The following is a 57,671-nucleotide window of genomic DNA, read 5'->3' as shown; positions in this document are numbered from 1 at the left end:
TAGATGACAAAAAGCATTTGAACGCCTTTTGCCTTTGCGGTACGGATATAATCGGATTGCAGAACCTCTATCATGCTCGCTCTCGTAATCCTGGCGATAATCGCCGCCGGAATGGTCGCCAGAGCGGTTCCCGGCAAAATTAAATGACGGATCGTTTCAACAAACTGATCAAATCGCCCGTTCCATAGAGTATCAATCGTATGAATATAGGTAACGGCTTCGACCGGATTGCGGACATTTTCTCTTCCTGTTGTGGGCAGCCAGCCCAATTCAATGGAAAACAACCATTGCCCCATTAATCCGAGCCAGAAGATCGGCATAGAAACGCCGATTAAAGCCAGCAGCATGGCAAAGTAATCAAACGCCGAGTTTTTAAACCAGGCGCTGATGATTCCGGCATTTACACCGATGATCACCGCGATCACCATCGCAAAAAAAGCAAGCTCGAGAGTGGCGAATAAATATGGCTGAATTTCTTTTGTAATCGCCGCTCCCGTGCGGATTGAAGTCCCCAGGTCCCCTCTCAGCAAATCCCCGATATATTGGCCGTATTGAATATACCAGGGCTGATCAAGGCCGAGCTGACTTGTCAGCTGTTCGACCGCCTGCTTTGTCGCTCGCTGGCCGAGGATCACCTGGGCCGGGTTGCCGGGAATAAAGCGGATGATCGAAAAAACGACGAGGGTCATGCCGATAAGGACGGGAATCAGCATGACGGTCCGTTTTAAGCAGTAAGCTAGCAACGGCTGTCACCACCTTGTGAACTATTTAAACTCTACATTTGATAAGACTTCACTTCCTGTCGGATGAGGAACATAGCCGCGGATGTCTTTTGTCCCGGCCAAAATCGGTGTCGAGTGGACGAGCGGAACCCACGGCGATTCTTCATGAATCAGCTCCTGCGCTTTTTGATAAAGCTGATTTCTCTTCTTTTGATCAGGGTTCGACTGCGCCTCGATCAACATGTCATGGAGCTTGTCATTGCTGAAATAGCTGTAGTTGTTGCCGCCGATATTGTCTTTATCAAGCAATGTGTAGATGAAATTGTCCGGATCTCCGTTGTCGCCGGTCCATCCCATTAAAAACGCATCAGCTTCGCCTTTGCTCACTTTGTCGATATAAGTGGCCCAGTCATATGTGACGATTTCCGCTTTGACACCGATTTTCGCAAAGCTTGATTGAATCACTTCAGCGATTTTCATCCCGTCCGGCATATATGGACGCGGAACAGGCATCGCCCACAGCTTCATGTCAAAGCCATTCGGATATCCGGCTTTTTTCAGCAGCTCTTTGGCCTTTTCAAGATCGTACGGGTAGGCCTTTATCTGGTCGTTGTAGCCTTCCAGTGACGGCGGAAGCGGATTTTTTGCCGGTTCGGCAAGCCCGCCGTAGAAAGAATCGATGATCGCCTGTTTATCAACCGCATAGTTCAATGCCTGGCGGACAAGCTTGTTATCAAACGGCTTTCTTGTCGTCGTCATCCCAAGGTAGCCGACATTCATCGACGGCCTTTCAAACATTTGCAGATTGGCGTCGGCCTTAATGCTCTCGATATCCGATGGATTGACACCGTCCATCAAGTCGATTTCTCCTGTCTTCAGCGCATTGAGACGGGCCGAGTTTTCAGGAATGGCTCTAAAAATAATCTTGTTCAGCTTCGGTTTGTCTTGATCCCAATAACCGTCAAACTTTTCCAGGACAATCCGGTCGTTCGGCTTCCATTCCACGAATTGATAAGGTCCTGTGCCGACGGGGTGTTCTCGGAATTGATCACCGTATTTTTCGATGGCAGCCGGGCTTGCGATTCCAAACGATGTCATTGCAAGGTTCTTTAAAAACGGCGCTTGCGGGCGTTTTAAGATAAATTGGATTTGATGCTCTCCAAGAACTTTGATCTCTTTGATGACATGCCCCTCATCTTTTTTATAACCGCCGAACATCCCGTAGTAAGGGAATTGATCTTCATCTCCGTTCATCCATCGTTCGAAATTATATTTGACAGCTTCTGCATTAAAATCGGTGCCATCATGAAATGTAACACCTTTTCTCAAATCCAGCGTATAGGTCAAGCCGTCGTCTGACACATTCCATTTAACGGCCAGCCCCTCTTTAAGGCTTGTGTCCTGTTCATCGTAATTGAGCAGTGTTTCAAACATGTTGATCGTCACCTTAAAGGCCTCGCCTTCAGTCGTCGTAATCGGGTCAAGCGATGTTGAATCACCCCCTCTGCCAACGATGAGCGTATCCTTTTCGGTTTTTGCCCCGCCGCCTTCTTTCCCAGAGCATCCCATTAAAAAAACGGAAATGATCAGCAGCATTCCAAACCCTTTCAGCCAGCTTTTTCGCTTCATTCTATTGCCCCCCTGTTATGAAATGACATGCCGCATAATGCCCAGCAGATATTTCAGCGAGCAACGGCTCAGCTTCCTTGCATATCGCTTCGCGCTTCGGACACCTGCTGTAGAAAGGACATCCCTTCCCGCTTCCGCCGGAGACCATGACATCCTGCATTCTATCCTCAACCTCCCCTTTGCCGATTACCGGCACAGCCTCTAAAAGAGCCTCTGTATAAGGGTGTTTCGGCTCTCTAAATAAAGTATCAGCATCTGACATCTCGACGATTTTCCCAACATACATGACAGCAACGCGGTCGCTGAGATAGCGGACGACTCCAAGATCATGAGAAATAAAGAGAAAGGTTAATGCAAAAGCTTCCCGCAGGTCTTTCAGGAGATTCAAAATTTGCGCCTGCACGGACACATCGAGCGCGGAGACTGGTTCATCGGCGATGATCAATTTAGGCTTTGTGATCAGCGCTTTTGCAATTCCGATCCGCTGCCTCTGGCCTCCGCTGAATTGATGGGCATAGCGCTCTCCATAAGAAGCATCCATCCCGACAATTTCGAGCATTGAGCGGACGACTTCTTTCCTTTCTGCTTTTGATCCTAAGCGATGAACAATCAGCGGTTCCTCTAAAATATCTTTGATTTTCATGCGCGGATTTAAGGAAGCGTACGGATCTTGAAAAATCATTTGAAAGTGCCGCCTCATGCTGCGCAGCTCTTTGGCGTCGAGAGCTGTCACCTCCCGGCCGAGAAATGTCACCTGACCTGAAGTCGGTTCTGTCAGCCGCAAGATCGATTTTCCCAAGGTTGATTTTCCGCAGCCTGATTCGCCGACAATCCCTAAAATTTCGCCTTTTTCAACTGAAAATGAGACATCATCCACCGCTTTGACGACTTTTTTTCGCGCTGCCGGATAGTGCGTTTTCAGCTTGCTGACCCGCAACAGTTCATGCTCCATCTGCTCCACCTTCCTCCTCAAAGAGAAAACATTTTACAGAATGGTCATCTCCCAGCCGGCACATCTTCGGCTCTTCCTGTGTGCAGCGTTCGATTTTGTGCGGGCAGCGCGGGGCGAACATGCAGCCTTTTTTAATGGTCCCTGGTCTTGGCACCTGCCCCTCTATTGAAGACAGTCTTTCCGACTTGCTGGTGAATGCGGGGATAGAGGCAAACAACCCTTTTGTATACGGATGTTTCGGACTGTCGAAAATGGCTGTGACACTGCCTTCTTCAACAATGCGGCCGGCATACATGATCATCACCCGTCCGCAGATATTGTGGACGACACCAAGGTCATGGGTGATCAAGAGAATCGCCGTCCCAAATTCGGCGTTCATTTTTTTCAAAAGAGAAAGAATTTGCGCCTGGATGGTGACATCAAGAGCTGTTGTCGGCTCATCGGCAATCAGCAGTTTCGGTTCGCAAATCAAAGCCATTGCGATCATGACCCGCTGTCTCATGCCGCCTGACAGTTCATGGGGATATTGCTTTATCAGCTGGTCCGCCCGCGGAAGACCGACGGTTTCCAGCATTTGAACACATTTTTTGCGCGCGTCTTTTTTTTGAATGTTGGTGTGGCTGGAGAGTGCTTCTGTCAGCTGGCTGCCAATTGTGAAAAGAGGGTTGAGAGAGGTCATTGGCTCTTGAAAAATCATCGCGATTTCATTTCCCCGCATGCTTCTCCATTCTTTTTCAGACTGCTTGAGAAGATCTTTTTTCTGGAAGAGAATCCGGCCTGTCGTACGGGTACTGGCATTCAGCCCCATCAAGGCCATGGATGTGACGCTTTTGCCACAGCCGGATTCGCCGACGACTCCAGTGATTTCTCCGTGCCGAATTGAAAAAGAAACGCCTTGAACAACCGGGATTTCTGTTTTTTTCTTTTGAAACGAAATAGATAAATCCGAGACATCAAGTAATTTTTCTTTTGCCACTTATACACCTCCGGAGCTTGTATTTTTTAAATTGTATTTAGACAAGCTAGGAAATATGTACGAAATTTACGGGATAAAAAAAGCCCGGCTTTCGTTTGCTTCACAAACGAAAGTCAGGCTTTTCGGCGTTATTTAGCTTAATGTCTGGATCGTAAACAGATGCTTGTAATGGCCGTCACGGCTCATTAATTCCCCGTGCGTCCCGGTTTCTACAACACGGCCGTTTTCAATGACGACAATTTTATCAGCGTGTGTAATGGTTGACAGTCTGTGGGCGACGATAAAGGTCGTCCTGTCCTTTGCAAGCTTTTCCATCGCTTCCTGAATAAAGTGCTCGCTTTCAAGGTCAAGCGCTGATGTTGCTTCATCCAGGATTAAAAGCGGAGGGTTCTTCAGGAACACCCTTGCGATTGAAACCCGCTGCTTCTGCCCTCCTGAAAGCTTCACACCTCTTTCTCCGACCTTCGTATCATAGCCGTCAGGCAGCTCCATAATAAAATCGTGGGCATTCGCCGCTTTTGCCGCCTCGATGATTTCCTCCATTGAAGCCTCGGGCTTGCCTATGGAAATGTTTTCGCGGATCGATTCGCTGAACAAAAACGTATCCTGAAGCACCATGCCGATCTGGTTTCTCAGACTTCGCGCCTGATAATCGCGGACATCGATGCCGTCAATATACAAGTTTCCGGAAGTGACGTCGTAGAACCTCGGAATCAGGCTGACCAGCGTTGATTTTCCGCCTCCGCTCATTCCGACAAGGGCGATCGTTTCCCCTTGCTCCGCCTTAAGAGAAAGATTTTGCAGGATCAATTCATCCGACTTTTCATATTGGAATGAGACGTCTTTAAATTCGACAACCCCTTTTAAGCGGTCGGCTTTCACGGCATTCGGCTTATCTTTTAATTCATACGGCTCATCAATAAATTCAAACAGCCTGTCCATGGACGCAATGGACTGGGTCAAAGTCGTTGATGAGTTAATCAGGCGTCTGAGCGGATTGTAAAGGCGTTCGATATAGCCGAAAAACGCCACCATCGTCCCGACCGTCAGTGATCCGTGAATCACATAGTATCCGGAGACCGTAATGATGATCAGCGGCGCAAGATCGGTAATCGTATTGACAACGGCAAACGTTTTCGCATTCCAAGCCGTATGGCGGATCGCTTTGCCGAGAAAATTGCCGTTCTCATGGTCAAACTGCTTTTGTTCATGATCTTCGATAGCAAAGCTTCTGATCACCGGCATCCCCTGAACCCGTTCGTGAAGATGGCCCTGCACTTCAGCCAAAGCCTGTGAACGCTCTCTCGTCAAGGTTCTGAGCCTGCCGTAAAAATATTTAACAGACAGCCCGTAAAGCGGAAACAGCACGATCGAAATGAGCGTCAGCTTGACATCCATCGTCAGCATGATGGTGACGGCGATAAAAATCGTCATGACGTCAAGCCAGACATTCATAAGACCAATAATGACAAATTCCTTCGTTTGCTCGACGTCGTTGATGACCCTGGAAATAATTTCGCCTGCACGGGTGTTCGCATAGTATCTGAGACTCAGCTTTTGAATGTGGGAAAACAGCCTGTCCCTGATGTCATACAGCACCTTGCTCGCCGTCCACTGTGCGAAATACTGCCGATAATATTCGACCGGCGGCCGAAGCACCAAAAAAATGGCGAACATAACCGCCATTACAATAAATAAGGTGGATGTTTTTTCTTCTGCGGTTCCGTTCCCCTGAATGATGTCGTCCACAACATATTTCAAGAGAAGCGGAATCACAAGCGGAATAGAAAATTTGATAATGCCAATCAGAACCGTCAGAATGATTTTCCATTTATACGGCTTGACAAACTCCATATATCTTTTGATTACACCCACACGTCATCCCCCCTCTATATTTTGATGGTGTGAGCTCACTGAAAAAACCTGTTGAACCTCAACAGGTCTGTTGGATTATTTTGTATAATGCAAATAACGTTCATACCAAATGTCGATAAACTCCGGAGCAAACGGGCCTTTTCTTTGATGAATCCAATGCAGCAACGTATTTAAATGGTATCTTAAAATGCCGTCGATTTCTTTTGGATAATTCATCATTTTTTTATGATCGGCATACTCATCTTCATCAAGGATATGATACGTCATATCCGGGTAGACCTTCACATCAAGGTCGTAGTCGATATATTTGATCGCTTCATCGTCCAAAGCAAACGGCGAACTGATATTACAATAGTAATAAATTCCGTCTTCGCGAAGCATGCCGATGACGTTAAACCACTGCTTGGCATGGAAATAACAAATCGCGGGCTCTCTTGTCACCCATGTCCGGCCGTCAGATTCTGTGACCATTGTCCGGTCATTGGCGCCGATGATGCACAATTCCGTTGCTTTTAAAATCGTCGTTTCATTCCATATCCGATGGATTTGCCCATTGTGCTTGTAGCTATGAATTTGAATGGTTTCTCCTTCCTTGGGAAAGCCCATGTTTCTCCCCTACTTTCTTTGCAAAAGCCTTACAAGTCAGTGTGTTACATCGCCTGTCCGACAGTTCTTTTATTTATTATAACGTTTGAAAATAAAAAATGAAAATGAAAACAGCCACTCCGGAACAGGAATGGCTCATTTTGAGAAATCGACATAAACTTTCAGGCTTCAATTTTTTGATAAGCCTGAATCACCTGCTCCGTCTGCTTTTGAAACAAATCCTGAATGGCAGCAAGATCTTTTCGCTTTTGAGATATCTCTTCCCGGATCGATAAAAGCTGGGCTTTTTTTTCAAGGGCCGCAAGTTCTTTTTCGATTTCCTGGCATCTCTCAATCTCGGCTTGAAGGTACAAAAGCTTGTCCATAATTTCCATCTGCCCCTGAACCAAGTTTTCAAATTCCGGCATTCATGATCCTCCATTCTATGCTCTACTCCATTTATTGCCTAAGTAACATTTCTCTATACCTGGCGAATGTCCTTTGACTGATTCTGCCTAAGAATCGGAAGTTTTGTCGGAACGAAGGGCAAAGAAAAAAGCACCCCACTCGAATTGTGAAGTGCTTTTTCCTGTTTCAGTGATTAGCTGTTTTGCTGTTTATTTTGCTCAGCTTGCTGGTTGTTTTTTCTTACTTGCTGCGCATCAGTTTCGCTGGCAAACTCAGTGCCGAACTGACCGCCTTGTGCAGAAGCTTGGTTTTGTTGTCTTACTTTTTGTGCGTTTGTTTTGGATTGTTGGTTAGCCATTGTATATCACCTCCACGACCATTAGATTGTGCAGGTGGGTGATATCCTATACACGCCGGCTTAAAAAAATTTAAACGAGCAGGGAGCGGCCGCCGTCAATGATGATCGTCTGGCCGCGGATCATGTCCGCTTTTCCGGAAGTTAAAAATTCTACGGCATCAACCATATCGCTGATCTCAACCATACGGCCGGCAGGTGTGTTTTGCCGAGCATCCTCAAGCAGCTCTTCACGATTTGGAAAATGCTTCAGCGCGTCTGTATCGATCGCTCCGCCTGATACGGCATTGACAATGATGTTTTTCGACGCAAGCTCAACAGCCAGATATCTCGTCAATGATTCAAGCGCCGCCTTGGAAACGCCGACTGTCGTATAGTTTTCCAAATAGCGGATCGAGCCGAGCGAGCTGATGCTGACAATGTGGCCGCCGCCCGTTTTTTCCATCAGCTTTGCCGCTTCCTGTGCGCAGAAAAGCAGAGCTTTGGCATTGATATTCATCGTCCAGTCCCAATGGCTTTCTTCAAGCTCCATGACAGGGCGCAATACGCCTGATGCGGCGTTATTGACGAACACGTCCAGTCTGCCGAATGTTTCCTCAATTTGCTGGAACATGTCTTTTATTTTCGCCGGCTGTCCGACATTCGCTTTGACGACCAATGCTTTGACACCGAGCTTTTCAATTTCTTCAGCCGTTTCAAGGGCCGCTTTTTTGCTTCTCGCATAGTTGATGACGATATGATAACCGTTTTCTGCCAGCCTCAGTGCGGCTGCCTTTCCGACACCGCGGCTGCTTCCTGTAATAAGCGCACATTTTTTTTGTTCCATGTTATCCATCTCCTAGTATAGTTATTTGCTTTTGTTAAAAAATAATGGTCATGACATCAATCAAAAAGGAGGCTTGCGCCTTATGTACGTCGGACGGGACATGAGTGAGCTCGATCAGACCCCGAAGGATGAGTGGAAGGAATCGGAGCTTCTCTTTTTCCACAACGCCTTCCAGCAGATGATGCCTTTTTTAAATGAGGAAGGGCATGCCGAATATGTGGAAGTCGTCAAAGAAATAAAAGCAAGAGGCGGTTTGCACCGCCGTGAAGCCGACTATACCCACGGCACCGATATCCAGTACGACTAGAGGGCAGCGTGCACAGTCAAGCTGCCTATTTCATATACATATTCCATATTTTCTGATGTGAAACCGGGAAGGCGTATTGTTCAAGCTCTTCTTTCGTAACCTTTTTCAAGTATGAATGATTAGGCTTGTGCAATGTTTTCCCGAAAAAAACGGAAATATTCCAGACAAGGTGGGTAAAAACGTGTTCAACGACCCCTTCGAGCGGACCGATTTCCGCCTCGACTCCTGCTTGTTCCTTTAAAAAAGCGGCGAGCTGCTCACGCTCAGGTTTAAGGCTTTTTATCGTTTCTGTGTTCGGGAATTCCCAAAGATTCGCCAGCAGGCCGCGCTCAGGCCTTTTATGGATGTAAAAGCATCCTTCTTCATCCGTCAGGACAACGGCTGCAAGGCTTTTTAGCGCCGGCTTCTTCTTTTTGCTTTTGACAGGGAGTTCTTTTTCACACCCTTCTGCAAAAGCTGAACAATGCTCGCGGACAGGGCAATGAAGACACATTGGCGATTTCGGCGTGCAGATGACAGCGCCAAGCTCCATCAGCCCCTGATTGAATTCGGACGGTTTGCCTTTGGAAATAAATGCGGCAACGATTTTTTCAAATGTGCTTTTCGTTTTTGGTTTTGCGATATCGTCCCAGATGGATAAAATGCGCGACATCACCCGCATGACATTGCCGTCGACCGCCGGAATCGGCTGGTTGTAGGCGATGCTCAGCACCGCCCCCCTTGTATAGGGGCCTACACCTTTTAAACCGCCAAATTCCTCTTTTGTAGAAGGAACAACGCCCCCGTATTGTTCATGGACTTCTTTGACCGCGCTTTGCAGATTCCGGACCCTTGAATAGTATCCCAATCCTTCCCAGGCTTTCAGGACTTTTTCTTCGTCAGCTTCAGCAAGCGCCGCAACGTTCGGAAATTGTTCAATGAAGTTGTTGAAATACGGGATGACCGTATCCACCCTTGTCTGCTGAAGCATCACTTCAGAAACCCAGACTTTATAAGGATCGCTGTCTGAACGCCAGGGCAGATCGCGCTTTTCTCTTTCATACCAGGAAATTAAATCTTCTTGAAATTGTTTAATGTTCTTTTGCTCTAACTTTTTTTCCAGATCCATGATGAAACTTCTCCTTGCCGGTCCTCGTCACATTAGCATACTTCACTTTTGTTGCATCGGCTTTTTGTTGTAAACTATATGCATATACGATAACATGTTACATTAAAAGTGAAGAAAGCAAAAGCGTTAAATATTTCAGGCAAGATCCATATTTATGCTCTCTTGGTTTTCGTTTTTGGAATTTGTTGATTCTAGCACCATTAGGGGAGGTCACCAATGGATACTGGCACACACGTTGTCATGGGGGTTGCCCTCGGCGGCATTGCGACATTGGATCCCGCCGTCGGTATGGATCCTTCCATGACCGAGGCCGTGATGATTGCGACAATCGTCGGATCACAGGCTCCGGATATTGATACGATTTTAAAATTAAAAAATAACGCTGTTTATATAAGACATCACAGGGGATTTACGCATTCCATCCCCGCTGTCCTCGCTTGGTCATTGATGATACCGGGCGTCCTGCTTTTGCTTTATCCAGAAGCCAATCTGCTGCATCTGTGGCTGTGGACGCTGGCCGCGGTTGCGCTCCATGTGTTCGTCGATATTTTTAACGCCTATGGCACACAGGCTGTCAGACCTTTTTCAAAAAAATGGGTGGCGCTCGGATTGATTAATACATTCGATCCGTTTATTTTCGTCAGCCACCTAGTGGCGATAGCCTTTTGGCTCGCGGGCGCCCATCAAGGTTATACGTTTTTAGCCCTTTACATCATCCTGGCGGGGTACTACCTGCTGAGATACATGATGCAAAGGCGAATCAAACAATCACTCCATGAAAAAATCGATGATATTGAAGAAATTATCATTTCGCCGACGATGAAGTTCAGACAGTGGCGGGTCGCCGTCAAGGCAAAGTCCGCCTTCCATGTCGGAAGAAGCATTGACGGAAACGTCGTCATCATTGACACATTCAACAGGGTGCCGGTGCCTGAATCGGCTGTCATGAAAGCGGCGAAGCAGGATAAAAACATTTCCGCTTTCCTGTCTTTTTCACCTGTTTACAAATGGGAAATTGACACGTATAAAGACCACTACGAAGTCCGTTTTATCGATTTGCGCTACCGAAGCAAAGGACACTATCCATTTGTCGCCATCGCCCATATCGACAGGGACTCTTTGGAATTAATCACATCCTATACCGGATGGATCTTCAGCGAAGAAAAGCTTCAGAAAAAATTAAAGCTTGGCTCTGTTTAAGAGCCAAGCTTTTTCCGTCTTCTCCTGCTGTACCATATTCCAGCGGCGAGGGCGATGATGGTCACCGCCAATGATTCTTTAAAGTACGGCGGATAATAAACGAGCTGAATATCGTTGTCCCCTTTGTCGATGGAAAAGCCGATAAAGGAATAATTCGCTTTTTGAACGGGTTGTTTTTTCCCGTTCACCGTAAGCTCCCAGCCTTTTTCAAACGGGATCGGCAGCATCATATAGCGGTCGCCGTTTTGGTTGTTGTAGCTGATGGTCAGCTTATTTTGCTGCCAGGTCATTTCAGCGTCCGGCGCTTTTTTCGCCGCCTCTTTTTTTAATGTTTGGTAATCTTCCTCATACAATGTCAAATGCTCCAGTTGATAGGTTCCTTTCGGGAGCCTGATCGCAATCTTTTTCGCCTTCTTCACCCTGATCGTCAAGTCGTAGACGCCTGTTTTATAAATCGACTGATTGGATTTCCTTGATGTGACATAATCATTGACCTGCAAATTGAAAAACTGGTCCTTTGCTAAGCTTTTCAAATAAAATCCGACATAATAGTCGCCTTCATCCGCAAGACTGCTTTGAGGCGGGATCAGATCGATTCCGCCCTTTTTTTCTGTTACTTTGAGCACACCGTTTTCATAAGAGGCGCCTTTCGTTTTCAGCTTCGCCTCCTTGATGATATTCCTCTCTTGTGGCGGCTCTGTGTTTCCTTTTCCGTTATCCAGCACGATCCCTTCAAGCATCGCATGCTCTCTCGCCAATACGGAGGAATCGGCTAAATCCTTTTCGGAAAAAACGGTGTCGGCCGTACGGATAAACGGCAGTGTGTACTTGTTTTTGTATACGTCATAATGCTCGGACTCGTCCATTTTTTCAAATCCGTAAGGGACGTCAGGGGCATTTTCTTTTTCCGTCATATAATATTTGCCGTACAACAAGCTGTACAGGTTGGCGCGGTCCCCCATCGTCGCATAGCGGCTGACGCTTTCCCGCCCCATATCGATTTGAAGGTCTTTCCAATAAAACAGGAGAAGATCCTTGTTCAGGATGCTGGAATAGGCGCTGAAACCGTTAAAGCGCTGGAGCATCGGCGTATTGTTGCGAACGCCGTTCATCCAGTCGATCCTTGTGTACGGATCGCCGCCATCATCTTTTTTGATGTTTTCCAAAAGTTCGCGCTGCTCTTTGCCGTTATACTCGTTGCTAGTCAAATAGCTTTTCGTCACGGATTGAATGTCGCTTCCTTCTGACAGGACATATTTCTCATACGTATTGGCGATCACCACACTAGATGCCAAAATACAGCCGTGGAAAAGCAGATGCCACCTTTTGTATTTGAGGCCGGCCGCCGCAAAGACGGCGATCGTCAGCATCAAAAGAGCAAGAATGCTCCAATTTTTCAGCAAAGACAAATCTAGATCTTTCTTCCACACCGTTGCGATATAAATGCAGAGGACGATCACGCTTGAACAGAAGATCTCTTTCAGCCTGATGCGTTTCAGCTCGGTGATTCCTACCGCAACGGCGCCGCCGATCGTAAAAGCAAGCAAGTATTCAAAACGGTTCTGCGGTGCGGAAAATCCGTTGAACGCACTTGCCGCAAGCGGACTGTAATGGAGAATGATCAGCACCATGCTGATCGCGGCAAACACCCTGAACGTCTTGTTTCGATAAAAGGAAAGCACGAATAAAAACAGCAAAAAGACTGCGGGCAGAAGTATGATGCGGCTGGAAAATAGAATGTTGTCCGTGAGATCGTACAAAGGAACCGCCTGATCATACGGAGGCCGCAGATTGTTCAAAAAGCCATAAACAGCAGGCACAAAAGAAACGGCGCTGATCCCAAAGGAAATCAGGCAGGATACGGCAAACATCCTGAACTGCTTCCACCTTGCCTCTTCATGTTCATCAAGCTGAACCAACCAGCGAAAGATCACATAAATGGCGATGAAAATCAAATTGATATACGCAAAATAGAAATTGTTAAACAGCGTCACAGAACAGGCGGTGATAAACAGTCCCGGCCGCCTGTCCCTGATGATTTTCTCCGCCCCCGCCACAAGCAAAGGAAGCCACAGCATGGCATCGCTGAAAAATTCCCAAAACACCGTATGACGGAAATAGATGACAGATGTTCCGTATAAAACGGCCCCTGTAAAAGCGGCCAGTTTTTGCTTCACCAACATATGAAACGCGTATGAGGCGATAAAAATAACCAAGGTCAGTTTGATCACACTGATAAACACGGCGGCCTGCGCCCAGAACAAAGCATCCGCATTGTTCGTCATATGTAAAAGCTCCATGACAAAAACGGCGGCAAAAGAAGCGATGAATACAAAAGAAGTCGTAAAATAATAGCCAAGCTGACTGTAGATGCCGCCGCCAAGACCGAAGGAGTAGGCATAAAAAAAGTTGCCGTTTTTATATTGATCATAAAGAAATGATTTAAAAATAACCATTTGTGCGAGCCCGTCGCCGTTTCCGGTCATATAGCGGCCATGCGCCCATTCGATCAAGAAAAAGAAATGGGCGATTACAGAAATAACAAAACTTGAAATGAAAAATAGACATATTGTTTTCTTCATACTCTTCCCCTGTCTCTTTTCAAAATCTTCCCTGTCACTAAAAACGTCAGAGGAACCGTTAAAAACATGGAAGCCAGCGGAGCCGCCGAACTGTTCATCTTCAAAAAGTTTACAAAAATATACACAAACAAAGAAGACGCGGCCAAATTAAACAGCTGTGTCAACGGAAATTGCAAAAATTTAGAAAGTGTCGGCTTGATTTTAAAGGTAAAATAGCAATTCAAGAAAAAGGAAATGACAAGGCTGACGGCAAATGCGGCAATATGTGATGCCATATAATTCATCGCCAGCAAAAGATGCAGAAGCAAATAAACCGCGTAGTAATTCAAGGTATTCACAACGCCTACAGCGGCAAAGCGGATAAATTCAAGATTCATTTTTTTCATGAGTTTCTCCATTGCTGATGTTTGCCTCCTGTATCAAATAATGAGGCCGCTTTTTCGTCTCATAATAGATTCGTCCGATGTATTCACCGATGATTCCGAGACTGAGAAGCTGAACGCCGCCAAGAAAGAGAACCGCAGAAATAATGGTAAAATACCCCGGAACAATGACACCGTGTTTCAAAATTTGAATGAATGTCGCCACAATGTAGATCAGCGAAAGAAAAAGGATAAAAATTCCGGCGTAAAAACATATTCTCAAAGGTCTGTTGTTGAAGGAAACGACCCCGTCGATTCCATAGTTAAGCAAGTGGCGAAACGACCACTTGGACTTTCCGTTTTTCCTTTCGACATTCTCATAATAGATGATTTTCTGATCAAAGCCGATCCAGCAGAACAGCCCTTTAGAAAAGCGGTTTCCTTCGCTCAGCTTCAACAGCGCGTCAACCGCTTTTCTGCTTAACAGGCGAAAATCGCCGACACCGTCCCTTAAATCAACTTCAACCGCATTGTTGATAAAACGGTAATACAGTGACGACAAATAGGATCGTATCGGGTTGTCCCCTTTTCTGTTGCGTTGTGCGACCACTTGGTCATAGCCTTCCTCATATCCTTTGATGAAATCATGCAATAAGTATGTCGGATGCTGCAAATCGGCATCCATGACGACGACGGCATCGCCGCGGGCATGCTGAAACCCTGCAAGAATGGCAGCCTCCTTACCGAAATTTCTTGAGAATGAAATGTATTTGACACGTTCACTTTTTTGCGCCAGATCTTTAATTTCTTCAAGGGTTTCATCTGTGCTTCCGTCGTTTATGTAATAAATTTCATAATCATAATCAATGGTTTGAAATTCGTTCCTTAAATGTGAATAAATCAATTTAATGTTGCTTGCTTCATTATAAGAAGGAATAATAATTGAAACGAATCCTTTCTTCACTTAAAGGCACCTCTTTTGGACATAATAAAATTGCATCCGGCATACTAAAACGGCAGGATACTCAGACATTTTTCAGGAGCACCCCATCAAAAGGGATTCGTGGGCATGCTGCACTATTTTTTACAAGATTATTTTGTCATTATATCAGACATCTATGAACAAGTGGTAAAAAAATGATATTACAGAAAAAGAACAAGAGTTGTTTCCCATTTTATAAGATTTGCCTTAATGGGCTGTATTTTTCCACAGCAAATTGCGGGTCTTCACCGCATGCTAAGGCAGCGGCCAATAACCCCGCATAAGGGCCAAATGTCAAACCTGACGGCCCAAAGCCAGTCGCTGCCACCAGACCTGTGTCCTGAATGTTCCCGAGCAAGGGAAGCAAGTCCTTGGTCAGGGGCCGAAAACCGACCCTGACTTCGCTGACTTCCGCGCTGTGCAGCCCAGGCGCAACAGATAAGGCTTCCTGAAGCACCTCCTGCAATCCTCCTGCCGTCATCCTGTAATCAAATCCCGAACCGGTTTCTCTTGTGGCTCCGGCGACAACGCGGGATCCGGCGAATGACACGATGTAATGGTCTGTATCCGGCAAAATAACCGGCCACTTGTCAGTGTCTTGATCAGGTATCTTTAAATGAACAATCTGTCCGCGCTGCGGCTCCAGATGAAGGTGTATCCCCAAAGGTTCCAGCAATCGATTCGTCCAGGCGCCGGCAGCCAGCACGACCGTATCGGCGGAAATCAACCGTCCGCCAGCCCTGACCCCTTTTATGCGCACCTGTTCAAATGACAGCGCCGCTTTTTCGCTTAACATGACGGCTCCATGCTTCCTTGCCGCCTGCAGAAGGGCATTTCGCAGCAGATGCCCGTCAACGCGCGCGGCACCTGTTATAAGAATCGCTTCCATCCCGTCGGCAAGCGGAGGAAAAAGCTGTTTCGCTTCATCATTCGATAAGCGGGTGATTTCGCCGATTGCGGCCTTATCATCTGTTTGTTCTCTCAATTTTCTTTCAATTTGATCGAGTGCTTCGGCATCTCGAGTGACCCGCAGGGCGCCCGTTTTTTCATATCCCAAGTCACCCGCTCCGTCTTCTTTAAGTTGTGCAACAAGTGAGGGATAATATTCGGCCCCGGCTTTCGCCAAACGTTCCCAATCTTCACTTCTGGATGAAAACCACGGACAGATAATGCCCGCTCCCGCCTTCGTCGATTGGCCTTTATGCCCTTCATCCAGAACCGTCACGTCCGCTCCTTTTTTCACAAGATGATATGCTGCGCTTGCACCGGCAATCCCCGAACCAATGACGATCGCTTTCATCTCATCATTCCTTTCTAAAAGAAACGTTTTAATGGAGAAGTCCATGGTCTCCTGAGAACAAATTTTCAACTTCTGTTTCAAATAAGTGCAGATGGCTGCCGTAGTGATCAATCCAGTCCAAAACAACGCGCTCTGTCAATTCATTTCCTCCGGGCCGGCCGCTTTTGGCAAATGCCGCCTCGAAGTCATCCAACAGACATTCAATCCATGTTCTGGCTTGCGCATAGCTCAGCATATGATTCTTTTCCAGAAGCGCATTTGTCAGCCTTTCAACTTGTGCTTCCACCTTGAACTTTCCCCCCTTTCCTTAGGAAAAAACTTTCTTTTTGAAAACACCGTCCATTTCATATACTAACCTTACGTCTTCTGAAGAGAAGACGCAAACATTTTGGATTTATGGGAGGAGCCTATAAAGATGCGGAATAAATCGAGAGGCTTTCCGAATATGAACAACAACAAGTTTGAAGGCGAGCCCCGTGCCAAAGATGATTTTGCTTCAAAGCGCCCTGACGGAAGCACGAATACTCATCCGCAGGAACGAATGAGAGCTTCCGGCAAACGCTAAAATTTTCTCGGATGGAGTGATGTTCTTTGTGTGCCAACCGCAAACCGTATACAAACGATTTTGATCAGATGAAAAAGCAAAACTATCCGCAGCCATGGGCTAATACGAAACATGCGCGGTCACAGGTAAACGGTGAGACACAGCAGACACAGGACCTCATCATACTCGAGCGCAATACGAATATTCGCACAAGATAACAAAACGGGAAAAGGGTTAAGCCGTGTCTTAATCCTTTTCTTTTAACAAAGAAATCGGCAGAGCCTCTTCATGATCTGGTGTGCCCAGCCGGTGCCCCCAGGCGAAAACACCGTTTAAATAGCGGATGAAGAAGTCTTCGCCCGCATCTATAATGTCGTAAACGCGGCCCGGTTTAAAATCGGCCGGATCGAGAAGATAGGCTTTCGCCATCGCAATTTTACGCTCGTGAACGGCAAGCTCGTTTACAATGCCCATTTGCTCAGCCTTTCTCGCCTTTTCCGTTAAAATCCCGATCTCTCTCCGCAATTCCTGCTCCGTCATTTCGCTGTATCTTTTCTCCATGTTCTCATCCCTTTTCATCTAGAAATTGATCAATCATGTCTATGGAAAAGCCTTTTCTAAACAAATACTGCTTGACCTTCATTTTCGTTTCATATGAACCGTCATAACCGCAGCGTTTCATGGCTTTTTCCCCTTGTTTGTCAAGCGCTTCTCTTTCCGCGTCGTCATTGTTTTCATAATCCGTCTCCAGCAGAGCGGCCGAGATGACGTCGAAGGAGAACCCCTTTCGCATAAGCTGTTGTTCGATGGCCTGTTTCGTTTCTTTAGAGGAGAGTTTTTTTCCTTTTTTCAGCATCTTTTCAGCGTGCTTAACCGCGGTTGCAACCTGTTCGGAAAACGTAAACGAGCTTAATGCTTCCTGGATGTGTTCTTCATCAACCCCTTTTAATTTCAGCTCTCTGTATAGAACATCCGGCCCTTTGCCGCTCGTTTTCCGGTGGGTGCTCACGAAAGCTTGGGCAAATTCCCGGTCGTCCAAATATTTGTAGTCATTCAGCATATGAATGATTTCTGTGATCGCAGAATCCGCGACTCCCTTTTTCTTCAAGTGGTCTTTGACTTCTTTTGTCGAGCGCATTCTGTAGGACAAAAAATCAAGCGCTTTATGAAAGCCTTTTTTAATGTCGTCGCCATACTGGATTTCGATGATGTCCAGCTCATCAAGCTCTTTTCCTTTTCGCAGATCAAACTTGACGAGAACATCAAGGTCAACGCTGAAGGCGTATTTTTCATCAAGAAAAATATTGACCCGCTCTTCATTGTTTTTCTGGGCAGAAATTTTTGTTATATACGGCATAAAAGCTCCCTTCTTTCGTTTTCTTCTTTTAGAATAAGGTAAAGGATCTCCAAAAGGGAGTGATCATGGTGAACATTGTGATTGCCGGCGGGACAGGCTTGATCGGAAAGCATCTGACAAAGGCTTTGACCGCCGCGGGACATCACGTTTATATTCTATCAAGAAATCCGGAGGAAACCGAACAAAAAAACCTCTCTTATGCAGTTTGGCAAACTCGCGGCGCCAGACCCGAAACAGAACTGCCCGGCATCGATGTCTGGATCAATCTGGCCGGAAAATCGCTTTTTGGCCGCTGGACTGAAACCATAAAAGCGGAGATTGCCAACAGCCGCATCCGTTCTGTACAGGAATCGGCCCGGATCATTCAAAAGCTGAGTGTGAAGCCAAAAGTCTTTATCCAGGCAAGCGCCGTCGGCATCTATGGGACGAGCCTTTTTGACACATTTACAGAAAAAGCGCCCGCTTCAGATCAGGACTTTCTCAGCCGGACGACAGCCGCCTGGGAAAGCGAGGCAAAACAAATCGAAGCGCTTGGCATTCGCACCGTCTATGTACGTTTTGGCATGGTGCTCGCCAAAAGCGGCGGAGCACTCTCTAAAATGACGCTTCCCTATTCGCTTTTTGCAGGCGGGCGCATCGGTTCGGGCCGCCAGTGGATCTCCTGGATCCATATTGATGACGCCGTCGGGATCATTAAAACGGCGATCAACGATTCGGAGCTGTCGGGTCCGCTTAATGCCACGGCGCCGAATCCCGTCCGGATGGAGAGGTTCGGCAAAACAATCGGCAAAGTCAAAAAGCGGCCTCATTGGCTCGCGGTACCCGCATTCGCCATCAAAGCCGTTCTTGGTGAAATGAGTCTGCTTGTGTTAAAAGGACAGCGCGTCGTACCGGAAAAGTGCCTTTTAAATGAATACCGTTTCCTGTACCCCGATTTGGAAGACGCGTTGCGTGATCTTCTTCTATAGGGCTCAGGTTTTTCAGCAAAAGCCTTGTGGCTTTTTGTTTCCCCTCTGCGTAAAATGTAGAAATCACCAGCATTGCTGTGAATAGGGAAGGCAAATGGTGCGCCGCCAGTTTTCTGGTTTAGTGGGTTCGATTCCCACCCCGAATTTTTTAATGTAAGCAAGAAACAGCGGATGTGATCCGCAATTAAAAAATTTCGAGGGTGGGTACCGCCCTCACGTTAAGGAGGGGCTGCCATGCTGAAAAAACGGGACTTGTCCGACTGTGCTGCGCTTTTTGAATTGATGATCCACCAGGAGGTCTTCCCTTTTGTAAAACATAAAGCAAAAACCGTTGAAGAATATATGTTTCACGTCAAAAATGTGATCGAAGAAGAGGAAACGGGAAAGCTGATCTCCAGAACGATTGTCGATGAGTGGGATAATCCGATCGGCTGTATCAGCTTGTATGAAATCGAGGAAAATGAAGGGTTTCTGGCTACTTGGCTCGGCAGGCCCTTTCATGGAAAAGGCTATAATCAACAGGCGAAAAACTTATTCCTCTGCGAGCTTTTTTATGAAAAACACATTGAAACGGTATTGATGAAAATCAGAAAAACAAACACGCGCTCCCTCAAAGCGGCACAAAAGCTTCCATACGCGATTCAAGCGGATGTCGGAAGGCTGAACAGCGCACATCAAGACACATTTCATCTGTTTAAAATCCCCAAAGATTTGTACACGTTATACAGCATGCGAACCTTTGAAGACGAAAGCCGCAGCCTAAAAGAAGCTTAAACTGTATAAATGCCGCGGAAACGGACAGCCTGTGAATAGTCTATATGTGTTAGGAGGCAATAAACATGGCTGACAAGAAAAAACGGGAGCGCTTCAAAACCTCACTGAACAAAACGCAGGAAGTCAGATATTCGCGGGAATTCAAAAGAGCCGAACGCGCCGCCAGGGAAAAATCATAATGCATAGCGGCGGTCTGATCAGCGAACAATAATATCGACCGGCTGATTTTTGATTGAGGAGTGATCACTTTGGGCAGAAATGCAATCCACAAAAACCGGGATAAAAATAAACAAAAGCTTCCTCAAGTTCCTGATCAGTATAAAAAAGAAACAGACGGTGTTTATGAGGAATATTCAGCTGAGCTCGCTGATCAGGATGACCGCGAAGCGCGGGCCCGTATGGAGGCCGCTGACAAACGCGCAAAACAGAGGCAGTCAAAATAAAAATAAGGCCTGGGAACACCGGGCCTTATCTTTATGCTAATTCGGTCAGAAGCTGCTTTGCGGGTGTCCTTGTTTGCAATTTAGGAATTTCCGCCGGATAGCCGATCTGCAAAATCGCGGCAAACCGTTCATTGCTGTCAAGCCCCATTAATTGCTGAAGCGTTCGATTATATAGCACCTGTCCGCTTTTCCACACCATCCCGATCCCTTTTTCCCAGGCGAGAAGCTGGAGGTTTTGAATCAAACAGCTGACAGCTGCAAAATCATCATTTCTGACCCGTTCATTTTCATCTTCCTTCAAAATGACAAAGAGAAAAGCCGGAACACTCATAATATGGTCCCTGAATTTTTTGATTTGTTCTTCAGACCTATCGGGCTTAATCTCTTGGAATGCCTTATCTAAATTGGCGGCATGCTTCTGTTTTCCGCTTTCGGTCCCGACATAAATAAACCGCCACGGCTCTGTCAGCTTATGGTTTGGCGCATAAACCGCGTCTTCCAGCAGCTTGAGAACCAGTTCCTTCGACACCGGGTCTTCTTTAAATTTCCGAATCGTTCTTCTATTTCTGACGCAATCGCGAACACTATTTTTTTCCGTCTGCAGAGTGTCGTTCATTTTGCCGCCCCCTTAAGTGAAAATGATTATCATTGTTGATTATAAAGTTTTATATTCCTGTTTGCAACTCATTGAAAATGGCGGCGATCATACTTCAAACATTTTCTTTTCCGCAAAAACGGCTGTTCCGCTCATTTGCACCTTCATATGTCCGTTCTTTTCAAAAACCGCAATTTTAACCTTTCCGTCTTTGCCGATTTCCCGGCCTTGTTCGATTAAAAATTCCGTTTGCCCGTCCCGGCAGTATGCGCCTCCGTATGTCCTCATGTAAGCGCCCATCACTCCGGAAGCGGTTCCTGTAACAGGGTCTTCCGTGGTGCCGGAGTAAGGCGATGAAAAATGCCGGCCGTGAAGGTGACAGTCCTCGTGCATCGTTTCCAAGCAGAACGGATGGACTGACGCGCGCGGCATATCCGTTAAGATGGCGGGAAATTCAGCTTGATCCGGTTTCATCTTCCGGCAGGCCGCTAAATCTTTAACAGGCACTAGCAATGTCCAAATTCCCGTGCTTCCATATACGATGGGCAATGCTTCATGAAAGTCTGCTTCTGTGATTCCGAGAGCTTCCGCCAATTTGGCCCGGTTTCCCGTAAATGGCCGAAATACCGGCTCAGCCTGCTCTAATGTGACAAAAAAGCGCTTCTCTCCGTCATCATCTCCCGTTTTGATGAAAAGATTGCCCGCTTTTGTTTCTATTCTCAGCTCCATTCCGGGTTTGACCCCGCCTTTTTCATAGAGCGCATAAAGCGATGCTACAGTCGCATGACCGCACAGATTCATTTCATGTCCGGGCGTAAAATAGCGGATCCGGATGTCGGCCGTCTCGCTCGGCAGTAAAAAAGACGTTTCACTATATCCGGTTCTTTCGGCGATCTCCTGCATCTCACTTTCTGTCAGATGCTCCGCGTCAAGAACCACCCCGGCCGGATTTCCTTTATTCACCAGCTTTGAGAATGCATCATATCTAAGTACCTCGACAAGTTTCATTTTCATCCCCCATTTGTCCTGTCCTGGCCTTTCCAATCATTTGCAGTATACCTGCTTTGGCAGATTCCAACAACTTTTATGTACAAAAAAGAGCCGCTGCAAACGGCTCTCAGATTGTTGACAAAATCCCAAAACGGCTTTTAGTTTTGGGATTTTGTCATCCTTCTTTCAGCGTGACCCTCAACCCTTGCAGTCTAGGAAGGCCGAGCATCGGCACAGCACAGGATGTGATGACGGCGGCGTTCAGGCAGGACGCCTGCCCAATTAGCCGCCGGTCCTCGTTATCATTCGTGAGCACCGACGCGCAGAATGCGAGGGTTTATCGACACGCTGAGAGCCGCTGCAAGCGGCTCTTATTTCTTTCTCCTCCCAATCAGCCTTGTCACGAGAATCATCGTCACAGGAAGGGATCTGTTTTTTCGGTAAGCCAAATATTTTCCACGCCAAACCGGTTTATATTTTTCCTTAAAGGATCTCAGCCCGCTGAAGCTGTACATATAGCTGACATTGTTGAAAATGACGGCGGCGAGCCGCTCCGTCCAAAACGATTGAAAGGATGTGCCCACATTTGAAAGCGGGGCCATCCCCATATTAAATGTCGTATAGTCCTCTTCTTTTGCCCATTGAAACAAATAGATGAACAGTGCGTCCATGATGCCTTTCGGCGCTTTTTCAGAGTAGCGCATCAGATCGATGGAGATTTCGCCTTCGCGGTACATCGGCATGATATTCATAAATGCGACGATTTCACCCGCTTCATTTTTTAAGACGGCGATTGACGCTTTTTGCAAATATTCTTCTTTAAAAAACCCTAATGAAAACCCTTTTTCCTTTTTTCGTCCGAGCCATTCATCAGAGATCTTTCTCAGTTCATCAAGGAATTCTTGCGAAAACGGCGGCTGTTCGACATGGAATGTATAGCCTTCCCTTTCAAAGCGGTTGTATATCGCTCTTAAGCCCGCCCGTTTTTTCCCGCTGATTGTAAATGTGTTGAGATCGATGATCGCCTCTTCGCCAAGCTTGAAAAAACGGTAGCCAAAATCGTGGTAGAGCGCCATGTGCTCCCGTTCAATCTGATAGAACGTAACAAGATAACCTTTTTGATCGGCCAAATGGAGAAACTCTTTTAAAATAAGCGGAAAGGATTCCTTCCGGCCGGAAGGATCGCCGAGAACAACGAAGCGCTGGCCGATCTTCGCAAATTGAATCAGGGCGTTTCCGTCGCTGGAATAAAAAAAGCGCTTATCCCCCAAAAAACCTAAATGGCTCAAAGCATTTCCGCCTTTTTCCTGCAAAAATGCCTCCAGCTTCCGAGGATCGGGTTCTTCGCCGACCTCTTTTGTTTTCCGATTGTACATCGTGATAAATACGGTGAAAAACAACGGAACAAAGAATAAGGCAAACCATGTCGCAAAGTTGACATGGCGGTCGCTGTGAATGAAATATTCTTTCACAAGGCTAGGACCGAGACCCTCCCAAATATTTGAGGCGATAATATTGTAATTCAACAAGGTAAAGAGAAAGATGAACGCTCCCCATGCAATCTGTCCAAATGTGTAAACGGTCCGCTCCCTCGTAAATTGTCCCCTCAATAAAATAAACAGCATAAAAACGAGAGGAATCAGAAAAACCGCGCTGATGTTAAAACCTTTAAACAGACTGAAAATAAATCCAAACGCCAAAGCGGTCAGCGTCATATAATAGGAACGCTTTGTCCTCCTGTAAAGTTCCAGCGGAAGAATAAGCATGATCAAGGCAAAGCTGAGAGACAGACCGTTGAAAAACGTCAGCATGTGTTTGGATATATATGGTATCAGCGTGATCCTGTCGATCGGCAGTGCCACCGAAGCAAGAACAATCACACCGCAGCAAAATGTGATGACGGCAAGCGAACCATTCAGAAGCCTGAAAAGCAACGCTCTATGTAAAATCAGCAGAATGTTGGTCGTTTCAATTGCCGGGGCAATAATCGGTTTTTCCTCGAGTTTTTTCATTGTATTTCCCGTCAAATCGGCCGCGGCAAAAATAAGGCCGAGGACAAATGGAATAAATGAATATGCGATCCGATAAAGGACAACAGCGGTTAGCGTGATTTCCTGATCCACTCCCAATTGATTCATGCCAATTAAAAAGAGCAGGTCGAACGAACCGAATCCGCCGGGTACGAGACTGATCATTCCGCCGACAGAAGCGATCGCAAAAACGCCGAGCACCGTTCTGGCGTCCAAATCAATCCCCATTGTCACAAGGGCATAATACACGACCGTCCCGGCTGCGAGCCACTCGATAACCGATGCGCCTAAATACGAAAAAAAGACGGGCAGCTTCAAGCCTTTTTCAACGCCGCCGCTTCTTTTCTTTTTGATGATTAAAAAAACGGCTGCAGCCGGCGCAATCACAGCCATTCCGGCAACCGTCAGAAATATCCACGCCTTCTCAAAAAGCATCCCTCCTGAGGGAAGCAGCCTGACAAGGACGAATATACAAAGGACGGACAGCCCGAGGAGGAAGGATGATGCAAGCCAGGCGATTCCCTTGATCAGCTTCTTGACATCACTGACATGCTCTTTATAGAGAATCGTCCGCAAACCGGCTCCTGACAGCCCGCCGAAGCCAAGCACATTATTGAATGAGTTGGCAATCCATGAAACCTTGATTGTTTTCCATTTGGAAATCCGCATCCCGAGGGAGCGCACCAACACAAAATCGTATAAGGACATTGCCGCAATCGCGGCAAAGCCGAGCAAAACCAATATAAAAAGGTCGATTCTTTCCACATTGTTGATAATCAGAAATGTTTCTTTAAATGATAAACCAGCCAGTTCTTTTCTTGCCTGATAGATGACAAACAAAAGAACAGCTGCCGGAAATACAATTCTTAAAACGGACAGTGCATTTTTTTTCATGAAAACCTCTTCTCTCCATGGCAATCAACTCTTACCGAACATCGGGATTAGGACATAATACCCCTATTATCTTACTGCAAATCATCCGCAAAAAAAAGCGGCTCCACCTTAAAGCCGCTTTTCCTCAATTTTGACCACCTGTTTAAAATCAAACGAAAATACGCGAGAGAAGGCGTGCGTTTTTATCTCCATCCCATTCTGTCCCGAAGCGACGTGATATGGGCGATATGATGCTTCGAGTGCCATACATAGAGGGCCAGTGCATGATCAAGGCTGATCTTCTCATTGCTGTCAGGGTGAAGATACGCGTTTTCGAAATCGGCGTCTGTCAGCGACTCAAAGAGGGCAGCCCAGCGATGATGCAGCGCATCTAAAAGCGCAATGGACAAATTGGGGTGCAATGTCCGGGCATCTGAAAGCTCAGCCCATTGTTGTTCATCAAACGTGCGGATCAGCGGCGCCTTCTCCGTCAGTGCCAGCTTGCAGCGGAGATAACCGTTCAAATGGCTGTCAGCGATGTGATGGACGACTTGCCTGACTGTCCAGCCTCCATCGCGGTACGGTGTGTCAAGCTGTGTTTCACTGAGGCCTGCCACCGCTTCCTTCAGCAATGAGGGCGCCTGCCTCAGCCTGTTAATGAATTCGGCCCGCCCGCTTTTGTTTGGCTGGAGAGGTGCGGTAAACGTTCCGATTGGATATTTGCGCCGTTCCATGTTCATTCCCCCCTTAATCACAGTACACCTGATGTGAATCGTTTTTTGTCTGAAACAAAAATTCAATCTGTTCATATGTATTTCTCGCTTCTGATAACTCAGGCAAATGCTCCAGCGGGAAAAAGCCGATGTTGTTCGTTTCCATTCCGGGTTCTGCCTTTCCTCCAACAATATCACAGGCGATAAACATTTTATAGACGTGGAATGCGGAAGGCGGATGATTGTGGCACTTTTTGTCCATAACGGCCAAAAGCTTTTGCGCTTTCACCTTCAGACCGGTTTCTTCAAACGCTTCCTTGACGGCGATTTCTTTCGGGCTCAGGCCAATATCGGCCCATCCGCCCGGGAGCGCCCATTTCCCATCCGCTTTTTCCTGAACGAAGAGCAGACGGTCATCTTTAAAAATGACGGCTCTCACATCAACTTTCGGCGTTGGATAGCCCGACTCTCCGGCAAAAACGTCTTGAACTTTTAAAAAATCGGCATCTGAATATTCGGCGATGATTTCGCAGCTAATCTGACGAAGCCGCTCAAAACGCTCTTGATCAAATTCATCCTTTGTATATGCAAGACCCGCCTGGGCGATCGCCTGCAATTCCTTTGCCCAGTCCAGCCAGTTCAGATTCTTCCTCATGAACCGTCACCTCATCCTTTCAAGATAGACTGATATACACGGTCAAGCCATCTTTTGCGTTTGGCCTCTGAGTTGTATTTTACGCTTGGAAACAGCATGCGCCTGACCTGGCGAACACCGCAAAACTTCAATATGACATCTTTTACGGTCACCCAGTCCGCATTCCGCCGCCAAAACTTCAAATACCAGCCGGGAGCATCAGCCGTATAGTAAACCGAAGCGGTGCGGGCCTTGAGCAATCCCTTCGGCAGGCTTCCTTCGTATGTATAAGCCTCTCCGGCTGCAAACACGCGGTCGATGAAGCCTTTTAAGATCGCCGGCATTCCGCCCCGCCACAGCGGATAAATGAAGATGAGGTGATCGGCGTTTTTGATGATCTTCCGGTATTCGGCTGTCTCAGGATCGTTTTTCATTTCAGAGCGCCTTTTCTTTTCATTAAATATCAGCACGGGATCAAACCCCTCTTTGTACAAATCGATGACGGTGTAAGAACGCCCTCCATCCTCAAGCGCTTTGACGACTTGATCTAAGATCGCTCCACCTGAAACTGTTTGGACTGGGATGCGCAAAAATGACCGCTGTCTGCACCATGTTTTCCTCCTTTGTGATTCCTTGATGGAATTATATTGCTTTTTCGCCGGGATTTAAAGAATTTTCACTTGATTTTTCAAAAGCTGTCTTTCATTTAGAAAGACGAGTTATTGAAGTCCTTCCACTCAAAAGCTGATAAAATACAAAAAACCCTCTCCTTTCATACAGTCGTCGGGAGAGAGGTTGTCTATATTTCATTCTTTGCTCTGCCGATCTTGATTCAGCTCCTTGATGATCTCTGCGCCGCCTCGCTCTTCCCATTTATCGACTGCTTGCTGAAAGCCGTTTTCATCGATTTCTCCGAGGATAAATTGAAATGTCGCATCATCAATGATCTTTTTCAACTCTGTGCCTCGTTCCGTCTGTGTCGCAGAGTAGAGCGGTTCCGCCGGATTTAAAACAGCGATTTTCCGGTTGTCTTCTTCAAGCTTTTCATTTTTGGCGCGCAGCGGATCTTCGGCGCTTTTTAAGGCTTGGCGATTGACGCCGATGAGCTGCTGAAGCGGCTGAATGTCCGCTTCCCATAAATGATAGTTTTCTTGTTTTCTGTGATATTGACGTGTCCCTTTCTTTTCATAGTGGACGCCTTCTATTCCATACAGCATGAGGTTATTGATATCTTCTTCAGCAATCCGGTCGAAAAACGCCAGTATGTTTCTGACCTCCTCTTCTGTTTTGACGCTTGATTTTGAAATGGCGAACATGCCTCCATGGCCGCCGAGCGCCCATGTATGCTCTTTTCCGTCAGGACCCTGGATTCGATTGACGATATCAAGCTGAAAAGCAGGATTTAAGCTAAGCCCCTGATCGCGCAAATTCATCGCATCGCTCATGGCTCCGATATAGATCCCCGCTTTTCCCTGAATCACGTGTTCCTGCTGCTGCGTTTTGCTTGTGACTGCAAAATCACGATTCATCAGTCCTTCGTCATAAAGCCTTTTCATATATTTCATCGCCTCTTGGTAGGCACGGCTTTTAAAATCGGGAAACAAGCTTCCATCTTGCCCTGTTCCCCACTCATTGGGCGCTCCTAAATAGGATGCCAATGTTTTGAAAGCCCCAAACGCCAGGTCATTGCGGTCGGCGAGGCCAATCGTGTCATCCTTTCCATTTTGGTCAGGGTCCTGCTCTGTGAAGGCTTTTGCGATTTGATAAATATCGTTGACTGTCTCAGGCATATCCAGTCCGAGATTGTCCAGCCAGTCTTTTCGGATTAAGACGCCCTGTCTCGCCAAAGGCCGTTCTCTATAAATCCCGTAAACTTTGCCATCAATCGAGATATTTTTTACAATGGTTTTATCAAGATTTTTTAAATTCGGGTAGTCTTTTAAATACGGACCGATTTCCCAAAACATCCCTGAGCGAAGCGCGCTTACAACCGCGGAGTCTTCAAGATTCGGCAATGTGATGATTTTAGGCATGCTGCCGCCGGCAAGCGCCGCATTGATTCTTTCTTCTTTTGTCGCATCCGGAACCCAAATCAGACGCAGCTTTGTATCTGTTTTTTCTTCAATGATTTTAAGCGCTTTATCTGAAGGCGGCTGCGGCGTATGAAGCGGAACAAGCCAGTCAAGCTCAAGGCGGGCGCCCTCTTCAGTTGCCGCCTTTTCTTGATTTGCACAGCCGGCTGATAAAGCGAAGAACAACATCAGACAAATCAGCTTTCTCATACCATCCCCTCCAATCCCGATTAGAAATCGCTTTCAAAAGGAGGAATGCCCGATATGCGTCATCCAAAATATTTTATAGACGAGCATTCTTTTTCGATTCAATATATGCATAGAAAAGGATTTACCGAGATGAACGCACCTCACGTCCATGAAAGCTATGAACTTTATTATTTGCTGAACGGAGAACGGACTTATTTTATCAATCAAAGTGTGTATACCGCTGAAAAAGGCAGCATGATCATCATCAATCCCCATGACCTGCATAGAACCTCCAGTACGGAAGTTGAGGAGTTCGAACGCATCCTCGTTAACTTTTCCCACGATTTCATCGAGCCTTTTCTTGACTCAAGCACTTATCCGCTCCTTCCGTTTCCCGAGCATACAAATTTCATCTCCTTCACGCTAAAGGAACAGACGTCTGTTGAGCAGTTGCTGATGGAGATGAAAAAGGAATGCAGACTGAAACAAGAAGGGTTTGAAGATGTCGTCAGAGCTTTGCTGCTTCAATTGCTGTTTACCATATACCGCACCTTGGCGAGCGGCAGACAAAGTGAAACCCGGCCGCTCCACCCAATGGATGAAAAAATCTCGGAAATCGCTTCATACATTCAGGCAAACTTCAATGAAACGCTCACATTAACCAGCCTTGCCGACCTTTTTTATATCAGTCCGTCCTATTTAAGCAGGGTCTTTAAGAAAGTGACGGGCTTTCACCTTCACGAATATATCCGGCACATCCGCATCCGTGAAGCCAAAAAGTATCTGCGGGACACCGATGAAAAAATCTTGAATATTGCTGAAGAAACCGGGTTTAAGCACATCAGCCATTTCAATAAAACCTTTAAAGACATCGTCGGCATCCCCCCGCTGCAATACCGAAAAAAAAGCGGGGACGGTTAAAACGGCGTATAACGGAACCAGTCAAAATCAGCGGAAATCCTTCTTCCGCTGCCGCCATTGTTTGCATACATCCCGACCATCGTTCCGGTATGACCTTTTGCATCGCGGGAGCCCTCATCGCTTAGAAAGCTCGCGTTTTCTTGCGATCCCGCGTGATGCCAATGCTTTTCTTCATAGCTGTAATAAAAGTCTCGCTTCTGTTTATTGACGACAGCTTTTAAGACTATCGGACCTTCTTTTGCATGTTTTTCGCCAAGCGTCTTTCGGACGCCGTGTCGGTTTTCAATCACCTTGATTTTCAGGCCGTCATCATAGATCAGACAGCATTGCAGATAATTGTTCGTGCTGTAATAGCAGGTGAGGCCTGCCTGCTCGCCGTTTTCCGATGGCGCAAAATCCAGTTTCACCGCCGCGCTGTATTGGTGATGCTTTTCTCTTCTGACGATTGTATTTTTCGCACATATCTCGTGTAAATCGGCATCATCCGTCCACAATCTGAGAAACCCCGGCCTTTCTGTCAACGACCAGCTGGAATGGTCGGGATTTCTGACAAACTGCCACTCAGGAGCGAGCGAAGAACCTTCGAAATCATCTAGATTCTTTTCAGCCCATTTGGCTTCCGGAAGGTTCGGGGCTGATTGGATGACGCTCGGGCCGTGAAGATCGTTGATGACAAACCAGCCGTCTTTTGTCCAGCGAACAGGATCGAGTGCCGTTTCCCTGCCGAGGGTTGTGAACTTTCCTTCATTGGGCCGGCCGCAAAGGTAGACCGCCCACCATTCGCCGTTTTGCGTTTTGACAAGCTTTCCATGGCCCGCTCTTTGAAGCGGAGCATCGGGATCAGGCTGGGTTAAAATCGGATTGTACGGGCATGGCTCATATGGGCCGTACAAATGCTTGGAGCGCGCCGTCGTGATCGAGTGGCCATAACCGGTGCCTCCTTCTGCCAAAATGGCGTAATAATATCCATTCGTTCTGAGGAGGTGCGGGCCTTCCGGAGCCCTTTTCCCTGTTCCTTCCCAAATCTGCACAGGTTCGCCGATGATGTCTGTGCATTCGTCATTTAAAGGAAAAAGCGTGCAGGCCGGGCTGAGCAGCATGTAATGCTTCCCGTCATCATCGACGAAATGCGACGGATCGATGCCGCTTTCTTCATCAATGAATACAGGCTTTGAATACGGCCCTTCCGGACGGTTTGACTTGATCATGATCTGCCTGCGGATCAGCTTTTTGCCATTGATCACCGTCGGGCCGTTCAGTCTGTGCGTCGCAAAAATGTAGTACGTTCCGTCATGATACGATATGTCAGGCGCCCAAATGCCGTGTGAATCATAGATTCCGGAAAGATCCAACCCGTCGTTTTCGGTAATGCCGTGGCCGATGATCCTCCAATTGACCAAATCCTTTGAGTGGGAAATGACAATCGCCGGGAAATACTGAAAGGTGGAGTTCACCATGTAATAATCATCCCCGACTCCGATGATGGAAGGGTCGGGGTGAAAACCGGTTAAAACGGGATTTGTATATGTTTTGCTATGATTCAGGTTACCTCACCGCCTTTCCGGCGCTGACGGTGAACCAATCGATGTCACAGCAGCTTCCATCCGCTCCATCTGTACCGATATCGGTGCAAAATACGCCGACTTTGGCTCCCGTCCACACACCGGGAACGGCCTGAAATGAGCCGCCAATTTGTGTGAAATGGTGCTGATCAACGCTGTAGCTGAAGCGGCATAGTGCTTTTTCATCTGCGGTCACGCGAAGATAAACCGTCTCTTCAGTCACCGGGTGCTCCGCTGTTTTCGCGTCTTCTTGAACATCACTGATCCCGCCTTGATAAACCGCAAGTTTGTACATACCGTTTTCTTCTTTTAAAAAGCTGAGGGCTGCATATTGCTTCCCTGTAACGGCCAGTCCGGCCCTGATCGTTTCCGAAAAAGCGCGCAATGACAGTTTTACTGTAGCGGTAAAGCTCGGTCCCGGAAACTTCTGTGTCAGAATATTCGGAATGTTACTCAGCTTAAAGCCGTTCGACAAAGGGCGGCTGTAAAGGCGAAGGTGGTCGGGTCGAGCGTCAAGGGAATACCAATCGTCTTGCGGATTTGCTTCCCATTGCCACCAAAGCGCAAGATGTTCGGACACAAAATCATCGCTTGTTTGTTGAAAGGGCTCTTTTACATCGTCGCTGTCCGTTCCCGGCTTTTCCCATTCCAAAACCGGCTCGCCGATTCCGTCTTGATTGATATCCTCGCCCATCAAAGGCCAGCCGTCTTCCCAGCGGACAGGCTGAAGATGAACGACTCTCCCGAATGCGCCGCGGTCTTGAAAATGGATGAACCATGATTCCCCTGATTCGAGTTCCACCCAGCCTCCTTGATGCGGTCCGTTAATCGACGAGCTTCCTTGATGAAGAACAACCTTATCTTCATACGGGCCGTAAATATGCCTGCTTCGCAAAACCGTCTGCCAGCCTTTCTTCACACCGCCCGCCGGGGCAAAAATATAATAATAGCCGCCTTTCTTATACAGCTTTGGCCCTTCAATCGTCGGGTGGTTCAGCGTCCCGTCAAAGATCGTCACCCCATCGTCCTCCAAAGCCGTCCCGTCGCTTTTCATCCTGCACAAGTTCAATTTGCTTTTGATGCCGATCCTGCTGTTGGCATACGCATGTATCAAATAAGCATTTCCATCATCATCCCAAAATGGGCACGGATCGATCCAGCCTCTCGTTTCTTTCACATGTACAAGGGGTTCCCAACCTTGAAACGGATCATTTGTTTTGCTCATGAAAATTCCTTCATCAGGGGCGGCGAAAAAGACCCAAAATTCGCCGCCGTGAAAACGGATGCTCGGCGCCCATGCCCCTTTTCCGTGGGCAGGCGTCTCATACTCTCTAAAAGGAAGCTTGTCAAACACATGGCTGATCAATGTCCAATTGACCAAATCTCTCGAATGTAAAATCGGGATGCCGGGAAAACACGAAAAACTTGAAGCCGCCATGAAATAATCGCTGCCTTTCCGAACGACATCAGGGTCCGAGTAGTCCATAAACAGAACGGGATTGCGATAGCGTCCATTCCCAATGTTTGGATTCCAAACGGGCTGATGTTTTGCCACAAGTTCTCCCCCTTCGTTTTTCCAAATAAGTGAAATTCACAATTTATGTTAGCACAGGTGCTGACGCCGAATCTTTGTTATTGATGTCTGTTTTTCTCATTCTTTGCTTTTTTTGTCCTCTGTTTTTACCCACTAAAAAAGGTGAAACAGCATTGTTTCACCTTTTTTGAATCGCTAATCTGATATCAACGCCTGAAGACGGGTCTTTGACAAACCATGCGTCCGCTTTTCTCTCAGCCATATGACCGGAGCTTTCCAGCTTTTTTAATGTCCTGGCAAGCTCGGCTTCATCAGGCAGAAGGATGGTGTAGTAAGCCATTCCGGCAGCCTCGGCGGGAGCAAATGGAGCATATCGTCCGGCCCAGAGATTCAAACCGATATGATGGTGATAGCCGCCAGCAGAGACAAAAAGCGCTGACATGTTTTGATAATCCCCTGCGATACCGAACCCCAGCACAGAGTGGTAGAAATCCTTTGCCTGTTGCAGATCCCTGACATGAAAATGGACATGGCCGATTTTGGTTTCCGGGGGAAGACCTTTCCACTCCTGACTCCCGGCTTCCTCAAGAATCCCTCTCACATCAACAGGTTCGGTTCCCATCACATAATTTCCTTGTGCATCACGTTTCCATCCTTCCCGCGGACGGTCCCGATAGATTTCGATTCCGTTTTGATCCGGATCTGACAGATAAAACGCCTCACTGACAAGGTGGTCTCCCTGGCCAATGTCCATACCAATACGGAGCAGATGCTTTACCGCAAGTCCAAGCTCTTTGCGGTTTGGCAGCAAAATAGCAAAATGATAAAGGCCTGCCGCCGATCTTTCAGGCAGTACGACGGCATTCGGAATTTCTTCCAGCACCACGAGCGGATGCGCGCCGTCTGCCGTGAGTTCTGCCGTTTTGAGATCACGCTTTAGGATTTGAAATCCGATCATGTCTCGGTAAAAAGAGATCGATTTTTCAAGGCTTTTCACCTTCAGTTTGACATATCCTAGCTCTGTTTCTGGATGGATTTGCTGGGTCATCGGTTTTTTCCTTCTTTCTCGCTGTTTTATTCCACAGACAATCCTTCTTGACGGTTTGCGCGGAACAAGCGGTCCAAAGCCAGCATGCCGCTTCCGTTTAAAGCAAGGTAAACAGACATGGCAAGCAGCGCTACATCAAATTCATAGCCTGCTCCTCCGTCAGATCCCATAAATCCGGCAGACAGCTTCACTGTGAAAATCGCACCGAGCATCACAAGCGCAAATAAGATTCCGATGACCCGTGTACCAAGACCGAGAATCATCAAAGCTCCTCCCAGAAGCTCAATAATGGCCACGATATAAGCAAGAAACCCCGGAATCCCGACGCTCGTGAAAAATCCTGCAGTGTTTTCAATACCGCCTTGAAACTTGGAAATACCGTGAAGCAAAAATGTAAGACCTGTTACCAATCGTAAAATGAATGCGCCAATTTCATATTTGTTGTTCATTATAATCTCCTTTTTTTCATGTTTTATGCAGAAAACAATACCTCCCGACAAGCATCGACTTATCAATCTAGCAACACATCATCACCATGTGATCCTCCTTTTTTCGTTCGTTACTTACTTTGTGTAAGTTAGTATATATAAATAACAAACTTACGTCAAGTCATTTTATGACCTTTGCTCAATTATTGATCTACGTTATAATAGACCTAGAGAGGTGAGGAATAGTGAGCCTATCATCTTTATGTCCCAAATTTGAAAAAGGAATGAAAATGATAAGTCAGCGCTGGAACGGATTGATCATTTACCAGCTTCTAAACGGCCCGCAGCGGTTTTGCCATATAGAATCGTCCCTTCCCATCAGCGGAAGGCTGTTGTCAGAAAGATTAAAAGAACTGGAACATGAAGGCATTATCCACCGCCATGTATATCCTGAAACCCCGGTGCGGATTGAGTATTCTTTAACTGAAAAAGGACAGGCCCTTGAATCGGTCCTTAAAGGAATGGAAACGTGGTCACATGAATGGGTCAAGCTTGATGACCCGAAAGAAAAAGAATCATAGCGCAAAAAAGGCAAGCATTTTCATGCATTGCCTTTTTTTTGTCCGTTTTTAATTTTTCCTTAAGTCAATTAAACGCTTTCAAACCGCAAAAATACCGTTTCCCCTTTTCTGCGGTTTTTCAATTCATGGTATATTGAAAGAGCAAAAAGGGAGGTGAAAAAGATGAGCGCGGCGCTCGAACAAACCATCCGAACCATATTCAAAGAAGAGCTCCATCCCTTTAAAAAAGAGCTGGTATTGATTAAAGATGAGGTTTCTATGATCAAAAAGGACATGACTTCCCTCAAAAGCGAGGTCAGCGGGCTGAAAAAAGAGGTTTCTTCTCTTAAAAGCGAAGTCGGGGTGATCAAAAATGACCTCGCTTCTGTTAAAGAAGAGGTCAGCGGACTGAAAAAAGAGGTTTCCTCTCTTAAAAACGAAGTTGGACAACAGAAAAAAGAGCTATCCTCTCTTAAAAATGAAGTTGGACAACAGAAAAAAGAGCTTTCTTCCTTCAAACAGGAATTTAACTCTTTTAGAGACGAGACCTTATCACATCAAGAACGTGTTAAGTCTTTTCAAGCCGAAACTTTATCACATCAGGAACGTGTTAAGTCTTTTCAAGCCGAAACTTTATCACATCAGGAACGTGTTAAGTCTTTTCAAGCCGAAACTTTATCACATCAAAAGAACTTTCAATCTTTTAAATCCGAAATCGTCTCAATGTTTCATTCGATTAAAGAGGCTCAGGAGAAGACCCATTCGGAGCTGACTGCATTCAAAAAAGATACGGAAAAAAAATTCAAAGAATTATTTAAAAGAACCGGCTTTTTTGATCAAAACCTGGCGGAAATGACCAAAGAATTGGCGGTATGCAAACGCGATATAGCGAAATTAAAATTTGAAGCTTAAATATATAAAATAAGCTGCCTTTTATCACCCGGCTTTTCTTTTCAGGCAAAAGGCAGCTTTTTTCACTGAAACGTCAGCCTCTCAGCAGTTTCTCAACCCTTTCACGGACCTGCGGAACCGAAAGGCCGATGATGATTTGCAAAGCTTTTCCGTTTCTGACGACACCATGGGCGCCAAAGGACTTAAACACGCTGTCCGGCCCCACTTTTGACTCGTCATAGACGCTGACCCTCAGCCTTGTGGCACAATTTGTCACTTCGGCAATATTATCTTTCCCGCCAAGCGCCTGAATGCAAAGGAACGCCTGATCCTGATTTACGTCGACTTCCTTTGTAGCAGAGACCTCTTTTTCAGAATGCTTTTTTGCCTTGTAGTCTTGTTTCGAATAAAACTTTGTTTCCTGCTGCTGATCTATTTCCCGTCCCGGTGTGGCGATATTCATTTTTAAAATCAGAAACCTGAAAACAAAGAAGTAAATGGCTGTGAATGAAAGGCCGATTAAAATTTGAAAAAGATAAGTGCTGCCATGCGAATGAAAAAGAGGGATCCAGTTGAGCGTGAGAATTTCAATCAAGCCTCCGCCCATATTTCCGACCACCCCTGAAACATACATGAGCGTCGCCATTGTCGCGGCCAACAGACTGTGAACAAAAAACAGGAGAGGAGAAATAAATAAAAAGGTAAATTCAATCGGCTCGGTGATGCCCGCTACCATAGCCGTCAAGGTAATCGGAATAAGCAGACCCGCTACGATTTTTTTCTTCTCCTTTTTGGCCGTCACATAGATGGCGAGCGCAATCCCCAAAATGCCGAAAATCTTTGAGTTGCCATGAAGCGCAAACCCGCCTTGCGGGAACATCTCCTTCAGGGACTGTGTGCTTGCAGCGTATTCACCGAGGTGCTGAGCCCAATGGGTGACGATTCCGCCCTCGACAACGGCCGGACCGAAAAGAAAAGGCGTATAGATAAAATGGTGCAGCCCCGTCGGAATCAAAATCCTTTCAAGAAATGTATAGACCCATACGCCAAATGCCCCCGATCCGACAAGGAAGGTTTGCAGAGAGGCGATGCCGCCTTGTACCATCGGCCAAAAGTATGCTGTCGCAAGTGCAACCGGCAGCATGACGAAAAAAGATATGATGACAACGAATGAAGAGCCTTGAAAAATCCCCAAAAAGTCAGGCAGTTTTTTATCAAAATATCGATTGTGAATATAGACGACGATCGAGGAAATGATAATGGCGCCTATAATGTTTGTATCGAGTGTTTTGATGCCGGCAATTTCCGCGAGTCCGCTTGTTCCCCCAGCTTCCTGGCTCATGTCCACTCCGAAAAAATCTCCCCATACCGTCAGGATGGCGCTGACAAAGTAGTTAAAGGTCAAATACGTAGTAAGCGCTTCCAAACAAGCGCGCGCTTCAGCTTTTTTAGCCAGCGCGATCGGGATGCCCACTGCGAACAACAGCGGCATTTGCCTGAAAACCGTCCAGCCTCCTTCCTCAAGGATATACCAGAATTGATACCAGAAGGTGTCCGGCTTGGCGATGGCCCCCATCAGCTGTTCATTTTTAAATAAAGTGCTCAAGCCTACGACGATTCCCGCAAAAGCAAATAATAAAACCGGTACAAACATAGCGCTTCCGAACCGCTGTACTTTTTGCATCAATGTGAATCCCCCCTGTGTTTACTGAATTTTCTTTTCTTCAGCATAGTCGACATAACTGCGAAACAGCGCTTCCCCGACGAGAAAAAAGGGTGCAAAAGCGGTCAGCTCTGTTTTCGGATAAACCGTGACTGGCTGGCTTGTCGCATAGAGATTATAAGGTGTCAATTGGGCGAGCAGGTTGTTTTTCAAATTGGTCAAAGAGATAAATGGAATCCCTTTTGCAGACAGCGTCTGTGCCTGCGGGATCAGCGCCGGGGTTTCACCTGAAAGCGAAATGATGATGATCAGATCGTCCGTATTTAAATCCGGAAGTATCAAATCAAATTCAATCTGATCCCTGATGATCGTCAAATAGCGGTGCTGGGAAATAAACATCCGCCGCAGTTCACAGGCGACCGACGTTTGCGCAGTTCCGGAGCCGTAGACAAAAATGCGGTCCGCTTCATCAATGAGCCTGCACATATTTCTCATATCCGTATTTTTCAAATATTTCATGCAAGCCTCTATATCTCTCATCAAGCTTTCAAAGGATCGGCAATCTTCAGGGTCCTCCTGCTGCCTTTCCGCCTCCCATTTCAGAAACACCCTAAATTCGCTGTACCCGCTGAAATCAAGCTTTTGGGAAAGCCTCAATATAGATGTGCGGGATACATTGCACTTTTTAGCCAGCTCATTAATCCCCAGCTTGTAGCAGGTATCTTGATGATTCAAAATATATTTCAAAATATGAAAGTCATTGTCATTCAACTTTTTATAATGCTTGTTCATCAGTTCTTCCAATTGCATATCTTCACCCCATTCGTTCTCTATCTCTATTATATAAAATACGAGAACAAATGGGTGGATATGCCTAGGTTTACCGCCGCCTTCCGTTTGGAACAGGCGGCATTCTGAAATCGTTACAATGACGGCTGAAGTTTTTCCGGCTTAAGCTCCGGCCAATAATCTTTGTTCGCTTCAATCAGGTCATCCAAAATCAGCTTGGCGGTTCTGGCATTCGGAACCGTCCGCGATAAGATCAGCGCCTGCCACAGCTTTTGATATGACTTTTCGATCCATGCTTCAACGACAAGCTTTTCAACAGATACTTGCTGTTCCATCAGTCCCTTTTGGAATTGCGGAATCCTGCCTATTGTGATCGGTTCCGGGCCATTCTTTCCGACAAGACAAGGCACTTCCACCATCGCCGTAGGATCAAAGTTTTCGATCGCTCCATTGTTCTCGACAATTAAAAGCATCCGCTCCCCGGTATTATATGCGAGCGCCCTTGCAAGGTCGACGATATATGAAGCATGATCATCGATTTTTATTTGGCTGTCTGTGCTTGATTGCGCTTTGACAATTTTTTCGCATTCCCTGAAAATGAATTTTTCCCGTCCCTCCATGACCTCATTGGCTCTGGTATATTCAGGATTGGATTTTTTGACCATGTCATCCGGATAAAAATAATACTGCAGATAAGTGTTTGGAAGTGTTTCCGGGTCAAGCTCGTAGACTTCACGCGCTTTTTTGAACGTATCATTCCAGCTTGCTTCAGCCTGTTCATGCTCATCTTTCGGAATGTAGCCGTACTCCCGGACATGCTCCCGAATCGCCGGCATCAGGTCGTTTCCGTCCTTATCGTAAATCGACGTCCACCAGCCGAAATGATTGAGACCGTAATAACGGACTATCATGTCTTTCCGTGAAGACAGACCGAGAATCTGAGCCATTCTGTCTTCGATTCCGATCGGCATATCACAAATATTCAACACTTTTGAATCAGGACGGAGCCTTCTGGTCGCCTCTGCGACAATCGCAGCCGGGTTTGAATAGTTCAGCATCCATGCATCAGGTGAATAAGTTTCCATATAATCAATGAGTTCAAGCACGCCCCCGATTGATCTCATTCCATAGGCGATACCGCCGGGTCCGCATGTTTCCTGGCCGACGACACCGTATTTAAGAGGGATTTTTTCATCAAGCTCGCGCATTGCGTATTTTCCGACTCTGATATGGGCCATAACAAAATCAACGTCTGAAAACGCCTCTTCTGGATCAGTTGTCGCCAAAAATTGAACATGCGGCGCCCTTTCTTTCATGAATATTTCACAGGCATCCGCTATTTTCCTTTGACGCTCTCCGTCATTGTCATAAAGCTTCAGCTGACGGATGGGAAAATCGTCGAGATTGTCCAAAAGCATCAACACAATTCCCGGGGTAAATGTGCTTCCTCCGCCTGCGATGACAATTGAATACGTTTTCTTCATTTTTAAAGCCCCCTTATTAGTGTTTACAATTTACTTATATCACGCTTACATACGCCATCCAACAGGTTCAGAGAAGACAGTTCCATAACCCGTGTTCTGTTTATTTTCCCAGAATGCGGGAACTTTCCCGGCCTTTTCGTGTCATGTACAATAAATAGCATGATATCGGAATTGGAGTGTTGTGCATGATGATCACCATCGTTTTATTTTTGCTGGCGGGGTTGGCTGAAATCGGCGGAGGCTATTTGATTTGGCTGTGGTTGAGGGAATCGAAACCGTTTTGGTACGGGGCTTTGGGAGGCCTGATTTTAATTGTGTACGGCGTGATTCCGACATTGCAAAAGTTTCCGTCATTCGGGCGCGTTTATGCAGCTTACGGAGGGATTTTTATCATTCTTGCGGTACTCTGGGGCTGGTGGGTCGATAAAAAAACCCCCGACCTCTATGACTGGGTCGGGGCTGTGATCTGTCTGGCAGGCGTCAGCATCATGCTCTGGGCGCCGCGCGGCTAATTAAAGGTTATACTTCCGCAGCCTTTTGTAAAATGTGCTCCGCGGAATTCCCGCAAGCTTTGCCGCCTCAGAGACATTGCCTTTTGTTTTTTGCAGTGCATCCATCATGATGTGTTTTTGTATATGCTCCCGGAATGTCAATCCGCTTGCAGATGGCTGGCCATCATCCTCAGGCGGCCTCCCGCCTGCCGGCTCAAGGGCGTTTATGACAGGAGCGTATTGTGAAGGACTTATCATTCCGCCGTCCGGAAACAACACCCGTAATCGCTCAAAAATATTGAAGAGCTCGCGAATGTTCCCAGGCCAATGGTATTCGCGAAGACTCCGAAAAAACGCCTGGGGAAAATCGGCCTTCCAATCATGCTTCTTTTTGTAATAGCGGAATAACTCGGGTATGTCTTCCTTTCTTTCACGAAGCGGCGGAATCTTTACCGGATAAACATGAAGGCGGTAATAAAGGTCTTCGCGTATCTTCCCTTGCTGCAACAGGTCATTCATATCCCGGTGGGTGGCGGAAATGATTCTGATGTCCAAAGGGACTTCACGGTTCCCGCCGATCGGAGTGACCTTTCGCTCTTCGATGATTCTAAGCAGCGCCACTTGCATCGCAAAAGGGATTTCACCGATTTCATCCAAAAAGATCGTTCCTTTATGTGCCTGTTCAAACTTTCCTTTTGAACCGCGGCGTTTCGCCCCTGTAAACGCGCCTTCGGCATAGCCGAACAGCTCGCTTTCCATTAATCCTTCGGGGATCGCACCGCAGTTGACGGCAATAAAGGGTCCGTTTCTTCTCGCGCTGGCCTCATGGATCGCTCTTGCAGCAAGTTCTTTTCCTGATCCAGTTTCCCCCCATATGTAAACATTTGCATCCGTTTGGGAGGCGAGCTTCATTTCATGAATTGCCTTTTGAAACGCTTTGCTTGTGCCCTGTTCTCCCGGAAAGCTGAAATGGGAGATCAATATTTGCGCTGGATTTTTGCGGGGGGCTTCCGCCAATGAGATCGACGTCCCGAGCGGATGGCCATCTGTTTCTGAAAGGATGGTCTGCTCGTGCAGCACGTTAAACCCCCCTTCTGTCAGCTCATCGATCTTCATGCCGCGCCAGTCGGAAAACCGCTCTCGAACAGGCCTGCTCGCCGATACAATCCGCTTTTTTTCATTACAGACGACAAACGGTTCATCTGCTTCGATTTTCTCAAGGTAGCGGCTGACAAGCTCCATTTCTTTTCTTTTGGCGGAGACTTGCACATCCCGTTCGATGGCGTGTGCGGCTGTTGCCGCCATTCCCAGCATGAAAGGGTGCCTCCTGTCAGTCAGACAGGAAATGTCGATCACGCCGAGGGTCATGCCGTCTTCATCCTTGATCGGCGCAGCTGAACAGCTCCAATGGTGGGAAGCGACCGAAAAGTGTTCAGAGCCGTTAATCGTAACCGCCTCGCCGATTTCAAGCGCTGTTCCGATTGCATTCGTCCCAACCTCCGCCTCCGTCCAGCGCACACCTTCGACAAAATTGATTTTTCCCGCTTCAGCAAGCGTCCTTTGACTTCCGGCCAAGCTTAAGACATAGCCGTCCGCATCGATCAGGAGGGCCATCATTTCCGATTCCTTTAATTCCTGGCTGATGTTTTTTAAAAAGGGAAGAGCCGCCTCAAAAAATAATGAATGCTTTTTCTTCTGCGCGTTTAATAATTCCTTTTTTAAAATCGACTGTCCTTTATCTAAATACGGATCCACATTTGCTTTTTTGCAGCGGTACCATGACTCCATCACTCTTTTGTTCAGGCGGGCCTGATCGAGAAGCCCCTCCTTGACAAAGCGTTTCCACGTATTTAAATAGCAGGGCGTCGGATTCATTCCATCCTCTCCTAAGGGCTTTTTTCTCATTATAGATAATTATAAAAGCGCTTTCAACATGGTTGATTACCCTTAGGAAAAAACTTCGCATCATAACATGCGAAGTTTTTCGGAACTGTTTTTAACAATGGACTGCTTGGCCTGTTGTGTTCAGCAATGCTTCGTGAATGGCTTCTGATAGAGTCGGATGTGCGGCAATAAAGTGCTCCATCGAATCTGCGGTCAGCTCGGCATGCATCATGACGGACGCCTGCCCGATCAGTTCGGTGGCGCCCGGACCGACGATCGACACCCCTGCGATTTCTTGATATTCCGGGTCCGCAATGATTTTCACTTTACCGGCAGGCTGGTTCAAAATAAGCGCTTTTCCATTGGCGGAAAACGAAAACTCCCCAATCCGAACATCCCCGTACTGTTCCCGTGCTTGTTGTTCGTTTAAGCCAACGCTGGCGATTTCCGGAGACGTATAAATGCAGCGCGGAATAACCTGATGATTGACCTGCACGTTTCGGCCTGATGCATGTGAAGCGGCAATCGTTCCCTCATGAAATGCCGCATGGGCAAGCTGGACACCTCCGGCGATATCCCCGCACGCATAAATATGGGGCAGGTTCGTCTGCATGTGCTCATTGACATGTATGCCTTTGCTGCTGTATTTGATTCCGATCTGGTCAAGGTTTAAACCGGTCAGTCTCGGCTTCCGGCCGATCGCTGTTAAACAAAGATCCGCACGGATGTCAAAACGTTCATTCCCATTTTTCAAGAAAACTTTTTTTGCTGCCTGATCAAGCTGCTCTACGGCAACTGATGTCATGATGTTTACTCCCGATTCTTCAAGCCGGCTGCGCAAGTATTCTGCAATATCCGGGTCCTCACCGGGCAGTATCTGTTCCGCCTGTTCGACCATGACCACCTTTGTGCCCAATCTGCCGAAAATGCTGGCAAATTCGCAGCCGATGATGCCTCCGCCGATGATGAAAAGCGAGTCGGGAATAGACGGAAGCGACATCGCGTTACCGCTGTGGATGATCCATTTCCCGTCAAAAGGTGCAAATGGCAGCCCGGCCGGTTCTGATCCTGCCGCGATAATCATTTGCTCGGCCTTGATCACCTCGGACTTTCCGCTGTCCTCAATTAAGACATCGTGTTCGGTAAGAAAGGACGCTTTTCCTTTCTTCAGTTTGATTCTGTTTTTATCCATCAAATACCGGATTCCGTCTGCAAGCTGTCTGATAATTTTATTTTTACGGTTTTGAACAGCCTGCCATTGAATCACCGGGTTTTCCTCTGTGAGGTCGATTCCGAACTCACCGGCCGACTTGATCTTTTCGTACATATCCGCGCTTTCCAAAAGCGCTTTGGTCGGGATGCAGCCTTCATTTAAACATGTTCCTCCTAAAGGACCTTGATCAATCAAAATGACTTCCCTGCCGGAGCGAGCGGCTGTAATCGCCGCCACATACCCCGCTGGCCCTCCTCCGATAACGGCGAGTGTCACGGTTTATTCACCTTCTTTCTATAAAAGAATCGATGCCGGATCTTCTAAATAGCTCTTGACTTCAGCAAGAAACGCCGCCGCCGGCGCTCCGTCCAAAGCGCGATGGTCAAAGGTCAGGCTGAGCGGAAGAATGACGCCTCTAGCCAATTCCCCTTCTTGATAAACAGGTGTTTCATACATCTTGCCGACGCCGAGAATACCTGTTTCCGGCGGATTCAAAATCGGGGTGAAGTGCTCTACACCGTATGAGCCGAGATTTGTGATGGTAAAAGTTGAGCCTTCGATTTCATCGGAAAGCAGTTTGCCTTCACGCGCTTTTTTGGCGTACCATTTGATTTTCTTCGCCAGTTCAAGCAACGGCAGCCGTTCGGCATGCCTGACAACCGGAACAGCCAAGCCGTGATCCAGCGCAGCCGCTATTCCTAGATGAACATGCTTCAAAACGGTCAGTCTTCCGTCTTGATAGACGCTGTTCATGTCCTGATGCTCCAACAGCGCAAGCGTCGCTGCCTTGGCGACAAAGTCCGTCAGCGTCAGCTTCGTATCATATTTTGTTATAGCTGTTTCATTGAGCTGCTGCTGCAAGTCGGTTAGCTTTGTGACATCCGCTTTCATGGTGATCGTCAGCTGGGCGCTCTGCTGGAGGCTTTCCGTCATCCTTTGAGCGATCGTTTTCCGCATCATGCTTACAGGCTGTCTATCCGCCTCGTTCGTTTGTTGCTTCGGCTCTTCCGGAAGCGCCTTCAGTACATCCGCTTTCGTGATTCTTCCCCCCGGTCCGGTGCCTTTAAGCGTCTTGATGTCCAGACCGGCTCCTTCGGCGATTTTGCGGGCTGCGGGAGATATTTTAATCCTTTCTCCCGTCTTTTTTTGCCGAGCCTCTTTTTCATCGGTTTTTTCAGCTTGTTCGTTTGCTTCACCGATATAGCAGATGACGGTTCCGGGCGGCACCCCCTCTCCTTCAGGCACTTTAATATCCAAAATGGTTCCTTCAGCAGGAGACTCGATTTCCATTTCGATTTTTTCAGAATTGATGCTTGCAATGCTTTCGCCTTGCCCAACGGTTTCTCCGACTTTTTTGTTCCAGACGGAAACCGTGCCTTCCTTCATCGACATTCCCAATTTCGGCATGACAACCTCGACAGCCATGTTTCTCTCTCTCCTTTCGTTAGTTAAACACCTTGAGGCGATGTTTCCCCGAGCATCTCCAATACGGTGTTGATGACTTTTTCCGGAGTCGGCAAATAAATATCTTCAAGCGGCGGGGAGAACGGAACAGGCGTATGCGGCGCTGTCACCTTTTTAATCGGCGCATCGAGCAAGTCAAAGCCCTTATCAGCGACCAATGAGGCGATGTCTGCGGCAATGCCGCATCTTGGATTCGCTTCATCAACAATGACAAGCCTGTTCGTTTTCTCCACCGAAGCCAAAATCGCTTCTTCATCAAGCGGCGACAGGCTGCGCGGGTCTATGACTTCGGCTTCGATTCCCCTTGATGCAAGCTGTTTTGCCGCTTCCAGGGCTGTATAGATCTGTTTGCCGACCGCAAAAACCGTGACATCAGCGCCTTCCCGCTTCACGTCCGCTTTGCCGATCGGCAGTGTGTAATATCCTTCCGGCACATCACCGGTAATGTTGTACAATGTTTTATCTTCAAAAAAGATGACGGGATCCTGGTCTTCAATCGCAGCCAAGAACAGCCCCTTGGCATCATACGGAGATGAAGGCACGATGACCTTCAGGCCGGGAATGCTTGTAAAAAGGGCATACAAGCTTTGCGAATGCTGGGCAGCCGCTCTGAAGCCCGCTCCGTGCGTCGTTCTGATCGTAATCGGGACCTCCGCCTTTCCGCCGAACATGTAGCGGAACTTTGCCCCTTGATTGAGCACCTGGTCAAGACAGCTGCCGATAAAATCGTTAAACATCAATTCCGCAATCGGCCTGAGCCCCGTTGAAGCTGCCGCCATCGCTGCGCCGATATAGCCCGCTTCACTAATCGGCGTATCAAGGACGCGCTCGCGTCCGAACTCCTGAACAAGCCCTTTCGTAACGCCGAGCACACCGCCCCATGCTTCATCATCCTGCAAATGATCGACAGCTGCTCCGCCGGCAACATCTTCACCCATTAAAATGACATGGTCGTCTTTTCTCATCGCCAGTTTGATCGCTTCATTCAGGGCAGCTGATATACTTAATTCTCTCGCCATTTTTTCTTCCCCCTTCTATTGAATTAATAAGAGACATAAACATCTGTCATGAGCTCACTTTGATCCGGATAAGCGCTTTTCTCGCTGAATTCAACCGCTTCCTCTATCGCTTCCGCCACAGCCGCTTCAATATCGGTCAGCTCTGCTTCAGTTAAAACCTGCTTTGTCAGCAGTTCATTTCTGAAAGCGGTGATTGCGTCTTTTTCTTCCTGATGCTCTGTTTTTTCCTCATTGGTTTTATAGCGCTGGGCATCTCCTTCAAAATGTCCGTAATTCCGGTATGTCATACACTCGATTAATGTCGGCCCCTCACCGTTTTTCGCCCGTTCTACCGCTTGTTGGGCGGCCTGATAGACGGCCGTCACATCTTTGCCGTCGACCTGGATGCCCGGTATGCCGTAGCCGGCTGCCCGGTCGGCGATCGATTTGCAGCTTGACGCATAGGAAAACGGAGTCGCCTCTCCATATCCGTTGTTTTCGGCGACGAAGATGACAGGGAGCTTCCAAATGGCGGCGAGGTTGATTCCCTCGTGAAATGTGCCTTGATTGTTGGCCCCGTCACCAAAAAAGCAAACGCTTACATTTTTTGTATTTTTATATTTTGCTGTCAAAGCTGCGCCGCATGCCAGCGGAAAGCCGCCGCCGACGATTCCGTTGGCGCCGAGCATGCCTTTGTCAAAATCGGCGATATGCATTGATCCGCCTTTTCCTTTGCAAAGGCCTGTGGCCTTTCCGTAGATTTCCGCCATCATTCCCTTTAGGTCACAGCCTTTTGCGATACAGTGTCCATGTCCGCGGTGTGTGCTTGTGATGCTGTCTTTGTCATTCAAATGGGCGCAGACGCCGACCGCGACGGCTTCTTCTCCCGCATAAAGGTGGACAAATCCCGGCAGAATCCCCTGGGCAAACAGCTCATGCACCCGGTCTTCGAACCGGCGAATCTCCAGCATTTTTCTGTACATCCAAACCGCTTTTTCTTTTGTCAATGCCGCTTCCATGTTGCAAAACCTCCTGTCTTTTTTTCGTCACGCCCTTATTTCTTGCAAAAATCGTGCCAACGGAAAAAATGAATACGGCAGCGTTTTTTTGTTGATGGCAGTCTCTAAAAAAGAGACAAAATGAGACAGTGTCTCACTTTGTCTCCGAATGAGTTGCGGGAATCTCTGAATCATCGGTAAAATGAACATACAAGGAGGGTATACGATGAAAAAAGCGTTCGTCTTTTTAATCGATGGATTTGAAGAAATTGAAGCCATTACAACGATTGATATTTTAAGAAGGGCTGAAGTGGATGTCGTCACGGTCTCACTTGACGGGACGCGGCGCGTGAAAGGCGGGCACGAAATTGTAGTGGAAGCCGACCAACTGTATGAGGACTCAGACTTTCGTGAGGCGGCCATGCTGATCCTCCCCGGCGGAAACGTCGGAAGCAAGAAAATGCTGGAGCATCAAGCTCTGCACAAGACATTACAAGAAGCCGCCGCTGCGGAAAAATATGTCGCCGCTATTTGCGCCGCAACAATGACCCTCGGTAAAGCCGGCCTTGTCAGCGGCAAAAAGGCAACCTGCTATCCTGGAGTTGAAAAAGAATTGACGGGTGCGGATATCATCACAAATGAGCCGGTCGTCACAGACGGAAAGATCATCACCTCCCGCGGACCGGCGACAACGATTCCGTTCGCCCTTAAACTTGCAGAACTTTTAGGCGGAAAAGAAAAAGCCGATGAGGTGGCAAAAGCAATGCTCGTCTGCTAAGGCGGGCATTGCTCTTTTTCATCCGATAACAATACGGTATTGACATGAGAAATCTTAAAAGCTATGATATAAAAAAGTCATTCCGTAAAGTCAATAATCGTAATCTCATGCAAAAGAGCTTTAGCATTCGGCTATAACGGCATTATGGCCGCGTGAAAAAGTCATCTTTACCGTGCATGACATTAACATTTTGATAGGACGGTATATTTCATTTTCCCTATATTTGTGTATATGGAAAAGAAATATACCGTTTTTTTTAGGAGGATATAACATTGGAAAAACAGAAATTGACGAAGGGGTCTTTGGAGGCTGAAATCAGCAAAGCCTTAACCCAATGGGAAAAAGACTATTTGGGACGGGGATCCGTATCTGTCAAAACAGACATTCTCAGAAATATGGTCATCGTGTCCTTAAACGGCATTTTGACGCCCGCCGAGTACGAACTTTGCAGTACAAAAGAAGGGCTGTTGTCAATCAAAAGAACCCGCTCCGGCTTGGTGGAATCGGGACGGGAACAATTGAGCCGCATCATGAAGGAGCTAACCGGTGAAGATACGGTCAGCTTCCATACGGATATCAGCACGCACACAGGCGAGCGGATCATGGTGTTTAAATTGGCAAACGACCTGCAAAAGAAATTATCATAGAAAAACGGAAGATCTTTAAAGCATGAACATGAGTTAAAGATAAGCCGGTATCATTCAGAAAGATTGGCTGAAAATGGGCCAAGCCTGAATATACCGGCTTTTTTACGTTTTAGAAAGGAAGGCCAGACATGAAACAGTATGTTTTTTTCCATCATGCCGACGGAGGGATGCCGGGTGTTTGATCTGCTAGATTCTTTATTTTGGCTGAAAATATTTTTCGCGTCGCTTGCGCTTTGTTTATTCAGCGCACTGCTCGTGATGCATCCAAAGGTTCCATTGCCCTTTGTACGGGTCCACGCCAAGATCATTGCTCTGCCTCCGCTCGCCGCGCTAGCCGGGGTGATGACGGCAAGTACCGGTCATACTGCAGCTCCTTGGCGCTTGGATTCGCTGGCCTGGCTGATCGCCTTGTTTGTCTTGACCATCGGCTTTATCGTTCAGCGCTACTCCGTCCGGTATTTGTTCGGGGACCGCTCCTATCGTAAATTCTTTTTGCTGCTGACGCTTACGACGGGAGGCGCTTCATCCGCCTGGCTGAACGATGATCTTCGCTGGCTCCTCATTTGCTGGGGAATCACTCTGCTCGGCTTGACTGCGCTTATCGGTTTAAACAGCGCTTGGCAGGCCGCGAAAAATGCCGCTTTGTATGCGGGCCGGATCTTTGCGCTCAGCTGGCTGGCTATAGCGGCGGCGGCTCTTTGGCTCTCTCTCTCGACAGGGCACTGGCAGCTCTCATCCGCCATCGCGGAAGAGAGCCTGGCACAGCTCAGCTCATGGGAGAAAATCGGAATCGGTCTCCTTGTCATTTTAACGGTGATGATTCCTGCGGCGCAGTGGCCGTTCCATCGCTGGCTGCTCGATTCGGCGATTGCGCCGACTCCCGTTTCCGCGGTCATGCACGCCGGACTCGTAAATGTCGGCGGGGTTATGCTGACCCGTTTCGCACCGATGTTCAGCGGTGACGGGCTGCAGCTTATTCTGCTTGTTCCCGCCGTTCTTTCAGTCTTACTCGGAACGGGCATGATGATCGTCCAAACGGACTACAAGCGGCAGCTCGCAGCTTCAACGGTCGCGCAGATGGGCTTTATGCTTGTCCAATGCGCATTAGGCGCCTATATCGCCGCTATTATTCATCTCGTCTTGCACGGCCTGTTCAAAGCCGCCCTTTTCCTGCAAGCCGGATCAGCGGTGCGCCGTTATGAATCGTTCGCATCTAAACCGGGCAGGCCGGCTCTTTTTTGGAACATCATAGGCGGCGTCTTCGCTCTTACTCTCGTAACCGGAATCTGGGTCACAGCTGCGGATGATGGCTATCAATTGATCAGCGCCCTTGTATTAGGCTGGTCACTGTTTGTTGCTTGGCGACAGCTTGTCACAGGCGGGCACGGACTCATCACACGAATGGCCGGACTTTTCATTTTAACGGGGGCTTCTCTCGCGTTTGCCGTCATTCATTCCGTTTTACACGGGCTCTTGAAGGAAGCCGTTGTACAGGGGGCGCAGTCGTCCGCTCTGGCGGCTGTTTTAACAGCGGCCGTGTTGTTATTCGGCACTGCGGTCGGCGCTTTGATCATTCGGCAACGCTTTGCATGGGCCGGCGCACTTTATCTGCTTCTTGTGAAAACGGGTGAGCCCCATTCCGATTCGGTCGAAGAACGGCCGAACTATCTAGACCAATATCTTACAGAAGGAGGTCGTCAATGATGAAAGCAGCATCCACATTGTCTAAACAATTGATCTTCAAATCCGAACATCAGGCCGATGACCTTAATATCGACGAATTGGTGCAAGCGGCAGCACGGGTCATTGCGCCGCTTTGGCCTATCGAAACCTTTGCCGCGCGCCATCCGTGGATGGGTCTTGAAGAACAAACATTTGAACAGACAGCGCGGCGGCTTAAACAACAGCTTCATGTTGACATCTACCCAAAGCCCTCGATTTTCCGCTCTGCAAAACAACGGGGGGAAATTGATGAGGCGATTCTTGAAAAAAAGCTGCTGCATTGGCTTGATTCGCACCCGCCCGGTATGCAGAGGGAAACAGCAGAAGCGTTTTGCAAAGCCGCGCTCAAGCTGGACGAAATACCTGAAAAGCTTATGTCATCCCCCCATGTAAAGAAGCTTGCCAAACAAGCCTCCAGCGGGGTAAATGCTGACTGGGAAACGAGCTTTATTAAACCGCTAAGTGTTTTTGCCGGACAAAAAACCGCTCACCTCCTTGACCATCAGGTGATTAAATGGTCTAAGCTGTACCTTGATGAGTCACAATCGGCATGGCGGCTTCCGCATCGTGAAAAAGGGTTTTACAGTGCATGGCGGCAGCTTGTCGAGCACGACCCCGCCCTGTCGCGCGCGGAACGCCAACGGCTGAATGGGTGGCCGGAAGAACCGAAAGACGCATTAAAAAGATCGCTCGCAGCACTTGATATTTCTAATGGAGACATGCAGGACTATCTCGAAGCTCATTTGCTTTCTTTGCCGGGATGGGCCGGGATGATGCTCTGGCGCTCCCAGCATTCGCGGGAAGAAGAAGGGCTGTTGCTCGAGTATCTGGCTATCCGGCTTTCAATGGAATGGATGCTAGTTGAGCCTTATTTGCCGCTGTCTAAGCCAAAACCTGAAAAAGAGATGCAGCTCGTTCCTTTGATTGCGGCCTGGCTGCATTGGGGCGGCCTCACTCCTGACGCATGGCTCAAACTTTCTCCGGCAGAGCAAAAAGCGCGCTTAACACTCGCTCACCGCTTTGATGGCATGACGTGCAGGCGCCTCTGGCTGGAAGCGTGGGAGGAAACATATGCCGCCGAGATCAAGAAGCTCACGGCTGACAAACCGGCAGCTGCCGAAACAAGTGAACCGGTGCTCGCCCAGCTTGCATTTTGTATCGATGTCCGTTCAGAGCCGTTCCGCCGTGCATTAGAGAAATCAGGACCTTTTGAAACGTATGGGACAGCCGGCTTTTTCAACCTGGCAATCGAAACGTGTGAACTTGGCAGCCAACATAGCCACAGCTCTCTGCCGGTCATTCTCAAACCGCAGCATCGAGTAAAAGAAACGGCTGAAGAATCGAGTTTTAAAACATTTCAAGAACATAAAAAAGCGGCAGCTTCGCTAAGCTCAGCCTTTAAAAAAATGAAACAGAATCTTTTGGCGGGTTTACTGCTTCCCGAAGTAAGCGGTCCTTGGCTGAGCCTGCAAATGACCGCGCGCAGCCTGGCTCCCCGCAAAGCAGGAGAAGCTTTCCGGAAAGCGCGGAAGGCATGGCTGAAGAAGCCTCAGGCAAAGCTCTCGCTTGATCGCATAGAAACACCTGAAGCCGACATTCCGGTCGGATTTACGGAAGAAGAAAAAGCCGCCTATGCCAGACAGGCATTACAGATGATGGGGATCACAGACCGGTTCGCTCCGTTGGTTGTCATTTGCGGACACGGCAGCAGAAGCACGAATAACCCTTATGCCTCGGCATTGGACTGCGGCGCCTGCGGAGGCGCATCGGGTGCTTTCAACGCACGCGTCCTTGCCGCTATATGCAACCTTCCCAGCGTCAGACGAAGGCTCCGCTCCGACGGCATCTTCATACCGGATGATACGGTGTTTACCGCCGCAGAGCACATTACAACATTGGATGAATTGCATTGGCTCTATGTACCTGAGCTGTCGGAAAAAGCTCAAAAGGCGTTTGACCGCATTCAGTCAGCGCTCCCCGATGTCAGCCGCACTGTCGGAGGAGAACGCTTAGCCGAATTGCCTCAGTTTGGATATAAAAATCCGCGCAATGAGATTGAGCGCTTTGCCGAAGATTGGAGTGAAATCCGTCCCGAATGGGGCCTGGCCCGAAACGCTTCATTCATTATTGGCACACGCCGGCTTACACGGGGAGCCAACCTTGAAGGAAGGGCTTTTCTGCACAGCTATGACTGGCGGAATGACATAGACGGTTCCATCCTTAGCGGCATCATTTCAGGGCCTGGGACGGTGGCCCAATGGATCAATCTGCAGTATTACGCATCAACCGTTGCACCGCATTATTACGGAAGCGGAAATAAAGCGACTCAAACCGTCACTTCCGGCCTCGGCGTTATGCAGGGAAATGCAAGTGATTTGCTGACAGGTCTCCCTTGGCAGTCTGTCATGCTGTCAGATCAAGAGATTTATCATGCGCCTCTCCGGCTGCTTATTGTCATTGAGGCGCCCCGGGAACATATCGAACGGCTGCTTGAACAGGATCAATCTTTTCGGCAAAAAGTGGAAAACGACTGGATTCTCCTTGCTTCAATCGATCCGCACGGAAACTGGGAGAACTGGACAAAAACAAAATGAATGAGGTGAATGGAATGGAAGGAACGAAAAATAAAAATGTGTTGTTGATTACCGGGATGGAGGATCAGCTTGAACAATCAATCTGCCATGCGGCATCTATTCAGCCGGAAAACACGGTTATTTTAAAAAGCGTATTCCCTCATATTTCACAGCCATACAGCGATTTAATGAGGGACATCATCACGCTTGTCATCCAGAACAAAACGGAGGAAATATTGATTGTCCGCTCCAAAAATGAAGATCCGGCTGATATCGATCTGGACAATTACATGCTTAACAACCCGCATGTAAGCGATAGATTAAAGACCATCGATTATCTTTTTCAGCATGGCAATCCAGAGTTTCCCTTCAGCAATCTGAATGAATGGCTGAACGGGGGAAAACCCGTTGATTTAGGGATAAAACAAAGTGTCGACATGATTCGGCAGCACCCATTCATCCCCTCACATGTCAAAGTCCGCGGCTTTTTAATAGATACGGAACATGAGGTATTAACAGAAATTAATGCTGAATAGAAAAATGGAGCCGAAGACTACTCGGCTCCATTTTTCATTCAATGTTAAACAAGCGCAGAGCGCTGATAAAATCTCTGGATATGCATGGTGATATAGCAAAGCTCTTTTTCCGGAAATTCAAACCCGTACTCATTCTTGACGAATTCTCCGATTTCCCGCGCACACAAATATGCTTCTTTAAACTTCTTTTTGATCAGGCTGATCATGTCTGCATCCAGTTCGTAAAACGATTCCCCCGTTTCGATATGCTGAATCGCAAAACGGAGATGGGTGACGAGCCGCTCATATGAAATGGTTTCATCTTTAATGGTGATGTTCAATTTGTTTTCGATGACCCTGATGATATCGCTGATCATCGTTGTCAAATCAAGCGTCTTTGTCATGTCACCGGCGTTTGTTTTGGCTGTGTGAATATGTAAGGCGATGTTTGCGACTTCATCTTCGGGGATCTCGATTTTCAACTTTTCTTTAATAAGGGCTTGTGCCCAGCGGCCGATTTGGAATTCTTTCGTGTAAAGGACTTTGACTTCATCAAGCAATGGATTTTTAATCACCATTCCCTTGCTCAAGCGTTCAATCGCAAATGAGAGGTGATCGGAAAAGGCGACATGAATCCGTTCATTGATTTTAATCCCCAGCTCTTTTTCCGCGTGAGAAATAATATCCTCTGCAACCTGGATGTGGTCTTCCGGCAGTGTTTTTAAGATTTTCTCAAATTGGCGGTATTCTGATGAGTCTTTCATGACAAATATTTTCTCGATTTTCGACCTGTCGACAACATCATTTTTCTTCTTCTGAAATGCGACCCCAGACCCTAATACAATTTTTTCTTCATCCTCATCTTTTACAACTAGCGCATTGTTATTTAAGATTTTCTTTATTTTCATAGCTGCCTTCCTTTCATCCTGTTTTGACGAATGAAAACGGAATTATTCTTTTTCTTCTTGGAACCCGAGACATAGAGCTGCAATGAACGCGGAAACCGCTGCAATCGCAAATCCGATTAAGTAATGAATCAGATTAGCCGGCCCGAGAGGAAGAACAATCGAAATCATCGGTATGCCGGAAAGTCCGTATGAATTTGCCGCTACATTCATGACGACGACATATGCGCCGCCAAGCGCGCCTCCGATCGATGCCCCGATAAACGGACGAATCAGTTTCAGATTCACACCAAACATGACGGGCTCGACAATTCCCAAAAAAGCAGTGAGTGATGCAGGGATGGCGATCTTTTTTACTTCCGCGTTTTTTGTCATAAGAAAAACGGCCAGACCCGCACCCCCTTGAGCGACATTGGCCATCGACCAAATCGGAAGCAAAAAGTTGACACCGTATTCGGGATCTGCGAGCAGGGACGCTTCAATCGCATAAAAGCCGTGATGGAGGCCGGTCAAAACAAGCAGTGAATAAAGCCCGCCAAATAAAAATCCGGAAGCCGCCCCTGCATTTTGATAAATAAACCCCAAACAATCGCTCATCAAGTGGCCGATGAAAAGAGAAGCCGGCCCCATGATAAACAGTGCGGCAAATCCGGAAGCCATCACCGTCAGAAATGGAATGGCGATCAAATCCAATGACCGGGGAACGATTCTTTGCAAAAACCGCTCAATTTTGCTCATGATATAGACAGACAAAAGAATCGGGATAACCGTCCCCTGATAGCCGATGAGAGGCACTTGAAATCCAAGGATCTCTGCAAAGGACGGTGTTTGGCTGCCAAGCATTTCCGGATCGAGCAAATCCGGGTGAGTCAGGATTCCGCCGATGACGGCCCCTAAAAACGGATTCGAGCCGAACCGTTTAGCCGCGCTGAACCCGAGCAGCACAGGCAGAATGACAAATGCAGCGCTTGAAAAAATATCGAGCATTTTCATGACGGGACCGTCATAGGCGGCCAGGCGGAATTCCTTTATGACACCGATAACCCCCATGAGCAACCCGCTTGCAACGATCGCCGGGATGATCGGAACAAAAATATCAGACAATGTTTTTGCAAATCTCGTCAATAGATTGATTCCAGACTGCGCTTCCGGCGTGTTCTCTTGATCCATAGGAGCGGGATCGCTGTACTGAGCCATTTCTCTATAAATTTTATTGACGATGCCCGCACCGAAAATAATCTGAAATAAACCATATCTAAAAAAAGTCCCCTGTACAGCCGCCATCCTTTCAATGGCCTCTATATCTATTTTTTCCTCATCTCTGACAGTGAAGCGCAGCCTTGTCGTGCAATGGCTGATGCTGATGATATTATCCGCGCCTCCAATGAGGGGCAACAGTTCTCTTGCAATCTCTTGATGCTGCACAACGGTGACCTCCTCTAATTTTTCTATCCTATCAAATCACTAAAAAACGATCAAAATGAAAATCGGACCATATTCTTAAAGAAAAATAGCTTGGTCATCTCTTTTGGCCTGCAACAACAAAAGACCTAAAATGTGCGAAAGGACATCAACCGATAGGCGCAAAAAAGCACACTAAAGGCGCGGTTCCATTTAGCACATTCTAGGTCTTGCCTGCTTCACCAGTAACAATCCCGACATTATTCGTTCTTAATATGATTCTATTCCCTTCACACCTTGACATCAATAGTACAAATCACCCATATGTTTTCAAGTAAAAAAGAGAAGGGATTCACTCCTTCTCTCATTTCTCATGATTTGCTAAAACTTGAACATCTTGAAGCGCTGTATCCTTACCGCTTTCAATCCGTACACTGTATTTGGCATATCCCGGCCGGCCTTCCCCGTCCAAGCCCATACCTGTTATATCCAGTTTGTCATATCGATAGCCCATTAAGCGTTCTCTGACGGCCTTCGCTTGTTGATAAAACTCTTCTTTGCCGCCCCGTCCGGAATTTAAAGTGACGGAGACCGCAACCGTATGCTCCTGTTTCATCGCCTTGTTCCATTTGCTGTTCTTTTTGAAAGGCTTGTTTCCGGAGAGGTCAACCTGAACGCGCATGACATTTTCCAATGCTTCATCAAGGTGTTTCTTCATTTCCTCGGCCGCTTCCCCGCTTATCCGGGCTGCCGTTTTTTGATGCTCAGCTTCGATGATGCCGTCTTCGGTGACTTCTGGATGGATAAGCCCTTTGACGGTGAAAATCAACTCATCCGTCCGTTTGTCTGTTGGATTTGATATATGAAAAACGTATTCTGCATATTTAAAATTGTAAAAGCTGTTTTTGATTTGCAAATGTCGCTCAGGATATGTTTCCTCTAAATATGAGAGCAGCTTTTTTTCAGCCAGCGCGCGGCTGAGCGGATTCCCGTTGAAACCGTTATAAATAGAGCCGCCGATGACGAGCAGCAAAAACAGGATACCGATCCAAATTGCTTTTTTTCTCATTTATATCAGCTCTTTCCAGACTCTCGTTTCCTTCCATTATGAAACAGAGCCCTCAACCTATGCAAGCTCTTTTTGCTTCGTCTCCGATCCCAAAAAGAAAATGGCGGCGACCGCAGCTAAAACCGCAATGCAGAAGATGAAGAAAATCATGGAAAGCGCTGTGCCTTGACTGACAAGATAACCGACAAGAAGCGGTCCCAAAATACCGCCGATCCTGCCGAATCCCGCTGCCATACCCGCACCGGTTCCCCTGATCGCTGTCGGATACTGTTCGGGTGTATAAGCATAAAGCGCTCCCCAGGCTCCGAGGTTGAAAAACGATAACAGCATCCCGGACGCCAAAAGAAGAGCCAGTGATTCGGCGTTTCCGAAAAAGTAGGCGCTGACAGCAGTGCCCAATAAATAGATCATCAGCACCATTTTCCGTCCGGCTTTTTCAATCAGCCAGGCCGCTGAAAAATAGCCGGGCAGCTGCGCCAACGTCATGATCAATACATATTCAAAGCTTTTAATCATGCTGAATCCCTTCATCACCATCACGCTCGGCAGCCATAAAAACATGCCGTAATAGGAAAAGACCACGCAAAACCAGACGATCCACAGCATGGCCGTAGGGCGGGCGTAGCGGCGGGACCATACGCTTTTCACATTTTCCAGCACAGTCGTTTTTTGTTGTTGGTCGAGATTTTCGTATTTTGGCGAATCCGGCAATGCCAGACGCAAATACAGCGCATAGAAAGCCGGAACGGCGGTGATGAGAAGGGCAACCTGCCAGCCGTAGGCCGGGATAATAAAATATGAAATAAGTGCTGCCGCCAGCCAGCCAAACGCCCAGAAGCTTTCCAATAAGACAACAATTCTTCCCCGCCGCTCAGGTGCGACCGTTTCCGAAACAAGCGTCGAAGCGACGGGAAGCTCTCCTCCCAATCCCATGCCGACAAAAAACCGCAAAATCAAAAATGCCGTTAATGTCGTTGTGAAAGCGGATAAACCGCTGCCGACCGAGAAAAACAGCAGCGTGATCATAAACACATGCTTCCTTCCGACGCGGTCAGCCAGCAGCCCAAACACAAAAGCCCCGACGGCCATCCCGATGGAATTGACACTGCCGATCCAGCTCATTTCCTCAGGCGACAAATTCCATTCCGCGTGCAAAGCCGCGATGATAAACGATAATATGCCGACGTCCATTGCATCAAACAGCCAGCCCAGACCGGCGATGCCAAGCAGCTTCCGCTCTGAGATCGGACGATTCTTCTTCATACTCACAACACCTCTTTATCTCTTAGCTGATTTACATGAGTATTAGTTTACACCTGTCTTTACACTTTTGTCACGAAGAAATTGGGCTGGCAGTGTAAGAAACGGGGTTAATAATGGATGCGATGATGAAACTTTTTTTGATGATGCCCCCATTTCGGCATGAATCCTTCTTTTTTCTCTTTTTCATACCGCTGTTCCATATGTTTTTTGATGTCGCTTCCTTTTTTTTCATCCATCATTCCATATTCCACATATCTGTCGATCAGCTGTTTTTTCTTTTCCATAATGTCTTTTTGCAAGGTTGACAGCTCATTCTTTTGCTCTTCCGTTAAATCTTGATACTCCTGCGTCTTCCCATGTACGGAAGGAATGCCCGCGGCAAAAGCCATTGGAACGATCAGCACAAGGCAAAGCGATAATTTTTTCATCACACAACATCCTTTCTTATGATAGATCAATTGCTATTTTTTTCTTATTTGTGTGATTTTATGCAAAAATAAACCGCTCTTTTTTTAAAAA

At 47.3% G+C, this 57,671-nt stretch carries 56 protein-coding genes and 2 pseudogenes (1 of these 58 running past the window's edge); 17 read left to right on the top strand and 41 right to left on the bottom strand.

Translation table 11 applies throughout. The annotated features are described in order from the left end of the window. The 9 genes and pseudogenes from P3X63_RS04820 to fabL all read right to left on the bottom strand — a co-directional run. Positions 1-743, bottom strand: the 5' portion of a protein-coding gene (locus tag P3X63_RS04820; protein ID WP_026589507.1) for an ABC transporter permease. Its footprint begins 259 nt before the window's first position; the window shows 743 of its 1,002 coding nt (coding positions 1-743); the start codon lies at positions 741-743; its stop codon lies beyond the left edge, outside the window. A 21-nt stretch (positions 744-764) separates the two neighbouring features. Continuing rightward, positions 765-2,351: an ABC transporter substrate-binding protein gene (locus tag P3X63_RS04815; protein WP_277692539.1), complete on the bottom strand. Its 1,587-nt coding sequence runs from the start codon at positions 2,349-2,351 to the stop codon at positions 765-767. 1 nt (position 2,352) lies between these two features. Next, a complete protein-coding gene (locus P3X63_RS04810; protein WP_026589509.1) occupies positions 2,353-3,303 on the bottom strand; it encodes an ABC transporter ATP-binding protein in 951 nt (316 codons plus the stop codon). Beyond that, complete coding sequence (locus P3X63_RS04805; RefSeq protein ID WP_026589510.1) at positions 3,293-4,279, bottom strand: ABC transporter ATP-binding protein; 987 nt, start codon at positions 4,277-4,279, stop codon at positions 3,293-3,295. Before P3X63_RS04805 ends, P3X63_RS04810 begins: the two co-directional genes overlap by 11 nt. Before the next feature lie 132 nt (positions 4,280-4,411). Next, a complete protein-coding gene (locus P3X63_RS04800; RefSeq protein ID WP_077735281.1) occupies positions 4,412-6,154 on the bottom strand; it encodes an ABC transporter ATP-binding protein in 1,743 nt (580 codons plus the stop codon). A 75-nt stretch (positions 6,155-6,229) separates the two neighbouring features. Continuing rightward, positions 6,230-6,760, bottom strand: a complete 531-nt coding sequence (gene ntdP, locus P3X63_RS04795; protein WP_277692538.1) for a nucleoside tri-diphosphate phosphatase — start codon at positions 6,758-6,760, stop codon at positions 6,230-6,232. Positions 6,761-6,921: 161 nt separating this feature from the next. Beyond that, entirely contained in the window at positions 6,922-7,167 is a 246-nt protein-coding gene (locus P3X63_RS04790; protein WP_026589513.1) for a YgaB family protein, read from the bottom strand. Positions 7,168-7,340: 173 nt separating this feature from the next. Continuing rightward, positions 7,341-7,490: pseudogene (locus P3X63_RS04785) on the bottom strand (gamma-type small acid-soluble spore protein); the annotation flags it as partial. A gap of 85 nt (positions 7,491-7,575) precedes the next feature. Then, the gene (gene fabL / locus P3X63_RS04780) at positions 7,576-8,328 is read right to left on the bottom strand and encodes an enoyl-[acyl-carrier-protein] reductase FabL (protein WP_026589514.1); all 753 of its coding nucleotides are present in this window, start codon (positions 8,326-8,328) and stop codon (positions 7,576-7,578) included. Between the two features lie 82 nt (positions 8,329-8,410). On the opposite strand from fabL, the gene P3X63_RS04775 reads away from it, so the two are divergent. After that, positions 8,411-8,635 carry a hypothetical protein gene (locus P3X63_RS04775; RefSeq protein ID WP_026589515.1) on the top strand — a complete coding sequence of 75 codons (225 nt, stop codon included), beginning with the start codon at positions 8,411-8,413 and terminating at the stop codon, positions 8,633-8,635. Between the two features lie 25 nt (positions 8,636-8,660). On the opposite strand, the gene mutY is transcribed toward P3X63_RS04775, so the two are convergent. Next, the gene (gene mutY, locus P3X63_RS04770; RefSeq protein WP_035428760.1) at positions 8,661-9,743 is read right to left on the bottom strand and encodes an A/G-specific adenine glycosylase; all 1,083 of its coding nucleotides are present in this window, start codon (positions 9,741-9,743) and stop codon (positions 8,661-8,663) included. A 216-nt stretch (positions 9,744-9,959) separates the two neighbouring features. Between mutY and P3X63_RS04765 the strand changes: the two genes are divergently transcribed. After that, positions 9,960-10,943: a metal-dependent hydrolase gene (locus P3X63_RS04765; RefSeq protein ID WP_026589517.1), complete on the top strand. Its 984-nt coding sequence runs from the start codon at positions 9,960-9,962 to the stop codon at positions 10,941-10,943. On the opposite strand, the gene P3X63_RS04760 is transcribed toward P3X63_RS04765, so the two are convergent. The 5 genes from P3X63_RS04760 to P3X63_RS04740 all read right to left on the bottom strand — a co-directional run bounded on the left by P3X63_RS04760 (position 10,940) and on the right by P3X63_RS04740 (position 16,455). After that, positions 10,940-13,525 carry a YfhO family protein gene (locus P3X63_RS04760; RefSeq protein ID WP_277692537.1) on the bottom strand — a complete coding sequence of 862 codons (2,586 nt, stop codon included), beginning with the start codon at positions 13,523-13,525 and terminating at the stop codon, positions 10,940-10,942. The genes P3X63_RS04765 and P3X63_RS04760 overlap by 4 nt on opposite strands. Next, positions 13,522-13,923 (bottom strand): GtrA family protein, encoded by a 402-nt coding sequence (locus P3X63_RS04755; RefSeq protein ID WP_077735285.1) that lies wholly within the window; start codon positions 13,921-13,923, stop codon positions 13,522-13,524. The genes P3X63_RS04760 and P3X63_RS04755 overlap by 4 nt, the downstream gene beginning before the upstream one ends. After that, positions 13,892-14,851, bottom strand: coding sequence for a glycosyltransferase family 2 protein (locus P3X63_RS04750; RefSeq protein WP_026589520.1), 960 nt, complete (start codon positions 14,849-14,851; stop codon positions 13,892-13,894). Before P3X63_RS04750 ends, P3X63_RS04755 begins: the two co-directional genes overlap by 32 nt. Before the next feature lie 211 nt (positions 14,852-15,062). Then, positions 15,063-16,214 carry an NAD(P)/FAD-dependent oxidoreductase gene (locus P3X63_RS04745; RefSeq protein ID WP_277692536.1) on the bottom strand — a complete coding sequence of 384 codons (1,152 nt, stop codon included), beginning with the start codon at positions 16,212-16,214 and terminating at the stop codon, positions 15,063-15,065. Then, positions 16,198-16,455 (bottom strand): YfhJ family protein, encoded by a 258-nt coding sequence (locus P3X63_RS04740; RefSeq protein ID WP_026589522.1) that lies wholly within the window; start codon positions 16,453-16,455, stop codon positions 16,198-16,200. The genes P3X63_RS04745 and P3X63_RS04740 overlap by 17 nt, the downstream gene beginning before the upstream one ends. 129 nt (positions 16,456-16,584) lie before the next feature. Here P3X63_RS04740 and P3X63_RS04735 point away from each other — a divergent pair, with 129 nt between their 5' ends. Beyond that, a complete protein-coding gene (locus tag P3X63_RS04735; RefSeq protein WP_003179924.1) occupies positions 16,585-16,734 on the top strand; it encodes a small, acid-soluble spore protein K in 150 nt (49 codons plus the stop codon). 26 nt (positions 16,735-16,760) lie between these two features. Then, a complete protein-coding gene (locus P3X63_RS04730) occupies positions 16,761-16,931 on the top strand; it encodes a YpzG family protein (protein ID WP_077735286.1) in 171 nt (56 codons plus the stop codon). A gap of 28 nt (positions 16,932-16,959) precedes the next feature. On the opposite strand, the gene P3X63_RS04725 is transcribed toward P3X63_RS04730, so the two are convergent. Both P3X63_RS04725 and recX read right to left on the bottom strand, forming a co-directional pair. Next, positions 16,960-17,274, bottom strand: a complete 315-nt coding sequence (locus P3X63_RS04725; protein ID WP_026589523.1) for a YfhH family protein — start codon at positions 17,272-17,274, stop codon at positions 16,960-16,962. Positions 17,275-17,278: 4 nt separating this feature from the next. After that, the gene (gene recX / locus P3X63_RS04720) at positions 17,279-18,070 is read right to left on the bottom strand and encodes a recombination regulator RecX (protein ID WP_077735287.1); all 792 of its coding nucleotides are present in this window, start codon (positions 18,068-18,070) and stop codon (positions 17,279-17,281) included. A 65-nt stretch (positions 18,071-18,135) separates the two neighbouring features. Between recX and P3X63_RS04715 the strand changes: the two genes are divergently transcribed. From P3X63_RS04715 to P3X63_RS04700, 4 genes are all read left to right on the top strand, one after another. Then, the gene (locus P3X63_RS04715; RefSeq protein WP_277692535.1) at positions 18,136-19,038 is read left to right on the top strand and encodes a TIGR01777 family oxidoreductase; all 903 of its coding nucleotides are present in this window, start codon (positions 18,136-18,138) and stop codon (positions 19,036-19,038) included. Between the two features lie 234 nt (positions 19,039-19,272). After that, a complete protein-coding gene (locus P3X63_RS04710; RefSeq protein WP_277692534.1) occupies positions 19,273-19,812 on the top strand; it encodes a GNAT family N-acetyltransferase in 540 nt (179 codons plus the stop codon). 65 nt (positions 19,813-19,877) lie between these two features. Next, positions 19,878-19,991 carry a YfhE family protein gene (locus P3X63_RS04705; RefSeq protein WP_077735289.1) on the top strand — a complete coding sequence of 38 codons (114 nt, stop codon included), beginning with the start codon at positions 19,878-19,880 and terminating at the stop codon, positions 19,989-19,991. Between the two features lie 69 nt (positions 19,992-20,060). Continuing rightward, positions 20,061-20,255 (top strand): YfhD family protein, encoded by a 195-nt coding sequence (locus tag P3X63_RS04700; RefSeq protein WP_026589527.1) that lies wholly within the window; start codon positions 20,061-20,063, stop codon positions 20,253-20,255. Between the two features lie 31 nt (positions 20,256-20,286). On the opposite strand, the gene P3X63_RS04695 is transcribed toward P3X63_RS04700, so the two are convergent. The 7 genes and pseudogenes from P3X63_RS04695 to P3X63_RS04665 form a co-directional block, all read right to left on the bottom strand. After that, on the bottom strand, positions 20,287-20,871 hold the full coding sequence (locus tag P3X63_RS04695) for a nitroreductase family protein (protein ID WP_277692533.1): 585 nt from the start codon (positions 20,869-20,871) through the stop codon (positions 20,287-20,289). 87 nt (positions 20,872-20,958) lie between these two features. Further along, entirely contained in the window at positions 20,959-21,858 is a 900-nt protein-coding gene (locus P3X63_RS04690) for a PhzF family phenazine biosynthesis isomerase (protein ID WP_277692532.1), read from the bottom strand. 353 nt (positions 21,859-22,211) lie between these two features. Next, positions 22,212-24,764 (bottom strand): bifunctional lysylphosphatidylglycerol flippase/synthetase MprF, encoded by a 2,553-nt coding sequence (mprF, locus tag P3X63_RS04685; protein ID WP_277692531.1) that lies wholly within the window; start codon positions 24,762-24,764, stop codon positions 22,212-22,214. A 182-nt stretch (positions 24,765-24,946) separates the two neighbouring features. Beyond that, the gene (locus P3X63_RS04680) at positions 24,947-25,483 is read right to left on the bottom strand and encodes a YfiT family bacillithiol transferase (protein WP_277692530.1); all 537 of its coding nucleotides are present in this window, start codon (positions 25,481-25,483) and stop codon (positions 24,947-24,949) included. Between the two features lie 7 nt (positions 25,484-25,490). After that, positions 25,491-26,111, bottom strand: a complete 621-nt coding sequence (locus P3X63_RS04675; RefSeq protein WP_026589532.1) for an NUDIX hydrolase — start codon at positions 26,109-26,111, stop codon at positions 25,491-25,493. Between the two features lie 11 nt (positions 26,112-26,122). Next, positions 26,123-26,699, bottom strand: a pseudogene (locus P3X63_RS04670) (NAD(P)H-dependent oxidoreductase). Between the two features lie 197 nt (positions 26,700-26,896). Further along, positions 26,897-28,372, bottom strand: coding sequence for an extracellular solute-binding protein (locus P3X63_RS04665; protein ID WP_077735293.1), 1,476 nt, complete (start codon positions 28,370-28,372; stop codon positions 26,897-26,899). 54 nt (positions 28,373-28,426) lie between these two features. Here P3X63_RS04665 and P3X63_RS04660 point away from each other — a divergent pair, with 54 nt between their 5' ends. Continuing rightward, positions 28,427-29,272, top strand: a complete 846-nt coding sequence (locus P3X63_RS04660; RefSeq protein ID WP_277692529.1) for a helix-turn-helix transcriptional regulator — start codon at positions 28,427-28,429, stop codon at positions 29,270-29,272. Here the strand turns inward: P3X63_RS04660 and P3X63_RS04655 are convergent. The 4 genes from P3X63_RS04655 to P3X63_RS04640 all read right to left on the bottom strand — a co-directional run bounded on the left by P3X63_RS04655 (position 29,269) and on the right by P3X63_RS04640 (position 33,865). Then, a complete protein-coding gene (locus P3X63_RS04655; protein ID WP_277692889.1) occupies positions 29,269-30,816 on the bottom strand; it encodes a glycoside hydrolase family 43 protein in 1,548 nt (515 codons plus the stop codon). The two genes, P3X63_RS04660 and P3X63_RS04655, sit on opposite strands and share 4 nt — an antisense overlap. A 1-nt stretch (position 30,817) precedes the next feature. Further along, on the bottom strand, positions 30,818-32,389 hold the full coding sequence (locus P3X63_RS04650; protein WP_277692528.1) for a glycoside hydrolase family 43 protein: 1,572 nt from the start codon (positions 32,387-32,389) through the stop codon (positions 30,818-30,820). A 157-nt stretch (positions 32,390-32,546) separates the two neighbouring features. After that, positions 32,547-33,416 (bottom strand): VOC family protein, encoded by an 870-nt coding sequence (locus P3X63_RS04645; protein ID WP_277692527.1) that lies wholly within the window; start codon positions 33,414-33,416, stop codon positions 32,547-32,549. 26 nt (positions 33,417-33,442) lie between these two features. Beyond that, positions 33,443-33,865 (bottom strand): DoxX family protein, encoded by a 423-nt coding sequence (locus tag P3X63_RS04640; protein ID WP_277692526.1) that lies wholly within the window; start codon positions 33,863-33,865, stop codon positions 33,443-33,445. A gap of 224 nt (positions 33,866-34,089) precedes the next feature. Between P3X63_RS04640 and P3X63_RS04635 the strand changes: the two genes are divergently transcribed. Together P3X63_RS04635 and P3X63_RS04630 are read left to right on the top strand one after the other, a co-directional pair. Further along, a complete protein-coding gene (locus P3X63_RS04635) occupies positions 34,090-34,425 on the top strand; it encodes a winged helix-turn-helix transcriptional regulator (protein WP_026589540.1) in 336 nt (111 codons plus the stop codon). A gap of 342 nt (positions 34,426-34,767) precedes the next feature. After that, entirely contained in the window at positions 34,768-35,316 is a 549-nt protein-coding gene (locus P3X63_RS04630) for a hypothetical protein (protein ID WP_277692525.1), read from the top strand. Positions 35,317-35,389: 73 nt separating this feature from the next. On the opposite strand, the gene P3X63_RS04625 is transcribed toward P3X63_RS04630, so the two are convergent. From P3X63_RS04625 to glvA, 3 genes are all read right to left on the bottom strand, one after another. Further along, positions 35,390-36,982 (bottom strand): alpha-glucoside-specific PTS transporter subunit IIBC, encoded by a 1,593-nt coding sequence (locus tag P3X63_RS04625; RefSeq protein WP_277692524.1) that lies wholly within the window; start codon positions 36,980-36,982, stop codon positions 35,390-35,392. Between the two features lie 18 nt (positions 36,983-37,000). Further along, on the bottom strand, positions 37,001-37,768 hold the full coding sequence (locus P3X63_RS04620) for a MurR/RpiR family transcriptional regulator (protein WP_026589542.1): 768 nt from the start codon (positions 37,766-37,768) through the stop codon (positions 37,001-37,003). Positions 37,769-37,881: 113 nt separating this feature from the next. Beyond that, positions 37,882-39,231, bottom strand: a complete 1,350-nt coding sequence (gene glvA, locus P3X63_RS04615) for a maltose-6'-phosphate glucosidase (protein ID WP_277692523.1) — start codon at positions 39,229-39,231, stop codon at positions 37,882-37,884. Positions 39,232-39,416: 185 nt separating this feature from the next. Here glvA and P3X63_RS04610 point away from each other — a divergent pair, with 185 nt between their 5' ends. After that, positions 39,417-39,743 (top strand): YnfA family protein, encoded by a 327-nt coding sequence (locus P3X63_RS04610; RefSeq protein ID WP_077735297.1) that lies wholly within the window; start codon positions 39,417-39,419, stop codon positions 39,741-39,743. Here P3X63_RS04610 and P3X63_RS04605 read toward each other — a convergent pair whose 3' ends face one another. From P3X63_RS04605 to P3X63_RS04585, 5 genes are all read right to left on the bottom strand, one after another. Next, a complete protein-coding gene (locus P3X63_RS04605) occupies positions 39,744-41,597 on the bottom strand; it encodes a sigma-54-dependent Fis family transcriptional regulator (protein WP_077735298.1) in 1,854 nt (617 codons plus the stop codon). A 121-nt stretch (positions 41,598-41,718) separates the two neighbouring features. Continuing rightward, complete coding sequence (lpdA, locus tag P3X63_RS04600) at positions 41,719-43,095, bottom strand: dihydrolipoyl dehydrogenase (protein WP_277692522.1); 1,377 nt, start codon at positions 43,093-43,095, stop codon at positions 41,719-41,721. A gap of 18 nt (positions 43,096-43,113) precedes the next feature. Further along, on the bottom strand, positions 43,114-44,244 hold the full coding sequence (locus P3X63_RS04595; RefSeq protein WP_277692521.1) for a dihydrolipoamide acetyltransferase family protein: 1,131 nt from the start codon (positions 44,242-44,244) through the stop codon (positions 43,114-43,116). 23 nt (positions 44,245-44,267) lie between these two features. Beyond that, a complete protein-coding gene (locus P3X63_RS04590; protein WP_026589548.1) occupies positions 44,268-45,302 on the bottom strand; it encodes an alpha-ketoacid dehydrogenase subunit beta in 1,035 nt (344 codons plus the stop codon). Positions 45,303-45,325: 23 nt separating this feature from the next. Next, on the bottom strand, positions 45,326-46,300 hold the full coding sequence (locus P3X63_RS04585) for a thiamine pyrophosphate-dependent dehydrogenase E1 component subunit alpha (protein ID WP_077735301.1): 975 nt from the start codon (positions 46,298-46,300) through the stop codon (positions 45,326-45,328). A gap of 205 nt (positions 46,301-46,505) precedes the next feature. On the opposite strand from P3X63_RS04585, the gene P3X63_RS04580 reads away from it, so the two are divergent. The 5 genes from P3X63_RS04580 to P3X63_RS04560 all read left to right on the top strand — a co-directional run bounded on the left by P3X63_RS04580 (position 46,506) and on the right by P3X63_RS04560 (position 52,535). Further along, on the top strand, positions 46,506-47,057 hold the full coding sequence (locus tag P3X63_RS04580; protein WP_277692520.1) for a DJ-1 family glyoxalase III: 552 nt from the start codon (positions 46,506-46,508) through the stop codon (positions 47,055-47,057). A 272-nt stretch (positions 47,058-47,329) separates the two neighbouring features. After that, a complete protein-coding gene (locus P3X63_RS04575; protein ID WP_026589551.1) occupies positions 47,330-47,704 on the top strand; it encodes a Na-translocating system protein MpsC family protein in 375 nt (124 codons plus the stop codon). A gap of 174 nt (positions 47,705-47,878) precedes the next feature. Next, positions 47,879-49,408, top strand: coding sequence for an NADH dehydrogenase subunit 5 (locus tag P3X63_RS04570; RefSeq protein ID WP_026589552.1), 1,530 nt, complete (start codon positions 47,879-47,881; stop codon positions 49,406-49,408). After that, positions 49,408-52,020 (top strand): DUF2309 domain-containing protein, encoded by a 2,613-nt coding sequence (locus P3X63_RS04565; RefSeq protein WP_277692888.1) that lies wholly within the window; start codon positions 49,408-49,410, stop codon positions 52,018-52,020. Before P3X63_RS04570 ends, P3X63_RS04565 begins: the two co-directional genes overlap by 1 nt. Positions 52,021-52,034: 14 nt before the next feature. Further along, complete coding sequence (locus tag P3X63_RS04560) at positions 52,035-52,535, top strand: carbonic anhydrase (RefSeq protein ID WP_026589554.1); 501 nt, start codon at positions 52,035-52,037, stop codon at positions 52,533-52,535. A gap of 44 nt (positions 52,536-52,579) precedes the next feature. On the opposite strand, the gene P3X63_RS04555 is transcribed toward P3X63_RS04560, so the two are convergent. From P3X63_RS04555 to P3X63_RS04535, 5 genes are all read right to left on the bottom strand, one after another. Continuing rightward, positions 52,580-53,422 carry a PRD domain-containing protein gene (locus tag P3X63_RS04555; RefSeq protein ID WP_026589555.1) on the bottom strand — a complete coding sequence of 281 codons (843 nt, stop codon included), beginning with the start codon at positions 53,420-53,422 and terminating at the stop codon, positions 52,580-52,582. Between the two features lie 42 nt (positions 53,423-53,464). Continuing rightward, positions 53,465-54,844, bottom strand: coding sequence for a sucrose-specific PTS transporter subunit IIBC (locus tag P3X63_RS04550; RefSeq protein WP_026589556.1), 1,380 nt, complete (start codon positions 54,842-54,844; stop codon positions 53,465-53,467). Between the two features lie 340 nt (positions 54,845-55,184). Next, a complete protein-coding gene (locus P3X63_RS04545; protein ID WP_277692519.1) occupies positions 55,185-55,889 on the bottom strand; it encodes a YfjL-like protein in 705 nt (234 codons plus the stop codon). Between the two features lie 57 nt (positions 55,890-55,946). Continuing rightward, a complete protein-coding gene (locus P3X63_RS04540; RefSeq protein WP_277692518.1) occupies positions 55,947-57,152 on the bottom strand; it encodes an MFS transporter in 1,206 nt (401 codons plus the stop codon). Positions 57,153-57,259: 107 nt separating this feature from the next. Continuing rightward, positions 57,260-57,580: a YckD family protein gene (locus tag P3X63_RS04535; RefSeq protein ID WP_277692517.1), complete on the bottom strand. Its 321-nt coding sequence runs from the start codon at positions 57,578-57,580 to the stop codon at positions 57,260-57,262. Positions 57,581-57,671: the final 91 nt, after the last annotated feature.

The organism is Bacillus sp. HSf4 (genome assembly GCF_029537375.1).
Lineage (GTDB): Bacteria > Bacillota > Bacilli > Bacillales > Bacillaceae > Bacillus > Bacillus sonorensis_A.
Note: the sequence above shows the minus strand (reverse complement) of the source record. Positions and strands in the feature narration are given on the sequence as shown.

Bases quoted from the DNA above. Each gene is read 5' to 3' on its own strand.
- P3X63_RS04815 (WP_277692539.1), bottom strand. From the start codon at position 2,351: ATGAAGCGAAAAAGCTGGCTGAAAGGGTTTGGAATGCTGCTGATCATT.
- P3X63_RS04810 (WP_026589509.1), bottom strand. From the start codon at position 3,303: ATGGAGCATGAACTGTTGCGGGTCAGCAAGCTGAAAACGCACTATCCG.
- ntdP (WP_277692538.1), bottom strand. From the start codon at position 6,760: ATGGGCTTTCCCAAGGAAGGAGAAACCATTCAAATTCATAGCTACAAG.
- P3X63_RS04790 (WP_026589513.1), bottom strand. From the start codon at position 7,167: ATGCCGGAATTTGAAAACTTGGTTCAGGGGCAGATGGAAATTATGGAC.
- fabL (WP_026589514.1), bottom strand. From the start codon at position 8,328: ATGGAACAAAAAAAATGTGCGCTTATTACAGGAAGCAGCCGCGGTGTC.
- P3X63_RS04775 (WP_026589515.1), top strand. From the start codon at position 8,411: ATGTACGTCGGACGGGACATGAGTGAGCTCGATCAGACCCCGAAGGAT.
- mutY (WP_035428760.1), bottom strand. From the start codon at position 9,743: ATGGATCTGGAAAAAAAGTTAGAGCAAAAGAACATTAAACAATTTCAA.
- P3X63_RS04765 (WP_026589517.1), top strand. From the start codon at position 9,960: ATGGATACTGGCACACACGTTGTCATGGGGGTTGCCCTCGGCGGCATT.
- P3X63_RS04760 (WP_277692537.1), bottom strand. From the start codon at position 13,525: ATGAAGAAAACAATATGTCTATTTTTCATTTCAAGTTTTGTTATTTCT.
- P3X63_RS04755 (WP_077735285.1), bottom strand. From the start codon at position 13,923: ATGGAGAAACTCATGAAAAAAATGAATCTTGAATTTATCCGCTTTGCC.
- P3X63_RS04745 (WP_277692536.1), bottom strand. From the start codon at position 16,214: ATGGACTTCTCCATTAAAACGTTTCTTTTAGAAAGGAATGATGAGATG.
- P3X63_RS04735 (WP_003179924.1), top strand. From the start codon at position 16,585: ATGCGGAATAAATCGAGAGGCTTTCCGAATATGAACAACAACAAGTTT.
- P3X63_RS04725 (WP_026589523.1), bottom strand. From the start codon at position 17,274: ATGGAGAAAAGATACAGCGAAATGACGGAGCAGGAATTGCGGAGAGAG.
- recX (WP_077735287.1), bottom strand. From the start codon at position 18,070: ATGCCGTATATAACAAAAATTTCTGCCCAGAAAAACAATGAAGAGCGG.
- P3X63_RS04715 (WP_277692535.1), top strand. From the start codon at position 18,136: ATGGTGAACATTGTGATTGCCGGCGGGACAGGCTTGATCGGAAAGCAT.
- P3X63_RS04710 (WP_277692534.1), top strand. From the start codon at position 19,273: ATGCTGAAAAAACGGGACTTGTCCGACTGTGCTGCGCTTTTTGAATTG.
- P3X63_RS04705 (WP_077735289.1), top strand. From the start codon at position 19,878: ATGGCTGACAAGAAAAAACGGGAGCGCTTCAAAACCTCACTGAACAAA.
- P3X63_RS04695 (WP_277692533.1), bottom strand. From the start codon at position 20,871: ATGAACGACACTCTGCAGACGGAAAAAAATAGTGTTCGCGATTGCGTC.
- P3X63_RS04690 (WP_277692532.1), bottom strand. From the start codon at position 21,858: ATGAAACTTGTCGAGGTACTTAGATATGATGCATTCTCAAAGCTGGTG.
- mprF (WP_277692531.1), bottom strand. From the start codon at position 24,764: ATGAAAAAAAATGCACTGTCCGTTTTAAGAATTGTATTTCCGGCAGCT.
- P3X63_RS04680 (WP_277692530.1), bottom strand. From the start codon at position 25,483: ATGAACATGGAACGGCGCAAATATCCAATCGGAACGTTTACCGCACCT.
- P3X63_RS04675 (WP_026589532.1), bottom strand. From the start codon at position 26,111: ATGAGGAAGAATCTGAACTGGCTGGACTGGGCAAAGGAATTGCAGGCG.
- P3X63_RS04665 (WP_077735293.1), bottom strand. From the start codon at position 28,372: ATGAGAAAGCTGATTTGTCTGATGTTGTTCTTCGCTTTATCAGCCGGC.
- P3X63_RS04660 (WP_277692529.1), top strand. From the start codon at position 28,427: ATGCGTCATCCAAAATATTTTATAGACGAGCATTCTTTTTCGATTCAA.
- P3X63_RS04645 (WP_277692527.1), bottom strand. From the start codon at position 33,416: ATGACCCAGCAAATCCATCCAGAAACAGAGCTAGGATATGTCAAACTG.
- P3X63_RS04640 (WP_277692526.1), bottom strand. From the start codon at position 33,865: ATGAACAACAAATATGAAATTGGCGCATTCATTTTACGATTGGTAACA.
- P3X63_RS04620 (WP_026589542.1), bottom strand. From the start codon at position 37,768: ATGCAATTGGAAGAACTGATGAACAAGCATTATAAAAAGTTGAATGAC.
- glvA (WP_277692523.1), bottom strand. From the start codon at position 39,231: ATGAAGAAAACGTATTCAATTGTCATCGCAGGCGGAGGAAGCACATTT.
- P3X63_RS04610 (WP_077735297.1), top strand. From the start codon at position 39,417: ATGATGATCACCATCGTTTTATTTTTGCTGGCGGGGTTGGCTGAAATC.
- P3X63_RS04605 (WP_077735298.1), bottom strand. From the start codon at position 41,597: ATGAATCCGACGCCCTGCTATTTAAATACGTGGAAACGCTTTGTCAAG.
- P3X63_RS04595 (WP_277692521.1), bottom strand. From the start codon at position 44,244: ATGGCTGTCGAGGTTGTCATGCCGAAATTGGGAATGTCGATGAAGGAA.
- P3X63_RS04590 (WP_026589548.1), bottom strand. From the start codon at position 45,302: ATGGCGAGAGAATTAAGTATATCAGCTGCCCTGAATGAAGCGATCAAA.
- P3X63_RS04585 (WP_077735301.1), bottom strand. From the start codon at position 46,300: ATGGAAGCGGCATTGACAAAAGAAAAAGCGGTTTGGATGTACAGAAAA.
- P3X63_RS04580 (WP_277692520.1), top strand. From the start codon at position 46,506: ATGAAAAAAGCGTTCGTCTTTTTAATCGATGGATTTGAAGAAATTGAA.
- P3X63_RS04565 (WP_277692888.1), top strand. From the start codon at position 49,408: ATGAAAGCAGCATCCACATTGTCTAAACAATTGATCTTCAAATCCGAA.
- P3X63_RS04560 (WP_026589554.1), top strand. From the start codon at position 52,035: ATGGAAGGAACGAAAAATAAAAATGTGTTGTTGATTACCGGGATGGAG.
- P3X63_RS04555 (WP_026589555.1), bottom strand. From the start codon at position 53,422: ATGAAAATAAAGAAAATCTTAAATAACAATGCGCTAGTTGTAAAAGAT.
- P3X63_RS04545 (WP_277692519.1), bottom strand. From the start codon at position 55,889: ATGAGAAAAAAAGCAATTTGGATCGGTATCCTGTTTTTGCTGCTCGTC.
- P3X63_RS04540 (WP_277692518.1), bottom strand. From the start codon at position 57,152: ATGAAGAAGAATCGTCCGATCTCAGAGCGGAAGCTGCTTGGCATCGCC.
- P3X63_RS04535 (WP_277692517.1), bottom strand. From the start codon at position 57,580: ATGAAAAAATTATCGCTTTGCCTTGTGCTGATCGTTCCAATGGCTTTT.